Annotated in this window: 57 protein-coding genes and 3 tRNA genes (2 of these 60 only partly in view); 30 read left to right on the forward strand and 30 right to left on the reverse strand. The window is 33.6% G+C overall.

Features of this window, described 5'->3' with window-relative positions; genetic code table 11:
• On the forward strand, window positions 1-2,007 hold the 3' portion of the coding sequence (locus AC1DVP_RS03140; RefSeq protein WP_477182095.1) for a hybrid sensor histidine kinase/response regulator. Its footprint begins 435 nt before the window's first position; 2,007 of the gene's 2,442 nt are visible here — the last part of the coding sequence; its start codon lies off the left edge, out of view; the stop codon is at window positions 2,005-2,007.
• Window positions 2,008-2,192: 185 nt separating this feature from the next.
• Here the strand turns inward: AC1DVP_RS03140 and AC1DVP_RS03145 are convergent, their stop codons facing one another.
• The 11 genes from AC1DVP_RS03145 to pdxA form a co-directional block, all read right to left on the reverse strand.
• The gene (locus AC1DVP_RS03145; RefSeq protein WP_477182096.1) at window positions 2,193-3,533 is read right to left on the reverse strand and encodes a sigma-54-dependent transcriptional regulator; all 1,341 of its coding nucleotides are present in this window, start codon (window positions 3,531-3,533) and stop codon (window positions 2,193-2,195) included.
• 135 nt (window positions 3,534-3,668) lie between these two features.
• The gene (locus tag AC1DVP_RS03150; protein ID WP_477182097.1) at window positions 3,669-3,956 is read right to left on the reverse strand and encodes a hypothetical protein; all 288 of its coding nucleotides are present in this window, start codon (window positions 3,954-3,956) and stop codon (window positions 3,669-3,671) included.
• Between the two features lie 10 nt (window positions 3,957-3,966).
• Window positions 3,967-4,263, reverse strand: coding sequence for a hypothetical protein (locus AC1DVP_RS03155; protein ID WP_477182098.1), 297 nt, complete (start codon window positions 4,261-4,263; stop codon window positions 3,967-3,969).
• Window positions 4,264-4,279: 16 nt separating this feature from the next.
• Window positions 4,280-4,576 carry a hypothetical protein gene (locus AC1DVP_RS03160; protein WP_477182099.1) on the reverse strand — a complete coding sequence of 99 codons (297 nt, stop codon included), beginning with the start codon at window positions 4,574-4,576 and terminating at the stop codon, window positions 4,280-4,282.
• A 50-nt stretch (window positions 4,577-4,626) separates the two neighbouring features.
• A complete protein-coding gene (locus AC1DVP_RS03165) occupies window positions 4,627-4,920 on the reverse strand; it encodes a hypothetical protein (protein ID WP_477182100.1) in 294 nt (97 codons plus the stop codon).
• 303 nt (window positions 4,921-5,223) lie between these two features.
• Complete coding sequence (gene accC / locus AC1DVP_RS03170; RefSeq protein ID WP_477182101.1) at window positions 5,224-6,570, reverse strand: acetyl-CoA carboxylase biotin carboxylase subunit; 1,347 nt, start codon at window positions 6,568-6,570, stop codon at window positions 5,224-5,226.
• A 93-nt stretch (window positions 6,571-6,663) separates the two neighbouring features.
• Window positions 6,664-7,143, reverse strand: coding sequence for an acetyl-CoA carboxylase biotin carboxyl carrier protein (gene accB / locus AC1DVP_RS03175; protein WP_477182102.1), 480 nt, complete (start codon window positions 7,141-7,143; stop codon window positions 6,664-6,666).
• A 23-nt stretch (window positions 7,144-7,166) separates the two neighbouring features.
• A complete protein-coding gene (locus AC1DVP_RS03180; protein ID WP_477182103.1) occupies window positions 7,167-8,165 on the reverse strand; it encodes a beta-ketoacyl-ACP synthase III in 999 nt (332 codons plus the stop codon).
• Between the two features lie 177 nt (window positions 8,166-8,342).
• Window positions 8,343-8,540, reverse strand: coding sequence for a 50S ribosomal protein L32 (gene rpmF / locus AC1DVP_RS03185; protein ID WP_100432852.1), 198 nt, complete (start codon window positions 8,538-8,540; stop codon window positions 8,343-8,345).
• 9 nt (window positions 8,541-8,549) lie between these two features.
• Window positions 8,550-9,092, reverse strand: coding sequence for a YceD family protein (locus tag AC1DVP_RS03190; RefSeq protein WP_477182104.1), 543 nt, complete (start codon window positions 9,090-9,092; stop codon window positions 8,550-8,552).
• Between the two features lie 84 nt (window positions 9,093-9,176).
• Window positions 9,177-10,226: a 4-hydroxythreonine-4-phosphate dehydrogenase PdxA gene (gene pdxA / locus AC1DVP_RS03195; RefSeq protein ID WP_477182160.1), complete on the reverse strand. Its 1,050-nt coding sequence runs from the start codon at window positions 10,224-10,226 to the stop codon at window positions 9,177-9,179.
• Between the two features lie 58 nt (window positions 10,227-10,284).
• Between pdxA and AC1DVP_RS03200 the strand changes: the two genes are divergently transcribed.
• Window positions 10,285-10,872 carry a riboflavin synthase gene (locus tag AC1DVP_RS03200; RefSeq protein WP_477182105.1) on the forward strand — a complete coding sequence of 196 codons (588 nt, stop codon included), beginning with the start codon at window positions 10,285-10,287 and terminating at the stop codon, window positions 10,870-10,872.
• Between the two features lie 577 nt (window positions 10,873-11,449).
• On the opposite strand, the gene AC1DVP_RS03205 is transcribed toward AC1DVP_RS03200, so the two are convergent.
• Both AC1DVP_RS03205 and mce read right to left on the reverse strand, forming a co-directional pair.
• Window positions 11,450-11,523: transfer RNA gene (locus AC1DVP_RS03205), tRNA-Ile, on the reverse strand.
• Window positions 11,524-11,649: 126 nt separating this feature from the next.
• A complete protein-coding gene (mce, locus tag AC1DVP_RS03210; protein WP_477182106.1) occupies window positions 11,650-12,051 on the reverse strand; it encodes a methylmalonyl-CoA epimerase in 402 nt (133 codons plus the stop codon).
• 241 nt (window positions 12,052-12,292) lie between these two features.
• Here mce and rbfA point away from each other — a divergent pair, with 241 nt between their 5' ends.
• Both rbfA and AC1DVP_RS03220 read left to right on the forward strand, forming a co-directional pair.
• Window positions 12,293-12,685 carry a 30S ribosome-binding factor RbfA gene (rbfA, locus tag AC1DVP_RS03215; protein WP_477182107.1) on the forward strand — a complete coding sequence of 131 codons (393 nt, stop codon included), beginning with the start codon at window positions 12,293-12,295 and terminating at the stop codon, window positions 12,683-12,685.
• A gap of 3 nt (window positions 12,686-12,688) precedes the next feature.
• Window positions 12,689-13,888, forward strand: a complete 1,200-nt coding sequence (locus AC1DVP_RS03220; RefSeq protein WP_477182108.1) for an ABC transporter permease — start codon at window positions 12,689-12,691, stop codon at window positions 13,886-13,888.
• Window positions 13,889-13,940: 52 nt separating this feature from the next.
• Here AC1DVP_RS03220 and dusB read toward each other — a convergent pair whose 3' ends face one another.
• Window positions 13,941-14,933 carry a tRNA dihydrouridine synthase DusB gene (gene dusB, locus AC1DVP_RS03225; protein WP_477182109.1) on the reverse strand — a complete coding sequence of 331 codons (993 nt, stop codon included), beginning with the start codon at window positions 14,931-14,933 and terminating at the stop codon, window positions 13,941-13,943.
• Between the two features lie 300 nt (window positions 14,934-15,233).
• Between dusB and lepA the strand changes: the two genes are divergently transcribed.
• The 5 genes from lepA (at window position 15,234) to AC1DVP_RS03250 (ending at window position 20,185) form a co-directional block, all read left to right on the forward strand.
• Window positions 15,234-17,030 carry a translation elongation factor 4 gene (lepA, locus tag AC1DVP_RS03230; RefSeq protein ID WP_477182110.1) on the forward strand — a complete coding sequence of 599 codons (1,797 nt, stop codon included), beginning with the start codon at window positions 15,234-15,236 and terminating at the stop codon, window positions 17,028-17,030.
• Window positions 17,031-17,136: 106 nt separating this feature from the next.
• Window positions 17,137-18,582: a hypothetical protein gene (locus tag AC1DVP_RS03235; protein ID WP_477182111.1), complete on the forward strand. Its 1,446-nt coding sequence runs from the start codon at window positions 17,137-17,139 to the stop codon at window positions 18,580-18,582.
• A gap of 27 nt (window positions 18,583-18,609) precedes the next feature.
• Window positions 18,610-18,831 carry an addiction module protein gene (locus AC1DVP_RS03240; RefSeq protein WP_477182112.1) on the forward strand — a complete coding sequence of 74 codons (222 nt, stop codon included), beginning with the start codon at window positions 18,610-18,612 and terminating at the stop codon, window positions 18,829-18,831.
• A gap of 3 nt (window positions 18,832-18,834) precedes the next feature.
• Complete coding sequence (locus AC1DVP_RS03245; protein WP_477182113.1) at window positions 18,835-19,140, forward strand: type II toxin-antitoxin system RelE/ParE family toxin; 306 nt, start codon at window positions 18,835-18,837, stop codon at window positions 19,138-19,140.
• Window positions 19,141-19,225: 85 nt separating this feature from the next.
• Complete coding sequence (locus AC1DVP_RS03250; protein WP_477182114.1) at window positions 19,226-20,185, forward strand: helix-turn-helix transcriptional regulator; 960 nt, start codon at window positions 19,226-19,228, stop codon at window positions 20,183-20,185.
• A 44-nt stretch (window positions 20,186-20,229) separates the two neighbouring features.
• Here AC1DVP_RS03250 and AC1DVP_RS03255 read toward each other — a convergent pair whose 3' ends face one another.
• The 3 genes from AC1DVP_RS03255 to AC1DVP_RS03265 all read right to left on the reverse strand — a co-directional run bounded on the left by AC1DVP_RS03255 (window position 20,230) and on the right by AC1DVP_RS03265 (window position 22,738).
• The gene (locus AC1DVP_RS03255; RefSeq protein ID WP_477182115.1) at window positions 20,230-20,709 is read right to left on the reverse strand and encodes a DinB family protein; all 480 of its coding nucleotides are present in this window, start codon (window positions 20,707-20,709) and stop codon (window positions 20,230-20,232) included.
• A 229-nt stretch (window positions 20,710-20,938) separates the two neighbouring features.
• Entirely contained in the window at window positions 20,939-21,460 is a 522-nt protein-coding gene (locus AC1DVP_RS03260) for a hypothetical protein (protein WP_477182116.1), read from the reverse strand.
• 345 nt (window positions 21,461-21,805) lie between these two features.
• A complete protein-coding gene (locus tag AC1DVP_RS03265; RefSeq protein ID WP_477182117.1) occupies window positions 21,806-22,738 on the reverse strand; it encodes a 1-phosphofructokinase family hexose kinase in 933 nt (310 codons plus the stop codon).
• Window positions 22,739-22,890: 152 nt separating this feature from the next.
• Between AC1DVP_RS03265 and thiL the strand changes: the two genes are divergently transcribed.
• Complete coding sequence (gene thiL / locus AC1DVP_RS03270; protein ID WP_477182161.1) at window positions 22,891-23,937, forward strand: thiamine-phosphate kinase; 1,047 nt, start codon at window positions 22,891-22,893, stop codon at window positions 23,935-23,937.
• Window positions 23,938-24,012: 75 nt separating this feature from the next.
• Here thiL and AC1DVP_RS03275 read toward each other — a convergent pair whose 3' ends face one another.
• The 5 genes from AC1DVP_RS03275 to AC1DVP_RS03295 form a co-directional block, all read right to left on the reverse strand.
• Window positions 24,013-24,708, reverse strand: coding sequence for a response regulator (locus AC1DVP_RS03275; protein WP_477182118.1), 696 nt, complete (start codon window positions 24,706-24,708; stop codon window positions 24,013-24,015).
• Window positions 24,708-26,669: a tetratricopeptide repeat-containing sensor histidine kinase gene (locus AC1DVP_RS03280; protein ID WP_477182119.1), complete on the reverse strand. Its 1,962-nt coding sequence runs from the start codon at window positions 26,667-26,669 to the stop codon at window positions 24,708-24,710. Before AC1DVP_RS03280 ends, AC1DVP_RS03275 begins: the two co-directional genes overlap by 1 nt.
• A 177-nt stretch (window positions 26,670-26,846) precedes the next feature.
• Window positions 26,847-27,095 (reverse strand): hypothetical protein, encoded by a 249-nt coding sequence (locus AC1DVP_RS03285; RefSeq protein ID WP_477182120.1) that lies wholly within the window; start codon window positions 27,093-27,095, stop codon window positions 26,847-26,849.
• Between the two features lie 173 nt (window positions 27,096-27,268).
• Entirely contained in the window at window positions 27,269-28,078 is an 810-nt protein-coding gene (locus AC1DVP_RS03290; protein WP_477182121.1) for a LytR/AlgR family response regulator transcription factor, read from the reverse strand.
• A gap of 302 nt (window positions 28,079-28,380) precedes the next feature.
• Window positions 28,381-29,922, reverse strand: a complete 1,542-nt coding sequence (locus AC1DVP_RS03295) for a glycine--tRNA ligase (protein ID WP_477182122.1) — start codon at window positions 29,920-29,922, stop codon at window positions 28,381-28,383.
• A 96-nt stretch (window positions 29,923-30,018) separates the two neighbouring features.
• On the opposite strand from AC1DVP_RS03295, the gene AC1DVP_RS03300 reads away from it, so the two are divergent.
• A complete protein-coding gene (locus tag AC1DVP_RS03300) occupies window positions 30,019-30,702 on the forward strand; it encodes a ComF family protein (protein WP_477182123.1) in 684 nt (227 codons plus the stop codon).
• Window positions 30,703-30,867: 165 nt separating this feature from the next.
• On the opposite strand, the gene AC1DVP_RS03305 is transcribed toward AC1DVP_RS03300, so the two are convergent.
• The 4 genes from AC1DVP_RS03305 to AC1DVP_RS03320 are packed head-to-tail and all read right to left on the reverse strand — an operon-like array spanning window position 30,868 to window position 35,047.
• Window positions 30,868-33,129 (reverse strand): hypothetical protein, encoded by a 2,262-nt coding sequence (locus AC1DVP_RS03305; protein WP_477182124.1) that lies wholly within the window; start codon window positions 33,127-33,129, stop codon window positions 30,868-30,870.
• Window positions 33,089-34,093 carry a hypothetical protein gene (locus tag AC1DVP_RS03310; protein WP_477182125.1) on the reverse strand — a complete coding sequence of 335 codons (1,005 nt, stop codon included), beginning with the start codon at window positions 34,091-34,093 and terminating at the stop codon, window positions 33,089-33,091. The genes AC1DVP_RS03305 and AC1DVP_RS03310 overlap by 41 nt, the downstream gene beginning before the upstream one ends.
• Window positions 34,094-34,114: 21 nt before the next feature.
• The gene (locus tag AC1DVP_RS03315; RefSeq protein ID WP_477182126.1) at window positions 34,115-34,285 is read right to left on the reverse strand and encodes a hypothetical protein; all 171 of its coding nucleotides are present in this window, start codon (window positions 34,283-34,285) and stop codon (window positions 34,115-34,117) included.
• A 3-nt stretch (window positions 34,286-34,288) separates the two neighbouring features.
• On the reverse strand, window positions 34,289-35,047 hold the full coding sequence (locus tag AC1DVP_RS03320) for an enoyl-CoA hydratase/isomerase family protein (protein WP_477182127.1): 759 nt from the start codon (window positions 35,045-35,047) through the stop codon (window positions 34,289-34,291).
• Between the two features lie 253 nt (window positions 35,048-35,300).
• On the opposite strand from AC1DVP_RS03320, the gene AC1DVP_RS03325 reads away from it, so the two are divergent.
• From AC1DVP_RS03325 to AC1DVP_RS03380, 12 genes are all read left to right on the forward strand, one after another.
• Window positions 35,301-35,374: transfer RNA gene (locus AC1DVP_RS03325), tRNA-Ala, on the forward strand.
• Window positions 35,375-35,483: 109 nt separating this feature from the next.
• A complete protein-coding gene (locus AC1DVP_RS03330) occupies window positions 35,484-35,732 on the forward strand; it encodes a GIY-YIG nuclease family protein (RefSeq protein ID WP_477182128.1) in 249 nt (82 codons plus the stop codon).
• Window positions 35,718-35,784 (forward strand) — tRNA-Val (locus AC1DVP_RS03335). Before AC1DVP_RS03330 ends, AC1DVP_RS03335 begins: the two co-directional genes overlap by 15 nt.
• 362 nt (window positions 35,785-36,146) lie before the next feature.
• Window positions 36,147-38,243, forward strand: coding sequence for a prolyl oligopeptidase family serine peptidase (locus AC1DVP_RS03340; RefSeq protein WP_477182162.1), 2,097 nt, complete (start codon window positions 36,147-36,149; stop codon window positions 38,241-38,243).
• 859 nt (window positions 38,244-39,102) lie between these two features.
• Complete coding sequence (locus tag AC1DVP_RS03345; RefSeq protein WP_477182129.1) at window positions 39,103-39,873, forward strand: threonine/serine exporter family protein; 771 nt, start codon at window positions 39,103-39,105, stop codon at window positions 39,871-39,873.
• Between the two features lies 1 nt (window position 39,874).
• A complete protein-coding gene (locus AC1DVP_RS03350) occupies window positions 39,875-40,396 on the forward strand; it encodes a threonine/serine exporter family protein (protein ID WP_477182130.1) in 522 nt (173 codons plus the stop codon).
• 560 nt (window positions 40,397-40,956) lie between these two features.
• A complete protein-coding gene (locus AC1DVP_RS03355) occupies window positions 40,957-41,178 on the forward strand; it encodes a helix-turn-helix domain-containing protein (RefSeq protein WP_477182131.1) in 222 nt (73 codons plus the stop codon).
• Window positions 41,175-42,437, forward strand: a complete 1,263-nt coding sequence (locus tag AC1DVP_RS03360) for a DNA cytosine methyltransferase (RefSeq protein ID WP_477182132.1) — start codon at window positions 41,175-41,177, stop codon at window positions 42,435-42,437. Before AC1DVP_RS03355 ends, AC1DVP_RS03360 begins: the two co-directional genes overlap by 4 nt.
• Window positions 42,434-44,314, forward strand: a complete 1,881-nt coding sequence (locus AC1DVP_RS03365) for an McrB family protein (protein ID WP_477182133.1) — start codon at window positions 42,434-42,436, stop codon at window positions 44,312-44,314. Before AC1DVP_RS03360 ends, AC1DVP_RS03365 begins: the two co-directional genes overlap by 4 nt.
• The gene (locus AC1DVP_RS03370) at window positions 44,311-45,984 is read left to right on the forward strand and encodes a hypothetical protein (RefSeq protein ID WP_477182134.1); all 1,674 of its coding nucleotides are present in this window, start codon (window positions 44,311-44,313) and stop codon (window positions 45,982-45,984) included. The genes AC1DVP_RS03365 and AC1DVP_RS03370 overlap by 4 nt, the downstream gene beginning before the upstream one ends.
• Window positions 45,985-45,996: 12 nt before the next feature.
• Complete coding sequence (locus AC1DVP_RS03375) at window positions 45,997-46,416, forward strand: very short patch repair endonuclease (RefSeq protein ID WP_477182135.1); 420 nt, start codon at window positions 45,997-45,999, stop codon at window positions 46,414-46,416.
• 242 nt (window positions 46,417-46,658) lie between these two features.
• The gene (locus tag AC1DVP_RS03380; RefSeq protein WP_100432945.1) at window positions 46,659-46,973 is read left to right on the forward strand and encodes an HPF/RaiA family ribosome-associated protein; all 315 of its coding nucleotides are present in this window, start codon (window positions 46,659-46,661) and stop codon (window positions 46,971-46,973) included.
• Between the two features lie 286 nt (window positions 46,974-47,259).
• Here the strand turns inward: AC1DVP_RS03380 and AC1DVP_RS03385 are convergent, their stop codons facing one another.
• The 4 genes from AC1DVP_RS03385 to AC1DVP_RS03400 all read right to left on the reverse strand — a co-directional run bounded on the left by AC1DVP_RS03385 (window position 47,260) and on the right by AC1DVP_RS03400 (window position 51,147).
• Window positions 47,260-47,826, reverse strand: coding sequence for a tetratricopeptide repeat protein (locus AC1DVP_RS03385; protein WP_477182136.1), 567 nt, complete (start codon window positions 47,824-47,826; stop codon window positions 47,260-47,262).
• 31 nt (window positions 47,827-47,857) lie between these two features.
• Window positions 47,858-48,547, reverse strand: a complete 690-nt coding sequence (prfH, locus tag AC1DVP_RS03390) for a peptide chain release factor H (protein WP_477182137.1) — start codon at window positions 48,545-48,547, stop codon at window positions 47,858-47,860.
• A 10-nt stretch (window positions 48,548-48,557) separates the two neighbouring features.
• Complete coding sequence (locus tag AC1DVP_RS03395) at window positions 48,558-49,949, reverse strand: RtcB family protein (protein WP_477182138.1); 1,392 nt, start codon at window positions 49,947-49,949, stop codon at window positions 48,558-48,560.
• Window positions 49,950-50,616: 667 nt separating this feature from the next.
• Entirely contained in the window at window positions 50,617-51,147 is a 531-nt protein-coding gene (locus AC1DVP_RS03400) for a porin family protein (protein ID WP_100432949.1), read from the reverse strand.
• A gap of 313 nt (window positions 51,148-51,460) precedes the next feature.
• Here AC1DVP_RS03400 and AC1DVP_RS03405 point away from each other — a divergent pair, with 313 nt between their 5' ends.
• The 7 genes from AC1DVP_RS03405 to AC1DVP_RS03435 form a co-directional block, all read left to right on the forward strand.
• Entirely contained in the window at window positions 51,461-53,923 is a 2,463-nt protein-coding gene (locus tag AC1DVP_RS03405; RefSeq protein ID WP_477182139.1) for an AsmA family protein, read from the forward strand.
• Complete coding sequence (locus AC1DVP_RS03410; RefSeq protein WP_477182140.1) at window positions 53,920-54,426, forward strand: nuclear transport factor 2 family protein; 507 nt, start codon at window positions 53,920-53,922, stop codon at window positions 54,424-54,426. The genes AC1DVP_RS03405 and AC1DVP_RS03410 overlap by 4 nt, the downstream gene beginning before the upstream one ends.
• Window positions 54,427-54,501: 75 nt before the next feature.
• Window positions 54,502-55,176, forward strand: coding sequence for a tRNA (guanosine(46)-N7)-methyltransferase TrmB (gene trmB, locus AC1DVP_RS03415; protein ID WP_077374042.1), 675 nt, complete (start codon window positions 54,502-54,504; stop codon window positions 55,174-55,176).
• A gap of 60 nt (window positions 55,177-55,236) precedes the next feature.
• On the forward strand, window positions 55,237-55,872 hold the full coding sequence (locus AC1DVP_RS03420) for a LysE family transporter (RefSeq protein ID WP_477182141.1): 636 nt from the start codon (window positions 55,237-55,239) through the stop codon (window positions 55,870-55,872).
• A 6-nt stretch (window positions 55,873-55,878) separates the two neighbouring features.
• Window positions 55,879-56,211 carry an MGMT family protein gene (locus AC1DVP_RS03425; RefSeq protein ID WP_477182142.1) on the forward strand — a complete coding sequence of 111 codons (333 nt, stop codon included), beginning with the start codon at window positions 55,879-55,881 and terminating at the stop codon, window positions 56,209-56,211.
• Window positions 56,212-56,394: 183 nt separating this feature from the next.
• The gene (locus AC1DVP_RS03430) at window positions 56,395-57,522 is read left to right on the forward strand and encodes an Mrp/NBP35 family ATP-binding protein (protein WP_477182143.1); all 1,128 of its coding nucleotides are present in this window, start codon (window positions 56,395-56,397) and stop codon (window positions 57,520-57,522) included.
• 105 nt (window positions 57,523-57,627) lie between these two features.
• On the forward strand, window positions 57,628-57,671 hold the beginning of the coding sequence (locus tag AC1DVP_RS03435) for a NifU family protein (RefSeq protein WP_477182144.1). It continues 196 nt past the right edge of the window; 44 of the gene's 240 nt are visible here — the first part of the coding sequence; it begins with the start codon at window positions 57,628-57,630; its stop codon lies off the right edge, out of view.

A 57,671-nucleotide genomic window follows, 5' to 3' on the forward strand; every position in this document is an offset into this window, starting at 1 on the left:
GAAATTACCAGAATGGAGTTTAAGCTTCGAAAACTTGTTCTTAAAGATTTTGCCAAAAATCCAGATGAATTAGGAAGCTATCAGCGAAATGTCCTTCGAAAATACGTTGATTATCTCAATCAGAACATTCCGGATGACAGTACAAATACACTCAGTAAAAAAGCTTCAGATTCTATTTTAGCCAATTCGAAAAAGCTTTTGACATCAGTAAAACTAAAAGCTGAGAAGAAAAAAGAATCATTAAATTTTGAAGAAAACAAACTCCTCAAAAATGAAATTGCCATCTCAGAACAGCTTCGAAAAGTACTTCGGATCATTGAACGCGAAATCATTATTAACTCGATAAAAAACAATACACTAAAAGAAAAATCACTTAAAAAAGTCAATGAAGTTGTTATGGCGTCGGCAATTATCGGCTTGATATTGACTTTGGTTTTTTCGATTTTGATTGTGAGTGATTATTCGAAATCGCAACTGTATAAAAAGCAATTGGAAATCGCCAATTTCAAAACCAAAAATCTGTTAAAAAGCAGAGAACAGCTTATCTCGACAGTGAGTCATGATTTAAAAACGCCTTTGAGCACGATTGTTGGCTATACGGAGCTTTTAGGCAATTCTGATGTCAACGCAAAACAATCTTATTTCGTTAAAAACATCAAGAACTCTTCAAAATATATTACACAGTTGGTTCAGGATTTATTGGATTTTTCACAAATTGAAGCTGGAAAAATTACAATAGAAAAAGTTCCTTTTTTATTGCCAGAAGCCATAGATGAAGTGGCCAAAAACATTCAGACTGTTTATAAGGAAAAAAACATTGATCTTGTTATTAATATCGATGAGCGACTGCGTAGCAGAATAGTTGGCGACCCGTTTCGACTGAAACAAATTTTGAGCAATATCATCGGGAATGCCTATAAGTTTACCGAAGAAGGATATATTAAAATCAATGCTAATAAAGCAATTGAAGATGACTTTTTTATTATTTCTATTCAAGATTCAGGAATTGGGATTGAAAAGCAAAACCAAAAAATTGTCTTCGAAGAATTTGCTCAAGCGAACGAAAGTATCGAAAAAAAATACGGCGGGACAGGTTTAGGATTGGCTATTTGTCAAAAGATTATCTCCATTTTAGGAGGAAATTTAAAATTGGAAAGTGAGTTTGGTAAGGGAAGCACTTTTATAATCGAGCTCCCGTTAGTCTATGATACCAGCATAAATACAGTTCCCGAAATTGAAAAACCAATCTTTTTAAATACTGAAAAATATACTTTTATTGTAATTGACGATGATATCAATCTGCTGAATTTAACAAGCGGTGTTTTAATGCAGGAAAAGCATCATGTCCTGTCTTTTGATAATGCTGTTAAAGCTTTAAAAGCAATTGAAAACACCAATTTTGATTTTATAATTACCGATATCCAAATGCCTGTAGTGGATGGATTCTTGTTTGTTGAAAAATTAAAAACTCAAAAAAAATCAACCTATAAAAATCAGCCAATAATTGCGCTTACCGGCCGTGCAGATTTGGATTACTTTACTTGTATCAAGGCTGGATTTACAACCGTGATCAAAAAACCATATTCGCCAAAAATATTGCTGGAAACGATTCAGCATATTATAGAAAATAAGGAACTCCCAACAGTTGATTTTAATAAAACCGATGAAATAATACCTTCAAAATTATATTCTTTAGAAACTTTAAAACAGTTTTTAGCAAATGACAATAAAGCTTTATATGTTTTTTTAAAGCAGTTTATTCAAAGCAGTGAAGACAATCTAGTTTTTTTGAAAAATGCCATAAAAGAAAAAGACACAGAAAAAATTAATGCTATTGCACACAGAATCGCGCCAATGTTCAGGCAAATTGAAGCGTATGAAATTGGTGAAATCCTAAAAGAATTAGAGAAAGAGGATTTGAAAAATTCTGATTTGGAAAATCTTATGGATTCTTTAAAAACAAAAATGGGCTTGCTTTTTAAGGAGATAAATAAAGAAATAATTTAAGCTGTTGAGTATAATTTTTGACACATAGACACATAGATTTTCTAATCTTAAAAGGCGTTTCACTTATTTCAAATTCACAAAGTAAGCTATGTGGAAGAAATGTATTTCTTTTTGTGTTCTTTTTTATTCATAAAATCTATGTTTCTATGTGTTTGATTAAGATTTTATGAATTACACCCAACGTTTTAATCTATATTATACTGCTTCAATTTATTATAAAGTGTTTTTCTGGTAATTTTAAGCAGTTTGGCTGCTTCAGATTTGTTATTTTGTGTTCTTGATAAGGCATTAATAATGGTGCCTTTTTCATTTTCTGATAAAGAAAAAGTATCGGTGGAATTCTGTTTTATTTGTGTTTGAAAAAATTCGACGGGCAAAACATCGCTTTCAATATAATAACCGCGAGTTAAAAGCGTCGCTCGTTTTACACAATTTTGCAGTTCTCGCAAATTCCCCGGCCAATTGTATTTTTGAAAAATAGCAATAACTTCGGGTGAAAATCCGATGATTTCCTTATTGAGCTGCTGATTGGCTTTTTCAAGAAAATAATCAGCAAAAACCATTAAGTCTTCTTCTCTGTCTGTTAACGAAGGCGAGAGTATGGAAAACTCATTGATTCTATGGTATAAATCCTCTCTGAAATCTCCGTTTTTAACAGCTTCCCGCAAGTCTTCATTAGTTGCTGTAACGATTCGGATATCGACATTAATTTCTTTGTTGCTCCCTATGGGCTTTATTTTTCGCTCCTGAAGCGCTCTCAGTAACTGTATTTGATTTTCATATGAAAGATTTCCAATTTCATCTAAAAAAAGGGTTCCTCCGTTAGCTGCTTCAAAATAGCCTATTTTATCGTTGATAGCCCCCGTAAAAGATCCTTTTAAATGTCCGAAAAATTCGCTTGTGGCCAATTCTTTTGGGATTGCTCCACAATCAACAGCTATAAAATTGTTGTTCTTTCTGTTGCTTTGCTGGTGGATGCTTTTTGCTATAATTTCTTTTCCTGTGCCGCTTTCGCCAATAATTAAAACCGACATATCCGTTGGGCTTACCAATTGAATATGATCCAATAATTTTTTTGAAGCCACAGAAATTCCTTTTACAAATTCATTTTCAGGAACTGTTTGTTTTTTATTGACTTTCTTTTCTTTGGCTGGAGTTTCTTCTTGAGGAAGCGGCATGGCATTTGTAATTACCAATAAAACCTCGTCAGGATTAAAAGGTTTAGAAATATAATCGGCAGCACCATTTTTAATGGCTTTTACGGCAGTATTCACATCCGAATATCCTGTCATGAGTATAACGGGTATTTCTGGATTTGAATTTTTAAATTCTGCCATTAGTCCAATACCGTCAAAATCCGGCAAACGGATGTCCATCAGAATCAGGTTGAATGATTCTTTTTTGATAGCTAATCTGGCTTCGGCTGCAGAAAAAGCAATGGTCACATGATATGCTTTCTTTATTAGAAATTTTTCTAATAATTTGCAAAATGAAATATCATCTTCTATCAGTAATATCTTTGACATCTGTTTTTTAGGCCTTTTCAGCTAAAATAACATTAATAAACTTGGATTTTCATAAAATTATGCAAAAAAAAAGGGATTGTTGTACAACAATCCCTTTTTCGTCAAAAACATAAATCTAATTCCCCCAATTATTATTTACCAGTTGCCATTAACATCTGTATAAACAGTAGATTTCTGGTTGCCAACTGATAATTCTAGTTTGTACTCTTTTTTATGGTTCACATACGCTTTGACAAGCTTAGCGTGCGTGGATGCTGTTTCTAAAGTTGCTTTTACTGTTGCAGGGACTGCATTCACGCTAACTTCTGTGTATTTAGTATGAATATTTGATTCAGTTTTAATATTTTCAGAATTTGCATTGCTATTAGCATAAATTGTTATGCATCCTAGAGCAATAGCCACTGTTAAGATTAGCATTTTCATGATGTTAATTTTATTTTTTCATGATGTTTCCGGATGCATCCGTAAATATTGTATACTTTTTATCATTTTTGGTAATTTCCAGCTTGTACTCATTCTTTTCGTTTTTGTACGCTTTTTCTAATTTTGTGCCTGAAAATGACTTTTCAAGAGTTGATTTTACGGCTGCAGGAATTGCGTCTGCACTTATTTCGGTAAATTCATCTTGAACATTTAAAGACTGAATCATCGAAACTGAATCTACAGTATTAGTTGCCTGCAGAGACATTGCTCCTAGAATTATTACTGCGGATAAGATTAACTTTTTCATAATTATAATTTGTTAATTATTTTTTGATCCAGGTTCCATCTGCATTTGCATACAGAGCACCTACTTTGTCACCAACAGTAACTTCTAATTTGTATTCTGATTTTGCATTTTTATATGCTTTAGAAAGGATCCCAGTTGGATATGCTTTTTTAAGAGCATCAGTTACAGCAGTAGGGACTTCTTCTAATTTTATTTCAGTGTATTCTTCCTGAACAGAAATTGTTTTTACGATTGTACTTGAAATTGAAGAAGTTGAAGCAAATGAAGTTAAACCTCCCAAAACTATTGCGGCTGATAAAAATAAATTTTTCATAATGAGTTTATTTAGTATTGTTTATTAAAGTTTAAAAAAGATTAGCAGGATTATTTTTTAATCCAAGTTCCATCTGCATTTGCAAAAAGGCTCTCAGTTTTCCCGCCAACAGTAACATCTAATTTGTATTCTGTTTTTTCGTTTTTGTATGCTTTAGCGATTACTGCGTCTGGATATGCTTTTTTAAGAGCATCAGTTACAGCGGTAGGAACTTCTTCTATTTTAATTTCGGTGTATTCGTCTCCAATACAAATGTTTTTTACAATAATAGAAGGAACTGTAGTCGAAGCAAATGAAGTTAAGCTTCCTAAAGCAATTGCGGCTGATAAAAATAAATTTTTCATAATGTTAATTTTGATTATTAAATTGTTGTTTACGCTTTAGATAATGAAAATATTATGCCATTAAAGAAAAGAGGTGTGCCAAAGCTAATAAAGCCTTATGGTTAAACGTTTTTTTTGAAATGTGCCAAAATTTAAAAGAGGAGGAAAGTGTGTAATTTCATCAATACCTGTATAAAAAATATACATAAATATTGTTTACTTTAAAAAAATAAGGAAAAAAGAAACCCTTTCAGAATTTTAAATTCCGAAAGGGTTAACTTGATAAATGAAAAAAGGCTGTCTAAATATTGACAGCCTTTAAAATTATTCTATAGGAATCATTTTGAAAGTATCCATGAAAGCAGTTGTATAATCGCCTTCAATATATTTAGGATCGTCCATCAATTGTCTATGGAACGGAATAGTTGTTTTGATTCCTTCGATTACAAATTCGTCTAATGCTCTTCTCATTTTACTAATAGCTTCTTCACGAGTTTGGGCTGTAGTAATTAATTTAGCAATCATAGAATCGTAATTTGGCGGAATAGTATAACCTGAATATACGTGAGTATCCAAACGAACTCCGTGACCGCCTGGCATATGTAATGTAGTGATTTTTCCTGGAGATGGTCTGAAATCGTTAAACGGGTCTTCAGCATTGATACGGCATTCGATAGCATGCAATTGCGGAAGGTAATTTCTTCCTGAAATTGGCACACCTGCAGCTACTAAAATTTGCTCACGAATCAAGTCATAATCTACTACTTGTTCCGTAATAGGGTGTTCTACTTGGATACGAGTATTCATTTCCATGAAGTAGAAGTTTCTGTGTTTGTCGACCAAAAACTCAACAGTTCCAGCACCTTCGTATTTTATATATTCTGCTGCTTTCACAGCAGCTTCTCCCATTTTAGTACGCAATTCGTCGGTCATAAAAGGAGAAGGAGTTTCTTCAGTCAATTTTTGGTGACGGCGTTGAACAGAACAGTCTCTTTCAGAAAGGTGACAAGCTTTACCGTATGAATCACCAACAACTTGGATTTCGATATGACGAGGCTCTTCAATTAATTTTTCAAGATACATTCCGTCATTTCCAAAAGCAGCCGCCGATTCCTGACGAGCACCTTCCCAAGCTTTTAATAAATCTTCGGGAGCCCAAACAGCTCTCATTCCTTTTCCACCACCACCAGCAGTTGCTTTTAGCATCACAGGATATCCAAATTGATTGGCTAATTCTGCAGCTTGCTCAAAGGATTCTAAAATTCCAACTGAACCTGGTACACATGGAACTCCAGCTTCGATCATGGTAGCTTTTGCAGAAGCTTTATCTCCCATTCTGTCAATCATTTCAGGAGATGCACCTATGAATTTTATGTTGTGTTCTTGGCAGATTTTAGAAAATTTTGCGTTTTCAGATAAGAAACCGTAACCAGGATGAATTGCATCTGCATTTGTGATTTCTGCAGCTGCAATAATATTTGACATCTTTAAATAAGACAGGTTGCTTGGTGGAGGTCCAATGCAAACAGCTTCATCAGCAAATTTTACATGCAGGCTTTCCGCATCGGCAGTAGAATAAACTGCTACCGTTTTGATACCCATTTCTCTACAAGTACGGATGACACGAAGTGCAATTTCTCCTCTATTTGCTATTAGTATTTTTTTAAACATATTTTTTTAAAATTAAATTCCAAAAATTAAATTCCAAATCCCAAATCCAAGATTTGTTTTGGAATTTGGAATCTGTTTATTTTTTTAATTTATTTAAGATGGATCTACTAAGAATAAAGGTTGGTCAAATTCTACAGGAGACATATCGTCTACCAATATTTTTACGATTTTACCAGATACTTCTGATTCAATTTCGTTGAATAATTTCATTGCTTCAATTACGCAAAGAACATCTCCTTTAGCAATGGATTTACCAACTTCAACAAACATTGGCTTATCTGGAGAAGGCTTTCTGTAAAAAGTACCAATGATTGGTGATTTTATAGTGATGTAATTGTTTTTTTCAACTGGTTCGGCTACAGGGGTAGCGGCTACAGGAGCAATCTGCTGTGGAGCGGCAGCTTGCGGAAGAGCGTTTTGAGCAGGCAATTGTTGAACATAAGTTGCTTCGGTAACGTTTCCTTCTAAAGTAGTTCGGATGGTGATTTTTACATCGTCCATTTCTAATTTTACTTCTGCAACACCTGAATTTGCTACAAATTTAATTAGATTTTGAATTTCTTTTAAATCCATAATTAAGTTCTTTTTAGTTTAATTTATTTTTTATCGTAAGCCCAAGTTAAGTAAATAGATCCCCAAGTAAAACCACCGCCAAAAGCAGCAAAAATGATAGTGTCTCCTTTTTTGAAAAGGTGTTCAAAATCGTATAATACTAAAGGTAATGTTGCTGAAGTAGTATTTCCATATTTTTCAATATTCATCAATACTTTGGCATCTTCCAAGTTCATTCTGTGGGCAGTTGCGTCGATGATGCGTTTGTTTGCCTGATGAGGCACTAACCAATTTACATCTTCATTGGTTAAATTGTTTCTCTTCAAGATCAATTCGCTTGCATCGGCCATATTGGTAACGGCATATTTGAAAACAGTTTTTCCGTCTTGTATGATGTTGTGCTTGTTGTCATTTACTGTATCTATACTTGTTGGCAGAATAGATCCGCCAGCAGGTATTTTCAAGAAATCACGACCAATAGCATCACTTCTTAAGTATTCGTCCTGCAATCCGTATCCTTCGTAGTTAGGCTCAAATAATACTGCGCCTGCACCGTCACCAAAAATAATACAGGTAGATCGGTCTTTGTAATCAACAATAGATGACATTTTATCAGCACCTATCAAGAGTACTTTTTTATATCTTCCGGATTGGATGTAAGCTGCGGCAGTTGACATCCCATAAAGGAAACTTGAACACGCGGCTTGTAGATCGTAAGCGAATGCATTGGTAGCGCCTATTGCAGTGGCTACATAAACACCAGTTGCCGCTACTGGCATATCTGCAGTTGCAGTTGCCATTAAAACCAAATCTATTTCAAGAGGATCAATATTTGATTTAGCGATTAAATCTTGTGCAGCTTTTATAGCAAGAAAAGAAGTTCCTTTATCAGCATCTTTTAGTATTCTTCTTTCTTTAATTCCTGTGCGTGTGGTTATCCATTCATCATTTGTGTCGACCATCGTTTCTAAAACTTTGTTGGAAAGAACAAAGTCCGGAACATAACCACCAACTGCGGTAATTGCGGCTGTAATTGTACTCATTATATGCGATTATTTATTGTCAAATGCTGCCATTTGCAAAATTTTTAAAAGTCTCTAAAATTACAATAAAAAAACTAAACTAATTGTGTTAAGTTTTTCTTATTTGGGGAGGTAAATTATAAACAACAAAAAAAACTCTCACGAGGTGAGAGTTCTAGTATTGTTTACAAAAACGTATTAAGCAAGAGCTACGACAGATTTATCGATAACAACTTGTCCTCTGTAGTACATTTTCCCTTCATGCCAGTAAGCTCTGTGGTATAAATGTGCTTCTCCAGTAATTGGACACGTAGCGATTTGAGCTACAGTAGCTTTGTAATGTGTTCTTCTTTTGTCTCTTCTAGTTTTTGAGATTTTTCTCTTAGGATGTGCCATTTTACTATATTATTTATCCGTTAATAGTTGCTTTAATTTGTCCCAGCGCGGGTCTATGTTTTCTTCTTCTTTTTTTTCTTTTTTTTGCTCTTTAATTGTCAATTCTTTCAGTTTTTTCAAAGCTTCTGTGTTTAAACTGCCATCCTTTATTCCAGGATGTATTCTTTTTAATGGAACTGAGAGAATTATCATCTCATAAATATATTGAGCGATGTCTATTTCAAATTCCCCAAAAGGAAGTATTAGCAACTCTTCATTGTCGTTATTAAAAGTTTCTCCAAATCGAACAATAAGTTTTAATTTTCCTTTTATTGGTAAATCAAAATCCTCACTTGTAAGGTCACAAGGAACATTAACGGTTCCTTCGTGTTTGAAACTTAGTTCTAACAGGTTGCTTTTTTTGTCTAAAACTACATTTACTTTGATGTCTGAATTTTGAAATTCATTATAATCAAAGATTTCAAAGAACTCATTACTTATTTGATACTCAAATTTGTGTTTCCCTAGCTTCAATCCTACGAAAGGAATTGTATATTCTTTTGTCTTGCTCATTTCAACAACAATTTGCCCTAAACTTCGGGAGTGCAAAGATATAAAATAAATGGAAATCTAATAATGTTATTCACCTTTTTTTGTTTATAACTGTTTTTCTTTTGTTTTTAGAGGCTTTTGGCTAATTTCTGCATATTGATTTCTCGAATTATATACATCAATTGCAAGATAAACAGCTTCTTTAAAAGAGTTGTGATCGGCTTTATTTTTCCCTGCTATGTCGTATGCAGTTCCGTGATCTGGTGAAGTTCTTATTTTATTGAGTCCTGCTGTATAATTTACGCCATTTCCAAAAGATAATGTTTTAAAGGGAATCAATCCCTGATCGTGATATGTGGCTATAACGGCATCATAATTTTCATATTGATTGCTTCCAAAGAAGCCATCTGCTGCAAAAGGACCAAAAACGAGAGTCCCTTTTTCAAATAATTTTTTCAAGGCAGGCTTTAAAATGGCGTCATCTTCATTTCCTATAACACCTCCGTCACCGCAATGAGGATTAAGACCGAGTACTGCAATTTTGGGTTTGTTAATGCTAAAATCCTGAATTAAAGTTTTATTGACGGTTTCAATTTTTTTGAAAATTAATTCTTCTGTTAAATGTGAAGCTACTTCGTTAATTGGGATATGATCAGTTAATAAGCCAACTCTTAGGTTGTCTTGTACCATTAGCATTAATGCATCACCTTCTAATTCTTGATTTAGATAGTCTGTGTGTCCTGGGAATTTAAAATCTTCGGATTGAATGTTGTACTTATTTATTGGGGCGGTCACCAATACATCAATTTCTCCATCTTTTAACGCTTTGGTAGCGGCAACAAATGATTTGATGGCATATTGCCCTATTTTTTCATCATTAGTTCCAAGGTTTAAATCAACTCCTTCTCTCCAAAGATTTAAAACATTGACTTTGCCAATTACAATTTGATCCAGTTTGTCTATACCGTGTAAAGGAACTATTGATTCAAAATTTTTTCTGATGAAAGATAGAATTTTTACATTGGCAAAAATAACGGGAGTGCATAATTCTAACATTCTGGTATCTTCGAATGTTTTTAGAATCACTTCGCTTCCAATACCGTTTAAATCTCCTATTGAAATTCCTACGATTATATTTTCTGCTTTTTTCATAATGTTCTCTAGTTATTTATTGCTAATTTTGAACTGCAAATTTAGTAAAATAAAATAAGAAATGTTTACAGGAATAATTGAAACGCTTGGCAAAGTCCAAGAAGTTAAAAAAGAGCAGAATAATATTCATATCACTATAGATTCGGCATTGGCAAACGAATTAAAAATTGATCAAAGCGTGGCTCATAATGGAATATGCTTAACAGTTGTTGCTATAGCTGGTAATCATTACACGGTTACTGCTATTGGGGAAACTATCAAAAAAACCAATATATCCAATTGGAAAGTTGGAGATAGTGTCAATCTCGAAAGAGCGATGAAGCTTGGAGACCGTTTGGACGGACATATTGTGCAAGGTCATGTGGATCAAACAGGAACTTGTATTGCAGTTGAGGAAACTAATGGAAGCTGGTTTTATACTTTTGAGTATGATGCCGATTTGCAAAATATTACTATTGAGAAAGGTTCTATTACAGTAAACGGAGTTAGTTTGACTGTGGTGGATTCTGGCAAGAATAATTTTAGTGTGGCTATCATACCTTATACATACGAACATACTAATTTTAATTCGTTTGCTGTGGGGACTGCTGTTAATTTGGAATTTGATGTAATTGGAAAATATGTTTCTAGGCTGTATGTGAGCAAATAGAACAGAAAAAATGAGATTATAAACAAAAAAAGACCAATTTTAAATTGGTCTTTTTTTGTTTAGTTTGTGATTATATATAATGTATATTCCAAATAGAACAGCTATGAAGATTAGTATTAAGATATTCTCGTTTATTGGAGCGTCTTCTGTTGGCGGTGGGTCTATTGGTGGTTCTGGGTCATCTGCATGCGCAACATATCCATAAAGGCAAAAAAGCAGAATGCTTCCTTTTTGTAAAGTTTTATTTAAAATTGTCTTCATTTTGGGGATGTGGTATTATGATTTTTTTTGAATAACCTTTAATGCAAAAGTATGTTTTTTTTATATTGGAAGGAAATAAATTGCGATTAAATGCAAAATTTTACGGTAAATCAATCGTATGTTTTAATCGTAAAGTAAAAACTTACAAAAATGTATTTTAAATAAATTTGTCGTTTAGTATTGTAAAATATTTTTTTTTGATAGTTCTATGTTTTCAAAAAAGTTAAAACTAACTTTTGCACTTGATCAAAAAAACGTAAATCCCGGTAAAATAAGAGCTTTAAATAAAAAAACCGCACTAAATTAGTGCGGTTTGTGGTCCCACCTGGGCTCGAACCAGGGACCACCTGATTATGAGTCAGGTGCTCTAACCAGCTGAGCTATAGGACCGGTTAAGAGTTTGCAATATTACTACAATTATTTTATTACCGCAAGTATTTTTGGGGTAGATTTTGAATTGTTTAGTGGTTTATGTTAATCTGTTTTGAAAAGAACTGATTATGAATTGACTAAATTTTATTTTATTTCCTGACATAATTCAATTAAAACGCCATTTGTGCCTTTTGGATGCAAAAAAGCGACCAATTTATTGTCGGCTCCCTTTTTTGGGGTTTCGTTTAGGACTGTGAATCCTTCGGATTTGAGGCGTTTGATTTCAGAAAAGATGTCTTCTACATCAAAAGCGATGTGATGGATGCCTTCTCCTTTTTTTTCAAGAAACTTGGCGATTGGGCTTTCTGGACTGGTGGCTTCGAGGAGTTCAATTTTGTTGGGACCATTCATAAAGAAGGATGTTTTTACGCCTTCGCTGGCGACTTCTTCCTGCTTGTAGGCTGGTGCGCCAAAGAGTTTTTCGAATAATATATTGGATACTTCCAAATTCTTCACGGCGATGCCAATGTGTTCTATTTTTCTCATTATTTGTGTTTCTCTTTATAAAATGTTTCCAAAAATGCATCATGTTTCTTCATAGCCCTGATGGAAATGGCATCCTTTTTATCCCGATTTTTTTTCGGGATAAAAAGATATAATGGACAGCAGGAACTTTGCTTGCTGAAAAGCCTAATTTTTCGCTTCTAAATACAAGAACAAATATAAAAAACTTTATGAGTTTGTGACTTTGTGGGTTGGTCTCTCAAAAAAATAGTATTTTTGCACTATGGAAACAAATAGACAGAAAAAAATAGGCGGGGTTATCCAAAAAGATTTGGTTGATATTCTGCAAGGTGAAGTGAGAAAAAATGGAATTACGAATTTAATAATTTCAGTATCCAAAGTTACGGTGACTACAGATTTGTCTGTGGCGACGGTGCATTTAAGTATTTTTCCACAAGAAAAAGCGGCGGAAACGTTGGTGGCGATTAAAACTAATTCTACTTTAATTAAGCACGATTTATCGCAAAGAGTGCGTTTACAATTGCGTAAAGTGCCAAACTTGGTTTTCTTTATTGATGATTCTTTGGATTATATAGAGAAGATTGATAATGCTTTGGCGAATAAAGAAAATCCGATAGAGAATAGAGATTTGTTGGATAAACGCAGATTTCAATAAAATTTGAATTTTCCTCTTTACATAGCCAAACGATATATTTTTAGCAAAAGCAAAAATAATGCTATCAATATTATTAATGGTATTGCAAGTATGGGAGTTATTGTGGGAGCAATGGCGCTGTTTGTGGTACTCTCGGTTTTTACTGGACTGAAGGAATTCAGTCTTTCTTTTACTAGTGATATTGACCCTGATCTTAAAGTGAGCAGTACGCTTGGTAAATCTTTTTTTATTGTGCCAAAACAGGAAAAAGAGATTAGGAGAACTGAAGGTGTTGCTTCCTATTCTAAAGTTATTGAAGAAAGAGTGCTCTTTACTTTTAATGGTAAACAAGAGGTTACTTATTTGAAAGGTGTTGATTCTGCTTTTAACACTGTCAGCGATTTTAATAAAAAATTATACAATGGGCAATGGCTGAAACTTGATACTTATCAAGTGGTGGTGGGTTATGGTATTGCTCAAAAGTTCTCGATGGGGTTGCTCGATTACAATAACGCTTTTGAGGTTTTTGTTCCAAAACCAGGTAAAGGAGCAATTGAAAATCCTGAACAAGCTTTTAATAAAGCTGATGTTTTTCCGGTTGGGATTTATGCGATTAGTGAAGATTTGGATTCTAAATATGTGTTTTCCGATTTAGGTTTGGCACAGGAATTAATGGAGTACAAGACCAATCAGATTTCCCATCTTGAAATCAAATTAAAAAAAGATGCTGATGAAAGTGCAGTTGTTCAAAAACTGCAGTCGATTTTTAAAAATAAAATTACAGTAAAAAATAAGGAACAGTTAAATGAGTCCTTATATAAAATGCTGAATACAGAAAACATAGCAGTGTATTTGATATTTACTTTGGTAATTGTTGTGGCGCTTTTTAATTTGATTGGCGCCCTTATCATGATGATTTTGGATAAAAAAGGAAACTTAAAAACCCTTTTTAATCTCGGAACTGATATCAAAGATTTGCGGAATATATTTTTGCTTCAAGGAACTTTGCTAAGTGTTTTTGGTGGAATTATTGGGCTATTATTAGGTGTTGTAGTTGTGTTGCTACAACAACAGTATCAACTGATAATGATAACCCCAACACTTGCTTATCCAGTTATTTTTACACTTGAAAATGTATTGATTGTTATGGCAACAATTGTGACTCTTGGTTTTATCGCTTCGCTAATTGCGAGTAGTAGAGTGAGTAAGAAGTTGTTGGATTAGAAAAAATATTTCCCGTAGAGATGACTGCAGTGCATCTCTACGGGAAATATTTTTAAACAACCTCATAACCTGCATAAGCCTCTTCGATTTCATTCAAATGAGCAAATAATTCTTCGGGACGGTCTAGGGTTACTAATTTTTGTTTGTGGGTTTTGAAAGAATGAATTCCTTTGAAATAATTGGTGTAATGCGGACGAGTTTCAACGATGCCTAAGCGTTCTCCTTTCCATTCCATTGCCCAAGTAAGGTGGTTTCGAACAGCTTCGACTCTGTCGGCAACGGTAGGTTTTGCCAGGTGTTCTCCTGTTTTGAAATAATGTTTGATTTCGTTAAAAATCCAAGGATAACCAATGGCGGCGCGACCAATCATTATTCCGTCGATGCCATATTCGTTTTTATAATGCAATGCTTTTTCGGGAGAATCAATATCTCCGTTTCCAAAAATAGGCATTGTGATTCTCGGATTGTTTTTGACGCGGGCAATATGTGACCAGTCGGAATGGCCTTTGTACATTTGGGCACGGGTTCTAGCGTGGATGCTCAAAGCAGCTACGCCAATGTCCTGCAAACGTTCGGCAACTTCGTCTATATTTATGGAGCTGTCGTCCCAGCCCAAACGCGTTTTTACGGTTACTGGTAAATGCGTGCTGTCGATAACGGCTTGTGTCAAGCGAATCATTAAATCAACATCTTTCAAAACTCCGGCACCGGCTCCTTTGCAAACTACTTTTTTGACAGGACAGCCAAAATTGATGTCAATTAAATCGGGGTTTACGGTAGAAACGATTTTGGACGATAAAGCCATCGCTTCTTCGTCCCCGCCAAAAATTTGGATTCCTACGGGTCTTTCATAATCGAAGATGTCTAATTTCATTCGGCTTTTGATGGCATCACGGATTAGGCCTTCGGAAGAAATAAATTCGGAGTACATTAAATCGGCACCGTGTGTTTTGCACAATCTGCGGAATGGAGGATCGCTCACATCTTCCATAGGTGCTAACAGTAGGGGGAATTCGGGTAATATAATGCTGCCAATCTTAATCATCGTCCTTTAAATTTTTTGCAAAATTACATTTTTTCAGCGAAAGGATAAAAGACTTAATGACATTAGATAGGTAAGGATGTGATTTTGAATAATATGGTAACTAATTAAGGGGTATATGTATTACAATTTGAAAAGACTTTAGGGAAATGCTTGAGTTTCCTATTTTGAAACTTTGAAACTGTTGAATTTAGAGTATATTTGCAGATTAATTGTCGCTTTACGGCGTTTGCGTGAGATTTGATATTAAGAGGAGAACAGCCAGTGGCTGTTCGGAATAACATAAGTTAGACATCATTATACATGAAACATATTAGGAATTTTTGCATTATTGCACATATTGACCATGGTAAAAGTACATTGGCGGATCGATTATTGGGGGCAACTCAAACGGTAACGGCTCGTGAAGAAAAGGCGCAATTGCTGGACAATATGGACTTGGAACGTGAACGTGGTATTACGATCAAGAGTCACGCCATACAAATGGAATATACGTATAAAGGCGAAGAATATATCTTGAACCTGATCGATACTCCGGGTCACGTGGATTTCTCTTATGAAGTTTCTCGTTCTATTGCGGCTTGCGAAGGAGCTTTGCTGATTGTGGATGCTGCGCAAAGTATTCAGGCACAAACGATTTCTAACTTGTATTTGRCTTTGGAGAATGATTTGGAAATTATTCCGGTTTTGAACAAAGTTGATTTACCAAGCGCCAATCCAGAGGAAGTAAGTGATGATATTATTGATTTGCTTGGATGTAAGCTGGAAGATATTATTCATGCTTCGGGTAAAACTGGTTTTGGTGTTGAGAATATTTTGGCGGCAATTATAGAAAAGATTCCGGCTCCAAAAGGAACTAAAGATGAACCTCTTCAGGCTTTGATATTTGACTCGCATTACAATCCGTTTCGTGGTATCGAAGTAATTTTCCGTGTGAAAAACGGGGAAATTAAAAAAGGCCAAAAAATTAAATTTATGGCTACTGGCAATGAATATTTTGCCGATGAAGTTGGAACATTGAAATTGAATCAAGTTCCTAAAAATGTAATTTCGACAGGAGATGTTGGGTATTTGATTTCGGGAATTAAAGAAGCCAAAGAAGTAAAAGTGGGTGATACTATTACGGATGCCAAAACGCCTACCACTAATATGATTACTGGTTTTGAAGATGTAAAGCCAATGGTATTTGCCGGGATTTATCCTGTAGATACTGAAGATTATGAGGATTTGCGTTCTTCGATGGAAAAACTGCAATTGAACGATGCTTCACTTGTATTTGTTCCTGAAAGTTCTGCCGCCTTAGGATTTGGTTTCCGTTGCGGATTCTTGGGAATGCTGCACATGGAGATTATTCAAGAGCGATTGGAACGTGAATTTGATATGACTGTAATTACTACGGTTCCTAACGTTTCGTATTTGGCTTACACCAAAAAGCACCCAGAAGATGCTTTTGTAGTTAACAATCCATCAGATTTACCTGAACCTTCTCGTTTGGACCGAGTTGAAGAGCCTTATATTAAAGCGACTATCATTACCAAATCCGATTTTGTTGGAAACGTAATGAGTTTATGTATCGAAAAACGTGGTCAAATTACGAATCAAACGTATTTGACAACGGAACGTGTAGAATTGAATTTTGATATGCCTTTGGCAGAGATTGTATTCGATTTTTACGATAGATTGAAAACGGTTTCAAAAGGATATGCTTCATTTGATTATTCTCCAATTGGAATGCGAACTTCAAAATTGGTTCGGTTGGATGTTTTATTGAATGGTCAAACGGTTGATGCTCTTTCTGCGTTGATTCACGAAGACAATGCATATAACATCGGAAAGAAAATGACCGAGAAATTGCGTGAATTGATTCCGAGACAACAATTTGATATTCCGATTCAAGCGGCGATTGGTGCCAAAATCATTGCGCGTGAAACGATTAAAGCGTTACGTAAAGACGTTACTGCCAAATGTTACGGCGGTGATATTTCCCGTAAACGTAAATTGCTTGAAAAACAGAAAAAAGGTAAAAAACGTATGCGCCAGGTAGGAAATGTTGAGATTCCGCAGGAAGCATTTATGGCGGTATTGAAGCTGAATGATTAAATTTGTAGAGATGTACGGTTGTGCGTCTTTTAGAATATAGAGAAAACCTGATGATGAAAATTGTCAGGTTTTTTTGTTTATTTTTGGATACCAAATAGTTATTAAAATGAGTGATAAGATTATTAGTCTAGATGATTTAATTGAGAATAGGATAGAAATAGATTTTCCTAATGATATTATAACCGTACTCTTTGATGTACAAGGATTATCAGCTCCATTAGAAAACAGAATATTTAAATGTGAAAAACTCATTTTTGAGCATATCTCAAATCCTGAATATAATTTTAAATTTGATAATTGTAGTTTTGATTGTGAAGTAGAATTTATTGGATGCACCCTAAATGAAATATCTTTCAAAAATACAAAAAGCATAATATCATTAAATATTAATGGTTATTACAATAAGTTCGAGTTAAAGTGCCTTAAATTTTATTATGATAAAGGATATACTATTGATGAACCGAAACCAAAATTATCTACAAATTTCTATATAAGCAATCTCATTATCTCGGATAATTTATTAATTCAAAACATTGAACATATTCAAGGAAAATTTGAGTTTATTGGCAACGAAGTTGGCGGAAAAGGAATAGATGCAATAACATTTAACAACTCTAATTTTTATAATGCATATTTTTCAGGTAATAACTTTAAGGACAAAACAACTTTTGAAAATACCTCGTTTAAATATAATTTCCAATATTTAAAATCTTCCAAAACAGTTTATCAACATACAAAATTTTATAATAATACTTTTTCAAAAGTTTCTTTTTCAAATTCAAATTTTATCGGTAAATGTAGTTTTGATAAATGTGATTTCTTAAGTACGACTTGGTTTGAGAAATGTAAAAATTTGACTAATTCAAAATTAGGATTTGTTGCTTGTGAATTTAAAAAATATGTTTTGTTTGATAATTCAAAAATTAATTCTTTTGAAATATCTCATAGCTTTTTTGAAAGAAAGGTTTCTTTTGATTCTTTTGAAGCAAATAAAATGAAATTACATCAAGTCTCTTTTGAAAAAGTTGCTTATTTTGATGACTTAAATAAGTCAAATGAAAAAGTGCTAGAGAATTGGGATAGAAAAACTTTAAGAGCCATAAAACGAGAATTAACTAATTCTCATAATCAAATAGATTATTTACGTTTTAAAGCATATGAACTAAATGCATTTAAAAAAGAAGTAGATCAAAATAAATTAAATTGGAAAGATTCAATGATTCTGTATTTTAATGAAGATTCTAATTATTTTGGTTTAGATTGGACAAAAGGACTGCAGTTTATCATAAAATGGAGTTTTCTGTTCTATATTTTACATTTGTTAACTTACATCTTTCAAGAAAAATGTTTTTACTTAATTCCAAAACAAGAGGATTTCTATATTAATTATATAAAATTTATAAATCCTTTTTCTTTTTTAAAACCACCAATTGAAAAAACAGAAAATTACTTTTTCCCTTTTTCCTTTTTTATCTTAGGAAAAATATTCGTTTCCTATGGAATCTATCAAACAGTTCAGGCATTTAGAAAATTTGGAGTTAATGGAGGATAAAATTATTTTTTCACTAACTTTGTTTTTATGGAAACTATAAAATTAAACATCGATTTGAGTGTCAATCAATTGATTGAAGCTGTTAAGCAACTTTCGCCGAAAGACCGATTAAAAGTTAATGATGCCATTTGGAATGAAGATATGGAAATTCCTGTGGAACACCAACGAATTGTTTTAGACCGAATGGCAAAAGCAAAAACAAATCCCGAAAGACTTTTAGATTGGGATGAAGTTTCTAAAACGCTTTAGAGCTTGCGCTTTCATTTAAAAATAGACACTGACGCTTTGAATGACATTCAAGAAACTTTTGAATGGTATGAAATGCAATTGAAAGGATTAGGTTTACGTTATAAAACCCAAACCAAAAGACAAATCAATTCTTTAAAAAAAGATCCTTATCTATTTAGCATAAAATACAATGAAATTCGATGCAGGAAAATAGAAAAATTCCCTTTCTTGATTCATTATTTGGTAAATGAGAACACGAAAACTGTTACTGTTTTTGCCATTTTTCATACTTCAAGGAATCCAGAAATTTGGAAAAGAAACAATAAGTGATCTTCAGTAAGAAAAGTTGTTGGGTTTTCTGTTTTTGAGATGTATCTTTGAGACACTATCCCCAAAACCTCTGTAACTCATAAAAATGCTTGACGAAACCCCAAAACGATTTGACCGTATTGTAGCCATTCTTATTCAACTGCAATCCAAAAAAATTGTAAAAGCACAGGAATTGGCCAATCGTTTCGAAGTTAGTCTGCGGACTATTTATCGAGACATTCGCACCTTAGAAGCTTCGGGAGTTCCTATTTATAGTGAAGCTGGCGTTGGTTATGCTTTAATGGACGGCTATCGGCTACCGCCTGTAATGTTTACCCGCGAAGAAGCCAGCAGTTTTATTGCTGCTGAAAAATTAATGCAGAAATTTACTGATGCAGCTCTTGGAAATCATTACGCTACAGCAATGTATAAACTAAAAGCCGTACTTCGAAGCGATGATAAAGATTGGCTTTCAAGCATTGAATCGAGTGTTTTAATGCAATCGTCAGAGAAGCTATTTAATGATAAATCGCCCAATACTTTGGCTACTCTTTTTGAAAGTATCGCTGAGAAAACACAAGTTGTTCTTTCGTATGAAGCGATTCAATCGGATGGGATTACAGTGCGAAATATTGAACCTGTTGGGGTTTTTCATGACAATAACAATTGGTATATGTTAGGGTATTGTCATTTGCGAAAAGATTATCGCCAGTTTCGTGCTGACCGTATCCACGGAATTAAAAAAACAGAAATTCCTTTTTCATTAGAGCATAATTCGCTGGAAACATATTTGGATAAAAACAAAACTGTTTCTACGATCAAAGTTCGGATTCTTGTAGATAAAAAAATTGCCAACTATCTCTCATCCGAACGAAAATATCACGGCTTTGTTTCTGAAAAACAAGTAGAAGACAAAATTGAAATGACTTTCATGTCCTGTGATAAGTTGGAAGGATTTTCGCGCTGGTATCTGATGTTTGGCGATTATGCTACTATATTGGAACCCGAAAGATTAAAAACCAAAATTCTGGAATTACTTGAAATGAATAAACAAAGGCTTTTATAAAAAAGCTTCTAAAACAAATTTAGTTTTAGAAGCTTTTTTAGTTTTTATCTTTCCCAGAAAAAAGGTGGTTCAATGCCTAACGCACGCAGATACACATATCCCTGACCGCGGTGATGTATTTCATTGTCAATAAAATATAAAATATTCTGAATAATCGGGAATTCATATTGACCAAATAATTTAAAGGTTTCATTAAAATCTTCGATGGTTAATTTCTGCCAATTTTCATTAATTTCTGCCGTTGCTTCATCCCATTTTTCAAGATATTGTGCTTTGAAAATTAACTTTTCTGCCGCTTCTGTATAAGGCTGAATTTCCCGATTTACAATTCCTTTCAAAGCTGGTGCAGCAATGGCAAGAAGTTCATCGGCTAATTTTGAAAATGGACGCATTCCGCCAATTGAAAATTCAAAGAAATCTTTTTCAGGAAATAGTTCAATTACTCGGCGTGTCAAAGCGCGATGCCCTTGCCAGTGTTTCAATAAATCTTCAGGAGTAATAACTTGTGCTGCTAATGTTTTCATAATTTTAAAATTTTTAATTTTTTACTTCTTCAAAAGTATACAGGGCTGGTGACAACAGTTTGTCAGCAGTAATTTTATTTTTTATAAATTATGAAATGAATATAGATAATGGTTGACTATTAGCGGTTCATTTGATGATGGATATCTGATAACAGAGATTTTAGCGGGCAAAAAAAAACCACTATGAACACAATGTCTATAGTGGTTTACTTATTTTTAAAATTCAAAATTAATCTTCGGAGTACATTATTTTGGACAACAGATACTTTATCAAAAGAGCTGGTCCAAATGAAATAAATATTGGGATTAAAAGTTCAATATTTACAAAAGCATTTCTGCTGTTAAAATAAAATTGGCAGGCAAAAGGCATTATAATCGCACCAATAGTAAATCCAACCATTGCTGGAATTGCTTTTTTAGGGTGTCCATAATAACCGGCAAAACATGCAAGAACGATAGAAAGCAAAATCATAGAAACGCTATTGCCTCCTAATACAGCGACAGATATGGAAGAAACTATTGCTAAGCCTAAAGCAATAATGTTTCTGTCATTATAGTCTCTTTTTTCATTCGCTTTATACAAAAGGTCATACTTGTGACTTCGAATTACATCCATCACTAACTCTTTTGCTGTTTGCTGTTCAAATCCTAAACAAATCAAATTGTTTTTTTCGAAATCGATATCAAAGGCTCCTGCCTTAATCTTGTTTTTTAAGTCTTGTATCTGACTGTAGGTTAATTCATTATTCATATTTTCTATAATTTGGGGCATGTTAAAAGTATAAAAAAATACATACAATATCAAATTTTTTTAGCTTTTATTCGGAATTTTTGAAAGGTTTATCGGATTAATGATTTAATGTATTACTAGTCAGTAATTTATGCAATTTTTTAAATTCGGCGTAAGTTAATTCATTCTAAAATATAGGATGAAAAAGTAATGATATCATTGTACAACAGATAATTATTTTTAGTAAAACCTAAAAAAATAGTTATCTATTGAATTTAAAAAGCTAAAAAACTAATTGTTTTGATTGGATTTTAAAATGCTTTAACCTTATGAATATAATATTAGAAAAATATGATTATTTAAAATTTATTTATCTTTCAGCCAATCGAATAACCGTTGAGCGTCAGTGCCTTTAAACAACTGTGTTCCTTCGTTCATTGTTGCGGCTGATCCACAGGCAACGCCCCAACGGATTACTTCTTTCAGGCTTTTGTTTTGTGAAAGCGCCCACACCATTCCGCCAACCATGCTGTCTCCAGCGCCAACGGTACTTTTCTTTGCTACATTAGGCGCAGGAACAAATTCATAATTGTCTTTGGTTACCAAAACCGCTCCTTGAGGACCTAGAGAGACAACAACAATTTCGGCTCCTCCTTTGGAAATGATTTGTTTGGCAGCTTCGTTTACTTCTTCCATTTCGAGTCGTTCGACACCGATTAGTTTGGCCAATTCGCCAACATTTGGCTTGATGAGGTAAGCTCCCGTTTCGAGAACTTTTTTCAAGGCTTCTCCAGAGGTGTCCACTATTAATTTTGCACCAGATTGTTTTGCTATTTGGGCTATTTTTTGATAAAAATCGGCAGATAAACCTTCATTTAAGCTGCCACTGGCAACAATAAATCTTGATTTTAAGTTAGTAATGGCATTAAGGATAGCTTTTTCTTCTTGTTCAGTAATTTCTCCGCCAGTGAATCCAAAACGGTATTGTGAATTAGTATTGTCATCTACAGCAACAAAACTCTCTCTTGTCCAAGTTTGGATGGGAATAGCCTGAAAGACGATGGATTCTTTGGAAATTAATTCTTCCAGCATTTTTCCTAATGGCCCACCTGATGTGAAGATTGCCAAAGAAGTTCCTCCCAAACGTGAAATAGCTTTAGACACATTGATTCCTCCTCCTCCAGCATCAAAACGAGGTGCTGAACAACGAATTTTTTGTTCGGCAACTAAACCTTTAAAATGAGTGCTTTTGTCCAAAGCCGGATTGACGGTAAGAGTAATAATATCGTATGTATTCATTTTTATGATGTTTTGATTAATAAAGGTGCGAAAAAAAATCATAAAAAACCATTCAAATAAGCGCGAATATTTCTTTGTATATTTGCAGTCTCAAAAAAAATGTAAAATCAATAATAATGAATGAAGCGATTGCTTCGTTCTTCTCAATAATCATGATTGAAGATAAAAACCCGCAACGCACAAGTATAGCTCAACTAGGAGAATTTGGCCTGATAGACCATTTAACAAAAAACTTCGAAATCACTCAGACTTCTACACTAAAAGGAATTGGAGACGATGCAGCCGTGCTGGATTTTAAAGAAAAGAAAGTAGTTGTTTCAACTGATTTATTGATTGAAGGCGTACATTTTGATTTGGCTTATGTCCCCTTAAAACATTTAGGATACAAATCGGTAGTTGTCAATGTATCCGATATTTGTGCGATGAACGCGAGGCCAACACAAATTACAGTTTCTATAGCGGTATCTAATCGTTTTCCATTGGAAGCTTTGGAAGAATTGTATGAAGGAATCGAACACGCAGCACAGGAGTATAAAGTTGATGTAATAGGAGGTGATACTACTTCTTCTCAAAAAGGATTAATTATTAGCATCACTGCTCTTGGCGAAGCCGATGAAAATGAAATCGTATATAGAAGCGGAGCCAAACAAACGGACTTATTGGTAGTAACTGGAGATATTGGTGCTGCTTATATGGGATTGCAGGTATTGGAAAGAGAGAAACAGGTTTTTCAGGTAAATCCAAATTCTCAACCCGATTTAGATGCTTATACCTATTTGATTGAGCGCCAATTAAAACCTGAAGCACGTAAAGATGTACGTACGTTATTGCATGCGTTAGAAATAAAACCAACGTCAATGATTGATATATCCGATGGATTATCTTCGGAGATTATGCATTTGTGCAAACAATCCGGTGTAGGCTGTAACTTGTATGAAGATAAATTACCAATTGACCCTCAATTTATTAATGTTTGTGAAGAGTTTAATATTGACAGCACTACTGTAGCTATCAATGGAGGAGAGGATTATGAATTGCTCTTTACTATTGCAATGGAAGATTTTGACAAAATAAAAGGAAATCCTAACTTTAGCATAATTGGTCACATGACACAGGAAAGCGAAGGTATACATTTGGTAACCCGCGCTAATACCAGAATACCTTTAAAAGCAAGGGGCTGGGATGCTATAAGAGAATAAAAGGATTTAGAATTCTAGTTAAAAACATATAAAAGCGCACCGAAATGGTGTCGCTTTTTATCTTTTTGAAAGTGTTTATAAAATAATTCCTCTCATCTTTGCTTCCTTAATTAAATCAATATCGCTTCGATCTTCAATTTTAAATAATTGCTTAAGATTGACTTTTCGCTGTTCAATAGCATGTAATGAAATAGGGATGTATTGAGTAATATCTTTAGTTTTTGTTCCTTTAGAAATGTGGAATAAAATTAATTTGTCAAATTGGTCAATTCCTTCAATATCTTTATTATTTTGATTGGCCATTTTAATTACAGAATGGCTGTAATAAATTTCATCTTTCAGTACTATATCAAAACCAAAAAGTAATTCATCAAAAGTTAAATCATTTTTAATTACTAGTCCTGCGGGATTTATAGTGTCGATTATATTTTTTATTTTGAGTAGCTCAGTATACATGGTTAGCAAAATTATTTTGCAGTCGGGCATGTATTTCATAATTAATTTTGCCAAATCTTCACCGGAATAAATTCCTTTTTCTTCATATACAGGCATACTGATATCTAAAAAAGCAACGTCAAAGGGTGGTATTTCTGGATTTGTAATGATGTTATAACCTGTCATGCAGTCCTTCCCTTGAGTAAATGAATATTCATAGAAATCAGGTTTATAACGGGTAATAGCATTTTTATATCCGTCAATTATAAAGGGATGATCGTCTACAATTAAAATATTTTTTTTAATTAGCTTTTGCGCCTTTGAATCGGTTGTCATTATGCAATAGTTTTTTGAGTTTCTTTGATTGGAATTATTATCGTTATAGAAGTTCCTTCGTCTTTTTTTGATTTTATTTCGAGGGTTCCTTCACATTCTATAGTTCTCGTTTTTATATTCTGGAGACCTATTCCTTTTTTGGCGCGATTTGTGTTAAATCCTAAGCCATCGTCATTAATCTTTAAAACTAAATTATCATTTTGTTTTCTGAATTCTACCTTTATTTTTGTTGCATTAGCATATTTGTTACAATTTTGAAGTGATTCCTGAAGGATGCGGTATAAATTAATTTTTATAATATTGTCAATAGAATCCCATTTTATAGTCGGATCTATATGAGCAATAAATTTTGTTGAGAATGTTTTCTTTTGTTCTTCAAATAAGTTAGTTACTATCGCAACGAAGTTATTAATTAATTCTGATTTTTCTCTATTCAGGTTATGAGATATTTCGCGGATATCTTGTTCAATATTTTTTAGTTCGGTTAAATAATTTAACCGCAGTTCGATTCCAGAGTCATCTGTAATTTTATTTAAACCATCCAAATTGATTCGGACGCCAAACATTCTGCCAAGAACTCCATCGTGTAATTCCCTCGCTACTCTTTTTTTTTCTTTAATGCTATTGATTTCGATTGCATTTTGCTGATTAATTAACAGATTATATATTTCGGCATTGGCCTGTTGCTGTTGCTGTTTGAATAATAATTCTCTTTGTTTAACTTTTTGATTATTAATTATGTACAGTAATAGTGCTAAAATGACAAAAACCCCAAAAAACAGCAAAAGTTTTTTGTTCTGACCTTCGAGATTAGTGTTTTCTACTTTAATTTCGTCGGTTTCATATTCAATACGGGTAAATTTTTCGCCAATTTTCCGCTCTGCTTTTTGCAGGCGGTCATTAAGAAGGATGTATTCTTTTGAATATTTTGAAGCATTTTTTGGGTCAACAATTCCTATTTGTTTGAGGCTTTCCAGTATACTTCTCAACCGATTGGTACTGCGGGATAAAGCAAGTGCTTGTTTTGCATATTGTATCGCTTTTACGGTGTCATTCTGAAACGCATAGTATTCTGATAAATGGGTTTTATTGATAATTACTCCCGAGATAAGATCTAAGCTATCCCTAATTTTTAGTGCTTTATAAAACAGATTGGGGAGTTCTTTAGTATCTCTAAGCTTAAATTTGGCATAAGCCAAGTTATCCAATAGCATAGCGTACAAAGATGGTTTTTCTACAAATAGGTTTTGTTGTTTTAACCCTTCTTCAAAATAATTTTTAGCTTGTCTGTAATTCTTTAAGTTTAAATATACATAGCCCATATTGTTCAGGGATGTTGCTTTGGATTGAAATTCTGCAGGTATGGATCTGTCATCTAAAATAGCCAGCGCTTTGTTGTGAAATTCTAAGGATTTATTGTATTCTTCCCTTTCATTGTATAAAATGCCTAAAAGATTGTAACACTGATATTGTAAATCATTAGCTTTTAGTTGTTTTATAATCCGCAAAGCTTTAAAAACAGTAATTTCACTATCGAATAAATCATTTTCATTATATCTCAAGGTGGCTTTACTAAATCGTGTTTTGGCAATGTTATAATTGTCATTAAGTTTGAGGTATAGTTTCTCGGCTTTATAATAACTATAAAAAGCACTGTCTGGAATCGATTTTTTTACATAGTAATCTCCTAAATAGACATAGGCTTTGGCTGTATTTACTGTGTCTCGACTGTTATTGGAACGTTCTAAAATAAGTTGGGAAGTTTCAAAATATCCTTTCCAGTCATTCATATTATAATAGCGGTTGGCTACTTTAAAAAGGTTTACTTTATTGATCGAATCATCCTTTTGATTAATAATTATTGAAAAGGCTTTGCGATTGTATTTTTGTTTTAATTCTTGTGATATGGTAATGTCATTGGCTAGAGATAGATACACGGTTAAGCTATCTTCAGAAGTCACAATATTTTTTTCAGATTTTTTTTTATTAGTGCAACCTATAAAAATAACTAAAAAGAGGAATAGTATGTAGTAATTTTTTTTCAATTTATATTTTTGGATCGTATCAAAAATACTAAATCTTTTTATATAAAAAAAGGCTGTCAATTTTTTGACAGCCTTTTAAGATATTTTGGGTTTTTAGTCTACTTTTCTGTTGTCCCCGCTTGATTGTCCGCCAGTTCCGTCAATTTCAATAATTTGTTTATTAACAGATCTGCCGTTATAATCTACTTTTCTGTTATCTCCGCTTGATTGTCCGCCAGTTCCATCGATAGATGTGATTACTGTATTATCAGTAACTGATGTTGTTGAATTGTTTGGAGAGGCGAATGAAGTTGTTGCCAATACTAATGTAAATAATCCGATTGTTAAGATAGCTTTTTTCATGATTTCTGGGCTTTATGTTGTTGTTATGTTTTACGTTTTTGATTCCGTTTGCGTTGGAATTCTTTAGTAAAACTAAACAGTAAGCCTCAATAAACAATTTAAAAACAGCTGTTTATGGTAGATGGAGTTCGTCTGGTAGTGAATGAATAGCAATTTGGAGTAAATGGCTATTTTTAAGTTTCAATGTAATTTTCATTGGCAAATTCGCTTATAATAAAGTCGATATTTGTTTTATAAGATTTAGAAAAAGGCAGTTTTATAGTGGTCTTTTTAATGTAGCACAAAGAGTTCCCGGTGTGAATTCTAGAAATATAATTTCGGTTTACAATGTAGCTATTGTGTATTCTTATAAATGGATTGGACAAAACTGATTCAAAATGTTTCAAAGTTTTGAATGCGGTTATCATTTCGCCATTTTTCAAATGAATATCTGTTGAGTTATTATCGGCTTGGAAATAACAAATTTCGTCAGAATCAATGTAGCGGTAATCACCATACGATTTGACGCATAAGATAAATGATTTTTTAATGTTTCTGGATTCAATCCTTCCCAGATTATGTTTTTCTTTGGAATTTGGATTTTGAACAAGAACTATTTCGTCTTCTATGTTTATTTTATTCAGTTTATGAATCAATTTTACAAAATCGATCACTAATAATGGTTTTAGTAAATAGTCTACAACTTCATATTTAATACAGTCGAAAGCAAAATCTTTTTTCTTAGTCGTAATAACAATTTTTGGTAATTCTTTCAGATACATTAATAACCCGTTTATTAATTGTAAGGATAGATTACTATTTTTATCATTAGGATCTATTTCCAAAAATATGAGTCTTGGCATATGCTCTAAAATTAGATTCACGCCATCTGCATAATTATCAGTGGAGCCAAGAAAATTTAATTCTGAAAATTCGCTGGCCATTGCCTTTGTTTTCAAAACACTTTCAGGATCATCGTCAATAATGATGTAGGTGTAATTCATTTTTTTTTGGGACTTAATTTTAATATTGTATTTTATTCTTTTTTAAAAAGGTTTTATTTAAAAATAGAAGTTTCAAAAGAATAATCTAGTTTCAAAAAAAAGCTAATCTTAGCAAATAATAAAATAATAACACTCAAAGTTATGTTTTTTTATTATAAATAAATCAAAAAGGGTTATAAAAATTTAATGGTATTTTACTGAAAACTAAACATATACGCTAATATTCGTATGTATTTTTTTATTCAAAGCAAAAAAAATGCCTCTCGGTTGAGAAGCACTTTAAATATGTTGTAATGTTATGATTACATTTTCATTAACCAATTTTTCATCGAAACTTCATTTTCGATAATAGATTTCAATTCAGAGATAGCAACACGATCCTGTTTCATTGTGTCTCTGTGACGGATGGTTACCGTTTGATCTTCTACCGTTTGGTGATCTACAGTGATACAGAAAGGAGTTCCCAATGCATCTTGCCTTCTATAACGTCTTCCTACTGCATCTTTTTCATCGTAAGCTACATTGAAATCCCATTTCAAATCATCGATGATTTTTTTGGAAATTTCAGGCAACCCGTCTTTTTTAACTAATGGTAAAACCGCAGCTTTTGTAGGCGCTAGAACCGCTGGTAATTTCAATACTGTTCTGGTTGAACCGTCTTCCAGTGTTTCTTCTTTTAATGAAGTAGCGAAAACCGCCAAGAACATTCTGTCCAAACCTACTGAAGTTTCTACCACATAAGGAACATAGTTTTCATTCAGTTCAGGGTCAAAATACTGTAATTTTCTGCCTGAATATTGTTCGTGAGCTTTTAAGTCAAAGTCGGTTCTGGAGTGAATACCTTCCAATTCTTTGAAACCAAACGGGAAGTTGAATTCAATATCGGCTGCTGCATTGGCATAGTGTGCCAATTTTTCGTGATCATGAAAACGGTAATTTTCTTTTCCTAATCCAAGAGATAAATGCCAGTTCAAACGAGTGGTTTTCCAATGTTCGTACCATTGCATTTCTTCGCCTGGACGTACAAAAAACTGCATTTCCATTTGTTCAAATTCTCGCATACGGAAGATGAATTGTCTGGCTACGATTTCGTTTCTAAAGGCTTTTCCAGTTTGTGCAATTCCAAAAGGAACTTTCATTCTTCCAGATTTTTGAACGTTCAGGRAATTTACAAAAATACCTTGTGCCGTTTCCGGACGCAAAAATAAATCCATTGCCGTATCTGCAGAAGCTCCTAATTTGGTACCAAACATCAAGTTGAATTGACGCACTTCGGTCCAATTTCTGGAACCTGATTCCGGACAGGCAATTTCCAGTTCTTCTATTAATGCTTTTACATCTTCCAGGTCACCAGCTCCCAAAGAACGACCCATTCTTTCCAGGATTTCTCTTTCTTTTGCTAGATATTCTACGACTCTAGCATTGGTTGTGATGAATTCCTGTTCGTTGAAAGCCTCTCCAAAACGAACTTTCGCTTTTTCGATTTCTTTTTTTGCTTTTAGATTTAGCTTTTCGGCATAATCTTCAATCAAAACATCGGCTCTGTATCTTCTTTTGGAATCTTTGTTGTCTATTAATGGATCATTGAAGGCATCAACGTGACCAGATGCTTTCCAAGTTGTTGGGTGCATCAATATCGCCGCGTCCAGCCCTACGATGTTATCGTTCATTTGAACCATCGATTTCCACCAATATTCGCGTATGTTCTTTTTTAATTCTACTCCGTTTTGTGCATAATCATAGACTGCACTTAAACCATCGTATATTTCGCTTGACGGAAAAATAAATCCGTACTCTTTTGCGTGCGAAACTACATTCTTAAATAAATCTTCTTGTTTTGCCATAGTGGTGCAAAAATATAAAAAGGGAAATTAAAAAAAGAAAAAAAATGAAGTTTGAATATATGGTTTTCTTATTTTTATGGATAAATCAATTTTTTTATGCTTAATTCCTTGATTAATTTATTTTTTCCAAAGGTTTGTGCTGGCTGTAAATCATTTATAGGCACCAATGAATCTATAATTTGCACAGTTTGCCGGCATGAATTGCCTTTGACGAACCATCATTTGAATCCAGAAAATGAAGCTTTCAAAAAGTTTTATGGCAGGATTCCTGTCGAACACGCATCGGCTTTTTTGTATTTTCATAAAAAAGGGATGGTTCAGGAAATTATTCATAATCTGAAATATAAAGGACATGAAGAAATAGGCAATTTTTTGGGCGAATGGTACGCATCCGACTTAAATAACAGCTCGCTTCCAAAAGATATAGATGTGATAATTCCAGTTCCGTTGCATAAAAAGCGATTGAAAGAAAGAGGTTATAATCAGGTTACGAATTTTGGACTGGCTTTGTCCGAGAATTTTAAAATCCCATTCAATAATGACATTCTGATACGGAAAGTTTATTCTAAAACACAGTCGAAGAAAAATCTTTTGGGAAGAACCGAAGGAATTGAAACGGTTTTTGATGTTGATTTTAGTGAAGAAGATACCAATAAACATTATCTGCTTATTGATGATGTGTTAACGACTGGTGCTACTCTTGAAGCTTGTTCTAAAGCATTACTGAAAATTCCGGGAGCAAAGATTAGTATCGTTTGTATGGCGATGGCACATTCGTAATGGAATTTTGATTAAACTTGAAAATTTTGTGAGCTTGCGTGAAGGATGGAAGCAAGTTACCGAAGTAACGCGGACAGCCTGACAGCATAAAGGAAAGGGACCGAATCACGAGTATAGTGAGTTGGTCCCTTTCCTTTATGGTGGCACGTCCAATGATATTTAAATCTATTTTTGAACATAGGTTTTGAAATACCCGCATTCGTTGATGATTTCGTTATAGTACTTGGTTTTTGAATAATTAGCTTTAAGGTTTTTGAAGCCTTGCCAAGCGATAAAATTGGTTTTGTCGTCCTGAATGTCCCAAGTGGATAAATTGAGCGAATAATATTTTTTGTTATAATAATCGTTGCGTTCGCATTTGGCAATCATGTATTGGGTTTTTGCTTTTTGCTCATTGTTTTTTGTGGCTGTAAAAGCTTTTTGATAGTAGGCTTTCGCCAAAGAACAATTAGTAATCATATTTCGAATTGGATCTCTAAAATAATCTGGTGTAGAACCATATCCGGCAATATTTCCTTCATAAAATAAGCGGCCGTTGCCAAAATGCGTGATGTTGTAAAAAGCATTTCCGAGTATGCCACTGTTGCTATAGATATCGGTTTGTTTGGCAACATTCTCCTGTAATTTTTGAATAATAGTCAGGAAATCTAGCATTGTATATTTCTTTTTTTGAGAAGCCTGGTGATCGCAATCGTGGCAGTCTTTGATATTTCCCAGAAATGGATTGCCATAAAAAACAGTATTTTGAAGCTTATCTGATTGTTTCATAAAAGCTATGGCCTCGGGGATTTTGTTTTCGAAAGTGGCTTTGACAGCTTGAAAATAATTGATGTCGGCCAATTTTATGGAATAGATGGAAGCGCCAATTTTTTCGATTTCGGTTTTGTTGGTTTTGCTTAAAAATGCCTTCATTTCCAGCAGTTGTTTTTCATTGTCATAATAACCGGATTCATGGTTGAAAATCTCGGTCATTACCGTATTTTTTTGTGAGCGGTATAATGCGGCTAAATAATTTTGGCTCCAAGCTACAGCATTTTCATATCGGAAATCATCAATTGGTTTTTTAGGCAGTTCCAAATACAGCCAAGACAAATCGGCAAGGATTGTTTTTTCGTTTTCAGGATTTAGCAGGTCTATTTTGCTGAGGTTGTTGACCAATCGCAATAAGCGAACCTGACTGATGGCCAAAGGAGTTTTTGGCATTTTGTTTTCGGCTTCATTAAAGTTTTTGTCGGCTTGCTTGAAATTTCCGTTTAGGGTTTCCAGATAGCCTGCTGCCGCATTCCATAAATACGGTTGTGTAGTTTTATCCGATTGAGCAATTTTGGTAACCAAGTTAATAGCCGATTTACGGATGCTGTCTTTGGCTCGTTTTTTGTTTTCAAGAACGGTTTTGTCTTTAAAAGAACGGTCTATTTTGTTTTCCTGATTATTGATTAACCGGGTCAATAAATAATCAATATGGGGACTTTTTGGCTGCAGTTTGTAGATTTCGGCAATGGCTTTTTCTTCGTCATTATAATAGCCATGTATTGCCCAAAGAGCTGCTTTTTCTTCATCGGTTTTAGCCATTCCTAAGGATTGTTTCCAATCTTTTTCTTCTTGAGGATGAAAGCAATAGGCTGAAACTACACGCATTGTCGGACATTTGTCAAAAACCTTACTGTAAAGGAAGTTGGATTTGGCATAATTTTTTTGTCTGTATTCAATTCCTGCCAAATACGCCAATGCTCTGTAATATAAAGTATTTTTGGGTGCCGATTTTTCGGTTTGATTGAAGAAAGTGATCCCATTTGCTGGTTTGTCACTATAAAAATCAGCTTTTATGATCAAAAACCAATATCTGTTTTTTAGGAAAGGATCTTTGGTTTCATTATATTTTTGTTCTAATGATTTGATCCATTTGCTGTCGGAAAGAACCTGTCTTTTTACAGTCTCGTCATAATTCCAAGAATCGAAACGTTGGGTAGAATAAGTTTCAACTATTTGGGCATCATTCAAAAAGAATAGAAAGTCTTTAGTTTTAGAATCATCTAATTTTATTTTTTTATTCCATTTTTCAGATGTTTTATTTGCCTTTCCTTTTTTGTAGAACATAAATAAATCAGCAACATCGGCACTGCTCGAATCCGTCAGGAAAAAGTTCAGGTCTTTTTCGTTAATCTTACCTTCCAGATAGACTGACCAGTCTTTTACATTTTCGTTGTTGAATCTTGTAAGATGTTCGGTATCGAAACCAATTCCGTAAAAAACATCAGAAGATAAAAACAGTGGCGAATAGGATTTATCGACAAAAGTTTCGGGAGTGAAATTAGAATCAAACGACCAGCCCCAATCACCATCTGAACAGGCATAAATAGTTCCGTAAACTAAAAGGGTGAGAGCACTAAAAGCAATCAATAACTTCTTTAAAAATGGCTGTATCATAATTTTTTAAATTGAATTCGTCTAAATCGTAAAAGATTATTTCCTTCGGATTTTGAGTTGTATTTTCCTCGATATCATTTGTCATTTCGAGCAAATCATTTCGTGATATGGTTTCTATTTTTAATTGGTCATTTTCTTTATAAAAAACACCTGCTGTAAAGTTGGAATTTTTAACAGTGAACCAATTCTTTTTTGTAAAAACAAAACTATTGTTATTTTTTAAATTATTGATATCAATTTTATTTCTAAGACCAATTATTTTACCATCTCTTATATGAATTCCCCACGAATAAACGGGCAACGCAATGTTTATGGGCAACGGATAATTTTGAAGGCTCGATAAATAGCGGCTGGCAATGTTATGATCGTATATCGAATTCAGAGAATCGGGAGCTATTTTGCCCATATTGTAATACATCAGCACGCCACGATCGACATTTGGAATTTTTGTTTTTTTGAAATATTTTATCTGATGCAAGCGTATGGTTGCAGAGAGTTTTTTATTGGAAACCTTTCTAAAAACTTTAATAAACCGTAAGTAATTGTCTTTGCTCTCCAGCGTCCAATCGCAATCGATTTGGATTTCTTGAATACTAATTTTGTTTTTTAAATTGATTTGCTGAATGAAATTATTAGTATTTTCTGCCAAATTCATCACATCTAATTTTTTGTTCAGCATCACTTTATTTTTGATGTACACGACAGGAATGATTTCAAAATTATAGGCAGTATCTTCAAAACGGATTGGTGTTCTCGGATATGGTTTTTGAGTTTGCGGACTTAAGTCAATATCAAAATACCGAATATACAATCTCTTGACTTGGTTTTCGGTCAAGGCGTTTTTTTCTTTTGGCGAAAGCCTAAAAATAGTTTTCCAATAGTAAAAGGAGATTATGGGCTGTTCCTGTTGCTGGCAGGAAATAAAGAGATAGAGGATAACACTAAAAAGAATTATTTTTTTCAAAGAAAGCTATTTTAATTAGGGTTATTCTTTTCTGTTTTTGGCTCGATGGTAAGTCCAATAGGCCAACAAGACCAATAGTACAAATGGCAGATAGGAGCCAATAAGGACACCTATTTGATAACCGTCATTGGGGGCGTTTTTAATTTTTTCTTCAACGTTTACCTTTTGAAGCAATAAGATCAAAGCTGTCATTTGTTATTTAATTAAAGCGTTTTTTGTAAAATCAGAAAGGACTAATCTGCCGGAAATCGAAGCTCTTTCCTTTAGTAATTTATCCCAATGTGCTGTTCCTTCCCAAAATACTTTTTTTATTTCGGTAAGAGCTTCTGGATTGTAATTAGCCAGTTTTTTGGAGAAAGAAGCTATTTCTATATCAAGATCTTCTGATGTTTCCAGAATTTTAGCATATAATCCTTTTTGAAAAGCCCATGCTGCTGTTTTCCATTCGTGCGCAGCCAAAGTTATTTCGGACATTGCCATTTTGCCAATTTTTCTGCTCACGGCGGGCTCTATCACGAAAGGACCAATTCCGATAGCCAATTCCGATAATTTAATACTGCTGTCTTGAGTCGCTATCGCATAGTCACAAGCGGCAATGATGCCAACACCTCCGCCCACAGCTTTGCCCTGAATACGCCCGATGATTATTTTTTTGCAGGAACGCATCGCATTAATCAAATTAGCAAATCCTGTAAAAAAACGAGTTCCTTCTTCAAGAGTGCTTACCGCCAGCAATTCGTCAAAAGAAGCGCCTGCGCAAAACGCACCTGTTCCTTCACTTTTTAAAATAATCACCGAAACCTCTTGGTTGTCGCTCAAATAAGTAAGCTCATTTGTTAATCGATCCAGTAATACCCTTGGAAAAGAATTACTGGCAGGATGTCCAAACTGCACTGTAGCTATTTTGTTTTCGATGACTGTTAAGAGTGTTCCGTTTTTATCAGATGTCAGCATAAGGCGTATTTTGATGTAAAGTTAAAAAAGTAACCGAAGTAAAATGTTATTTTTTTGGATTTGAAGAATAGTCTTTTTGAAATTTGCATATTCCTATAATTATATCTTATATTTGCGCCATCAAGCTGGGGGATTAGCTCATTTGGCTAGAGTGTCCCGATTGCATCGGGAAGGTTCGGTTTAGTTTTGAGAATAACTTAGTTGTGAAGCAGGTTTCCGTTTTAATGAAGCTTTCGGATTTTAATAAAAACATGGGGGATTAGCTCATTTGGCTAGAGCGCTTGCCTGGCAGGCAAGAGGTGGTCGGTTCGAATCCGATATTCTCCACTACAAAAAACCCACTGATTTCAGTGGGTTTTTTGTTTTCATTATTATTTGTATTTTGGTTTAATGTTTTGAGGAATTTTAAATAGAATCGCAAATATTTTATATCTCTATGTATTATACTTACATAATTTATTCAGCTACGATTAATAAGTATTATGTTGGTTCTTGTCAGGACGTTGCTGAACGTCTTCAAGACCATTTAAATAGCAGAAGTAAATACACAAAAGTTGCAAAAGATTGGGAATTGAAACATTTTGAAACATTCCTTACCAGAAGCGAAGCCTGTAAAAGGGAACTTCAAATTAAAAAGATGAAAAGCAGAAAATATATTGAAAATTTGATAGAGAATAAGAATTAGAACGTCCCGATGACAATCGGGAAGGTGACCGGTTCGAATCCGGTATTCTCCACAATACAAACCCACTGAATTCAGTGGGTTTTTTGTTTGAATTTTATTTGTACTTTGGTTTAATATTTTGGAAGAATTTTAAAATAGAAGAACAAATTTTTTTTATGTTTTGTTCTTAAAAAACAGGTTTCAGAAATGTTAAACGATTAAGGATTAAGATTCATTTAGACTTAATGCTTCTTAATTACTTAATGGTTTTTTAAAAATCAATATCTGTAGTATCTGCAGTAAAACATTCATATTCTCTGTGAATTTTATTTTTTTTAAAGTTAAAACTGATTTTTAACTTTAATTTCTCAAAAAACTTTCCTTATTTTGTTAGGTACTTAACCTAACTTCAAAATGAAAAAAATCCTATTTCTGATGGCTGTATCTACTTCAATGGTTTCTTTGGGGCAAACCCAAAAAACAATTCCAATAACCTATCCTAAAACAGCAAAAGGCGAAACAGCCGATGTGTATTTTGGCACCAAAGTAAGCGATCCCTACCGTTGGCTCGAAGATGATAAATCTGCCGATACAGGTGCTTGGGTGAAAGAGCAGAACAAAGTAACCTACGATTATTTATCCCAAATTCCTTTTAGAGACGCATTAAAAGTAAGACTCGAAAAACTTTGGAATTACGAAAAAATAAGTGCACCATTCAAAGAAGGAAATTTTATTTATTATTACAAAAACAACGGACTGCAGAATCAGTCGGTTTTGTATAGAAAAAATGCTAAAGGCAAAGAAGAAATCTTTTTGGATCCAAATACTTTTTCAAAACTGGGAACAACTTCATTGGGAGGAGTAGATTTCTCCAAAGACGGTTCCAAAGCAGCCTACTCAATTTCAGAAGGAGGAAGCGACTGGCGAAAAGTAATTTTGATGGATGTCAATAATTTCAAAAAGCTCGAAGACACCTTGGTGGATATCAAGTTTAGCGGTGTGTCTTGGAAAGGAAACGAGGGATTTTATTACTCCAGTTATGACAAGCCAAAAGGAAGCGAACTGTCGGCCAAAACTGATCAGCATAAATTGTACTATCATAAACTGGGAACAGCTCAAAAAGATGATCAGGTTATCTTTGGCGCAGACCAAAAACGCCGTTATGTTGGCGGATATGTTACCGAAGACAATCATTATCTGGTAATCACAGCATCCAATGCTACTTATGGAAACGAATTGTATATTCAGGATTTAACCAAGCCGAACAGTCCTATTGTAACGATTGTCGATAATTTTGGCAGTGACAGTACTATAATTGAAAACGAAGGCAGTAAATTGTTCATAGAAACCGACCTAAATGCTCCTAACAAACGAATTGTGAGCGTCGATTTCAGCAGCCCAAAACCTGAATACTGGAAAGACGTAATTCCCGAAACCGAAAACGTTTTGACTCCAACCACAGGAGCTGGATATTTTTTTGCTAACTATATGAAAGATGCCGTGTCGATTGTTAAGCAATATGAATATTCGGGTAAATTAGTGCGTGAAATTCAATTGCCGGGATTGGGAACAGCCACTGGATTTGGAAGCAAGAAAGAAGAAAAAACACTCTATTATTCATTTACAAATTATATTACACCCGGAACGATTTATTCTTTCGAACCAAAATCAGGAAAATCGCAGGTCTATGAAAAACCAAAAGTAGATTTCAAAAGCGAGGATTATGTATCATCCCAAGTATTTTATACTTCCAAAGACGGGACGAAAATCCCAATGATAATCACCCACAAAAAAGGACTGAAACTCGATGGAAAGAATCCAACCATTCTTTATGGATACGGCGGATTCAACATTAGCCTGACGCCTGCTTTTAGTGTTTCTAATGCAGTTTGGATGGAAAACGGCGGAATCTATGCAGTAGCCAACCTTCGCGGAGGCGGAGAATACGGAAAAAAATGGCACGATGCTGGAACCAAAATGCAGAAACAAAACGTCTTTGATGATTTCATCGCTGCGGCCGAATATCTAATTGCCCAAAAATACACATCTTCCAGTTTTCTTGCCATCCGTGGCGGATCCAATGGCGGATTATTGGTTGGCGCTACTATGACACAACGCCCAGATTTAATGAAAGTTGCCTTGCCGGCTGTAGGCGTGATGGACATGCTGCGCTACCACACCTTTACCTCGGGTGCGGGCTGGGCTTTCGATTACGGAACTTCGGCAGACAGTAAAGAAATGTTCGAATATATTAAAGCCTATTCGCCGGTGGCCAATGTAAAATCGGGAGTTCAATATCCTGCGACTATGGTCACAACGGGCGATCACGACGACAGGGTAGTTCCGGCACACAGTTTTAAATTTGCTGCCGAGCTGCAGGAAAAACAATCAGGAACCAATCCCGTTTTAATCCGAATCGATATCAACGCAGGTCACGGAGCCGGAAAATCATTGGCGGCAACCATTCAGGAAAGCTGCGACATACAAGCTTTTACGCTCTATAATATGGGATTTACAGCATTCCCAAAATAAGATAAGTACTAATTTTTAGGAGCTTAATGTCAATAAGTTAAGAAATTTTAGATTGAAGATTAACGATTTATGATTTTAGATTTGGAGTTAATGAATATTAAGATTGTCGATTTTATAGAGTCTGTAACATCTGAAATCAAAAATCGTTAATCAAAAATCAGCAATCATTTTAAAATCTGGATCTTTAAATTTAATGATATTGAGCTTAATCCTGCTGTACGCTGCAAGCTTTTTCATAAAATTGCCATTTTTCTAAGGACAAAAAGGAGCTTCCGCTGGTCGCTCTTTTGTCCAAGAAAAATGGCATTTTATTTCAAAAGGCTTTTCGCTTCCATCAGGGCTAGGGTTGCAGTTTTCATAAGAAATGTTTCATTTGTAAAATATTCAGTGATTTTATCCCAAAGTTTGCTGTATGTCTTTGCGGGGAACGAAGCAGCCTCATTATGTATTTTCATTACAGCATTCATCACAAAGTTTTTCCTCAATCTTGTCAGGAATTGGAAATAATGTAAAAACCGCAAATACATCATAAAAGATTAAATTATCTTTTTTAAGCCAAAAAAAAGATAATTCATTAAAATGACATACCGGAAAATGCGTTTTTCACAAACTTGAGTCGTTCTGAAGACGTTTTTTGAGTTTCCAAATCTTAAAATTAAACTCAAAAAATCAATAAACGGGCTCCAAAAAAAATAAATCCATGTCTGATTTTGTGTTTTTTCTCACTTTGCGCCAAGCGAAATCGTTAGAAATACCTTGTTATTTATTATCTCAATAAATTAATGCTTTCATGATGTATATCATTCTTTTAAGGTGTTAAATCCGTAAATTTGAGAGTAAAATTAACAACCGCATTTATATGGAAATTGCAAAACCAAACAAATATGAACTGGGAGAAATGCTCCTGGAAATAGGTTCCCTGCTCATCGTCTCAGGGGCCAATACCGAACGTGTCAAAGTCACTATCAGCAGAATTGCTGGTGCTTTTTGCTGCGATTCGGATTTAATGATTACCAATCACGCTTTGATGATTACCGTAAAGTATAAAGATCAGATTAAAACATTCACCAGCGTAAAATGGGTGCCCAATATGCATCTTAATTTCAATCTCATCTCCGATATTAGTACCATGAGCTGGAAAATAGTAGAAGAAAAATGGTCACTGGAACGTATAAATAAAGAACTAAAATTACTGGATCGCAAAGCTTTGTATCCAAGAGTTGCAGTTCTTTTTTTGGTTGCCTTGGCGGGAGCCTCCTTTTGCAGATTGTTTGGAGGCGGATTAACCGAAATGATTCTTTGTTTTTTAGGCAGTTTCTTGGGGCTTTTTGTAAGACAGGAAACCATGAAACTCAAATTTAATTTTTACCTGTGCATCTTTTTTGCATCCTTAACGTCTTCTTTCTTGGTTGGAGTTTATTCTTTTTTAAATCCCGGAGGAGAATTCATACATGCATTATCCACTTCCGTTTTGTTTTTGATTCCTGGAGTGCCGATGATTAATTCTTTCTCCGATTTTATTGACGGAAACATCTTGAACGGAACCACCAGAGGCGTAAATGTTCTGGTTATCGCTTTTGCAATAGCATTAGGATTGATGGTTTCATTATTAATTTTTAATTTACACTAAAATGGATTTTGCATTATTAGAAAAAGGAATATGGTTAGGTTGTGCAGGAGTAGGTTTTGCTGTATTGTTCAATGTTCCCCGCCGAACCTTAGGCGTTATTTACATCATCGCCGCGCTGGGCGGATTGCTCAAATTTTATATGATTTCACTCGAAATAGGATTGGTTTTTGCCGCTTTTTGTGGATCGAGTCTTATTGGTTTTTTAAGCGTATTAGCGGCGCATTACCGCAAAGCACCGCCAATGACCTTTGCGCTTCCGGCATTAATCCCAATGATTCCCGGATTTTTTGCCTATAAAGCCATGGTAGGCGTTATGAAATTAACCGCCGAAAAAGATCCGGATGTTTATTCTAAGCTTTTTTTTGAAACAGCAAACAATGGACTCTCGGCTTGTTTTATCATTTTGGCATTATCAGCAGGAGCTGCTATTCCATTATTGATTACCAGAAAAGAAACCGTCAAGAGAATTAAAAGCGATATCGTTTTAGAAAAACAGCTTGAAAACTTAGAAGAAGAAAATTAAAACAAACATACTAGATTAAACAAAACGCCAGTCGAAAGATTGGCTTTTTTTTTGGTTTAAAATGGAATTACAGATAGAAAAGAGGTACTTCGTACCAATAACAGAGGTAGGTTGCACTAATTGTATTGGTACTTCGAACCAATAATAGAGGTAGTTTGCACCAATACTATTAGTACTTCGAACCAATAATAGAGGTAGGTTGCACTAATAATATTGGTACTTCGAATCAATAATATAGGTAGTTCATACCAATAACATTAGTACTTACTACTTCATTTTTGATAATAATGCAAGAGTGCAGGATGAAATACTAAAAAAATAGTGCAAAATCATTCTTCTGTCCGCAGTAGATGCCTATCGAACATTTTGATTGCTACTTCTCAATAATTAAATCAGATTGTAACTTAGATAATACACTTAAACTCTCAAAACGCCAGTCGAAAGATTGGCGTTTTTTTTGACTTTAAAACTTATAAACAATAACAATAAGTGACTCTTAAGCCGTTGCACCAAAAGCAACATTCGGATAGATTTGTTTTACTTCAATACTTAAAAAATTAATGGATATCAATATTAAAATTGGCGATAGAATTCGAGAATTAAGAAAAGCTAAAGGCTTGTCACAAGAAGCACTGGCAAATATCGCTGAAGTAGACAGGACCTATATGACGAAAGTAGAAACGGGAAAAAGAAATGTAACCGTAAAAATTTTAGAGAAAATAATTATCGCTCTTAATACTGATTTTATGACATTCTTCAACGACAAAAATTTTAAGAAATGAGTAATGTAATAAATTCTGATTTAATTAATGTAAGCCTATTAAAAACTAAGTTGGTTGAGCCTGAGAGTAATGGTAGAGCATGCTACACTCATTATACGCAAAGCTCTGAAAATCACAGAAAAATCTTTAAAAAAGACGCTATTAAATTTGTCAAGAAGACTCTTCAAAATCAAAATTATAATCAGATTGAAATAACTAATGTGGTGGCCGAAGAAGCCCTGCAATATTCTCTTTTTGATAATTCCAAAGAAGTTCCATTTCCAAAACCAGAGAATCCTGACTTTGAATTTATTGATTTATTTGCAGGAATTGGAGGATTCAGAATATCCGGTCAAGCTGTCAATGGTGAATGTGTTTTTTCATCTGAATGGGATGAACCGGCTAAAAATACTTATTTCAATAATTTTGGAAAAATACCTTTTGGAGACATAACAAAAGAAGAAACCAAAAAATTTATACCACACGGATTTGATGTTCTATGTGGAGGATTTCCATGCCAGCCTTTCTCAAATGCAGGACACAGAAAAGGATTTGATGATACCCGAGGAACGTTATTCTTTGATGTAGCAGATATTTTAGATAGGAATATTAAAAATGGAACACCCGTTAAGGTTGTTTTTTTAGAAAATGTAAAGGGATTAAAAAATCACGATAAAGGGAATACGCTTAAAACTATTATTAGTGTTCTTAAAGAATTAGGTTATGAAACATATTATGAAATATTAAATTCAAAAAATTTTGGTCTTCCTCAAAATCGAGAAAGAATTTTTATTGTAGCTAAATTAATTGAAAATGAAAAAACATTTAAATTCCCTTTTGGTATCGATAAAAATGATAACGTAATTTTTGATAGAGAAAAATTATCTGAGATAAAAGAAACGAGAATTAATGATATTCTTGAAAGCAATCCAGATGAAAAATATACAATTTCGGATAAGTTATATGCAGGGCATATCAGAAGAAAAAAAGAACATCTTGAAAAAGGGAATGGATTTGGTTTTTCACTCTTTCATAAAGACTCTTCACATACTAATACTATTTCGGCAAGGTATTATAAAGATGGAAGTGAAATTTTAATTTCTCAGGAAGACAAAAATCCAAGAAAATTAACTCCACGAGAAGCTGCTAATCTTCAGGGTTATGATGAAAAATTTATAATTCACAATTCTAATGTACAAGCTTACAAACAGTTTGGGAATAGTGTGTCAGTGCCAGTAATTCAAACAATTTTTAATGAAATTAAAAGACAGTTATTATGATATCAGACGAATTAATAGTTTATCTAGAAAGAATAAATGAAGAATCGAAATTCACTGCAAATCTTTCTGAAAGAGGAGGCTATATAACATTTAGTAATTCTGGACAAAGAGGTAGTGTAAAATTTTTTACTCTAGGATTAGATTCCTTTATTAAGACTATTATTGACATCCTTGAAAACCATACTACATTTATTGTTCATACAAATTACGTTGAAGGTGAATGGCGAGATTTAGGGAATACTTATTTTAACGATGTTACTGCTAATGCTCTATCAACGGTACAAACAAAGCCTTTGTTTACAACTATTAGCAAACTTATCAATTGGGCGAATAATGAGAAAGCAATTCCTTATTCTGATAATATTATAGATTTAGATAAAGATTCTTTGACTAAAACAATATTGCAATTAGAAGCACTTGCTAGTTTATATATTCCAAAACAAATTTCTTCAACTAAAACTAAGAATATAGAAATTAAAACTGTTGTTTCTGAAAAAGAATTAAAACAATTTGCTTTTAAAACATTTAAACTATTCTTAGATAAATATGGTTATGAAAAAATTTCAAAAAACATTGTTGAAAAAGACTCCAAAATAAATGATATAGAATATACTGGAATAAAAGTAAAACCATATTTTGGTTCGGGTAATTTAATTGGTGTCTTTGAAAGTGAACAAAATAAAGAAACGTTAAGTTCGTCCAATATGCAAAGATTTTTTGACGAAAATTTAAAAATAGAAGGATATCCATACTCATATTTCACAACTCAATGGGGCGATGTTGAGACAGGAACCTTATCATTTAATAATCTTCAAAAATTTATTAATGAATTATCAAACGGAGATTTTGAAGCAAATAAAGTGGGAGATAATTATTCATTAATTCAAAAAAGCACAGGTAACAAATCAACTTTACAAAAAATCTATTATGGAGCTCCAGGTACTGGTAAGTCACATAAAATAGAAACTATACTTAAAGATGTTTCTGAGGATCAAAAAGAAAGAATAACTTTTCATCCCGAATATGATTATTCTTGTTTTATCGGAGGATATAAACCTTCTTCCGAAACAAATCCAGATGGTACAACTGGTGATATTAGATATAAATTTGTACCTCAGGTTTTTACAAAAATTTATGTAGATGCATGGAAAAATCCTTATAAAGACTATTACTTGGCAATTGAAGAAATTAATAGAGGAAACTGTGCAGAAATTTTCGGAGATTTATTTCAATTATTGGATCGAAATAGTAATTATTCAATTTCCCCATCAAAAGAATTAAAAGAACATTTGGACAAAGAATTAGTTAATCCAGAAGAAAAAAGAGGAATTGAAAATGGAAAAATGAAATTACCAAGTAATTTACATATTCTGGCTTCAATGAATACTTCTGATCAATCTCTTTTTCCTATGGATAGTGCTTTTAAGAGAAGATGGGCATGGGAATATGTTCCAATTAATTATAAATCTCAAAATGAAGATAATTCTAATAATGATTCTTATAATTATATTGTAAAAATAGATGAAGCACAAAGTTTTCGATGGATTGATTTTATAGAAAATGTAAATGCACAAATAAAGTCAAATCGTAATTTAGGATCGGATAAATGTATTGGGAATTATTTTATTAAACCTGATGATAAAGAAATATCATTAGAAGAATTTATAAATAAGGCAATGTTTTATTTATGGATTGATGTTTTCAAAGATGAAGAAGACTCAATATTTTCATTAATTGGAAGCAATATATCATATGAAGATTTTTTTCCAATTAATTCTAATGGAGTAGAGAATGTGGTTAAATTATTATCTGAAAATATATTAAATGTTAATATTCATAAATCTGAAATTGAAGAAAAAGAAGAGCCAAAAGAATGAAAATTTTAATTGAAGGAGAAAAATACAATTTAGACACTTTATTTAAAGTGTTTGATGATCCAAAATTCTTTATTCAGGAAGGAATGTTTGGAACAGTAAATTGTGTAGGATATTATCATTCCTTCACTAAAAATGAATTAATATATATTCTGCCGAAAGTTTTTATTAAAGAAGGAAAAGCTTTTAATTTCTCACCTCAAGAATTATTTGATTTAGATTTAAAGATATCATTTAAACATCATGGAGATTATGCTTGGGTAAGACAGCTTCTAATCTATTTCTATAACAGCTTAGCAGAATTTAGAAATCGATACAGAAATACAATAATTATTGAAAGTAGTCAAAGTTTTGAGTTGAACTCAAACTTAGGTCTAACAGAATATTCTTATTTAGATTTGGTTTTAAGTTTTGTAAATTTTTACAAAAGAAATAAAAATACAATTCTTTATCATCACATAGAATTCATTTCAAATCAAGCTAAAAAGGCAAAGTGGGATAAAACAATCAGAACGTCTTTACCAATTCTTATTTCAAATAATTCGCCACTTTATATTGACATTAGAAATAAACAAAAAAAGGTAAATGATGAAGAAGAACTTTTGAGTTATTTTTTCTCAATTCTTAATCATTTTAAAATTGAACATGATTTACCTGTAACTATTGATAAAAGTTACAAATTAATAACAGGAAGTCAATTTGAAAAACTTCAACGAACAGGACTAATAAAACTTCGAAAGATTAAACATCGATACTTTGCTGACACTTTAAAAAGAATGTATCAATTATGTGAGTTATACTTTAGTAAAACTGATTTAAGTAGTCCGAAAAGAAAAAATGAAGAATTTATTTCTGTAAGAAACTACAATATTGTTTTTGAAGATATGATTGACAAACTTTTCACAGATAAAATTTATGACAAGTCGGTTAATAATATTTCAATTGAAAAATTAAAAAACAATAATGATGGGAAGATAATTGATCATATTTTTGAACATAAATCCATTATAGATACTGATAATATATTTTATATAGGAGATTCTAAATATTATAAATCAGATGCTTTAGCTGGAAAATTATCAACATATAAACAATTTACATATGCAAAAAATGTCATTCAGTTTAATATAGATTTATTAAATAAAAATAAAGCTTACGATAATATTAGATATCGTGATGCTGAAACTGAAGGTTATAATATTTCACCTAATTTCTTTATTTATGGCTATCTGAATGATGAAAATAATTTTGATGAACCTTTCTTGAAAAAATACAAAACGGTTAAAAAATCATTTCACTTTGAAGACAGAGTTTTTGACAGAGATACTTTATTTGTTTTACAATACAGAATTAATTTCTTGTTTGTTTTAAAATCATATATTAGTATCAATTTAAATAAAATAAATTATTTTAGAAATGACACTAAAAATCATTTCAGAAATCAATTTTTAAAATATTTTAATTCTGTAGATAATTGTGGTTTTGAATTTTATGAAAAAGATTTTCAAAATGATAATTTAAATATATTTATAAATGATAATTTTAGATTATTAAATGGGAAAGTAATCAAAATAAAAGAAAATACTTTGCTTATCGCCGTACATAAAGAAGACAAACAAAAAGATTTATTAAAAAATTTAATTCAAGATTTTTCTTTAAAAATATTCAACTAAAATTGAACTAAAATGGATGTCCATAATCCAGAGCAACGTTCCAAAAACATGTCTGCCATCCGCAGCACCAATACCAAAGCTGAAGTACGCTTGGCCAAAGCTTTGTGGTCTCTTGGTTACCGTTACCGTAAAAACAATAGAACGGTTTTTGGTAAACCAGATTTAACCTTCAAAAAACTCAAAATCGCCATATTTGTCGACAGCGAATTCTTCCACGGCAAGGACTGGGAAATCCAAAAAGACCGCATCAAATCGAATATTGAATATTGGCACAAAAAAATAGCGCGAAATATTCAAAGAGACATTGAAGTCAATAATTATCTGGAATCACATAACTGGAAAGTAATCCGTTTTTGGAGTCGGGAAATAGAAAAAAAACTAGAGGATTGTATTGCTGTAATTCAGGAAGAAATCGCTTTACTACAAAAATAATGTTATCTTTTTTCATTATAAAAGCACTTCTGTCTTTAAACCAAAAAATAACTTTTTTCTTTCATAATGTTTTGCTAAAACAGTCCTGTTTTAGAGATTAATTTTTAACTTTGAGAATAAGCATTAAAAATCAATAAAAAAATTACATATGAAATCGCCCTTAACTAAAAGTTTGTTGTAAACAACACCGATAAATAAAAGGCGATAACATATATGACCTCTAATAAATAAATTTAACATATATGAAAGTACAGATCAACACAGACAAGAATATTGAAGGAAGCGAAAGATTGGAATCTTATTTTTCTAGTGAAATCACAAGAGTATTATCTCGTTTTGATGATAAAGTGACTCGTATTGAAGTGCATTTTGGCGATGAAAACAGTGCAAAATCAGGTTTTGGAGACAAGCGCTGTCTTATTGAAGCACGCCCGGCAAATATGCAGCCAATTGCCGTTACAGAACACGCTGATTCTATCGAAAAAGCCTTCAACGGAGCTTTGGATAAAATCAAAAAAGTGCTCAATACCACTTTCGATAAACAAAAAGTGCATTAAGCAAATTATTAAATACATAAAATGAGGCTGTCTTTTTGGACAGCCTCATTTGTTTAGAGGGCATCCACTTATAAAAAACAAATATTGCTTTGTCATCTTGCTAAACAATTCAATTAGCCACGGATTGCACGGATAAAACAGATTAGAACGGATTCTTTGATAAATCCTTTAAGAATTCAGCTTAAATCGGTGCAAAATCCGTTTTATCCGTGTCATCTGTGTGCCATTTTTTTATTTTTTGGACACATTACCAATTAAAGTTTTAAAAGCGAATACCATGATTTGTTTATAGAAAAAACCACTTTCGTTTGCCTTTCTTTTTCTTCTCTTTTTCAGTGGTGTCTTTTTCAGACTTTGTCTTCTTCTTGGGAGCTAATAATTTCTTTTTGGTTTTGAGACGGTTTTCGGTTTCTTCTATTTCATGCAAGTTATCGTTGGCAGTTACCAAAAGTTTGATTTCCTTCAGCAGTTTTAAAGCCAATAGTACTTCCTGCTGTTTTTCTAAAAGCATCACTTTTTTGAGCTGAATGGCTACTTTGTCTGTCCCTTTTATGGTCAAGGCAAAATCAATTAAATTCGAAGCTTCCTCATAATCTTCATTCCAAAGCAACGCATCCAAGTAATACGGATACACCGCAACTGCATGAAGATTGATAGCCAGCGCTTCTTGAAAGTAACGCTTGGCTTCCTCGTAATCCTGTAACTGCTCCGATTGCACTCTACCGTATAAACACAGGGCTGTAGTGTCTTTTTCGTTATAAGACAAGGCATAATCCAATGATTCTATGGTTCCTTCGAGCCAATATGGATAATTGTCCAATGCCTGAAAAATATATTTATCTACTGTTTTCATTTTGTTTTAAAATTTAGCATCCTGACCTGATTTATTCAGTATCATGATTCAGTTGTTGTTTTAATTTTTGCCTTTCGGATTTGTAGCTCTTGACTGTTTTTTGATTTTTAAAATCAGATCCGGTGAAAGTTCTCGTTGGATTGCCTCTAGCTACATTCAATTGATTTTCCCATTGATTATTGGCTTGTTTCTTGATCATTTCCAATTCAAAAACCTTGAATTTTTCGAGTAATCTTTCGGTAGCCAGTTTTTTGTTTTGGTGCTGCGAACGGGAATCCATAGCGACAGTGCTCAATCCCGTGGGAACATGCGTAGCACGAACGGCCGAGCTGACCTTGTTTACATGCTGTCCGCCAGCACCCGAACTTCGCATGGCTTGATACTGAATGTCTTTTTCGGAAATAGATTGTATTGCTAAAGCATCCATTTCGAAAATGCCAATAAACCAGTTTTTCCTTTTGTGCATTTTCCTGAAACTGCTTTGTCCAATCCATTGAATGCTGCCACACCAAGAGTTCACAAATTCGGTTACAGTTTTTCCTTTTAACAGAATCAAGGCGGTTAAAACAGTTCCATTTTCTGTTCCAGATTCCCGTTGCAAAACAGTAGCTTCAATTTGACTGGCCTGTGCTTCTTCCAACATTTTTTTAAGCACTTGGGCAACCACCCAAGTGCATTCCGCAGGACCTCGCCCTGCGGTTATTTGAATTATTTTTTCCATACTCTAAATTTTATCGGTCCATGCGGACAATTTTTGGCGTAAACGTGCCTAATACCGTGACTAGTTCGGTTTGCAGCGCCATGACTTTGTGAATGTTTTTGTAGGCCATTGGCGCTTCGTCAACATTACCGCCGATGAGGTGTACATCATGGTCTTTCAATGTTTTTTTGATTTCACTTGGCGTAAAAGTGCTTTTGCATTTGGCTCTCGAAAACAATCGTCCCGCTCCGTGTGAAGCCGAATTTAATGAGTCAGGATTTCCTTTTCCCATAACCACAAATCCCGGAGCAGTCATCGATCCCGGAATAATTCCCAGCTGTCCTTCGTGTGCAGGAGTTGCTCCTTTTCTATGAACAATGCATTCTTTTCCGTTTACCATTTCTTTCCAAGCAAAGTTGTGATGGTTTTCGATTGTAACGACCACTCTTTTGCCAATGGCTTTGGCAACTCTTCGGTGAATATCATCATGACAGGCTTTGGCATAATCTCCGGCTAAATTCATCGCCAGCCAATATTCCTGACCGTCATGCGTGTTCAAATCGAGCCAGGCCAAATGCTGAACATTCTTAGGCAGCGGACATTGTTTGGTAGCTAGATACGTGTAATGTTTTGCAATATTGGCTCCCATTCCACGAGAGCCGCTGTGTGATAAAACACAAAAATAATTGCCCGCTTCCAGTTTCCATTCTGGCAGAACAGTGTCCAGCTGTACGGTTCCAAATTCCACAAAATGGTTTCCGCCTCCTGAGGTTCCTAATTGCTTATAAGCTTTGGAAAGTAACGCTTTAAGCAATGGAATGTCCTGAAACTCGGATCTGCTGAAAATTTCATGATCGGCTTTTATAGTGTGTGTTTCGTTCATTCCAAATTTGGTATGCTCTTTTAAAATGGCCTGCAGCTGATGGTCTTTTCCTTTGATAAAAGAAGCAGGCAGATCAAATATGGACAAGCTCATTCGGCATCCAATATCGACACCAACACCATACGGAATAACCGCATTGTCCGTCGCCAAAACACCGCCAATTGGCAGTCCATAACCAGAATGTGCATCGGGCATTAAAGCACCTGCGACAGAAATTGGCAATTTCAAAGAATCATACAATTGAAACTTCGCCTGATCATCGATTTCATTTTCTCCAAAAATCGAGAATGGCGCACGAGTGGTCTGCAGCTGATGCATTCTTACCACGACCGGATTAACAAGGCCTTCGGCTACTTTGCCCCAAGTGCCGTCATTTTTATACTTTTCCGGATGTAGCAAAACATCTTTGGCTTCATTGATGATATACTCTTTTTTTTCTTTTTTTCGGTATCTGCTTATCTGCCCTAAAGCGATATTGATACTGTTGTTTTTTGGGAAGCCCAATTTTATTAGGTCTCTTCCCGATAATTTATTTCCCATAAATTTTTAATATTGTTGTTGTTTTGTAGCGCAACATATAACCAATCCTGAAATACAGAAAGGGAATGTAACGGCAAAGCATCTTATCCCATTTGGGATTAAGTAAGGAGCTGTGTTCGGGAATTTTTTGAGAAGAGTCTAGAATAAAATCAAAAAAGCCCGAATCTAAATTGCTTCGGGCTTTTTCATATAGTTTAAAATTGAATTTCTAAGATTGAAATAAGCCACGAAGATGTGCTGCACCAATTCCAACTGGTGTGAAGCCTTGTAATGATGATTTGAATACAAACATTGTTCTTCGTTTTTAAAGGGTTAATTATTTTTTCGTGTGCAAATATTTGTTAATATTTTTTGAAAATCCTAGTTTTTTGTTAAAATATTTTAGCACTTTAGCTTAAGTGATTGAATTAGTACGATTTAATTTTTTCTAAATGTCGATAAAAACGCAAAATGTTTTCATTTAGCCCCGATTGCAGTGAAAATCCTTATGTGCCGGAGTTCGGCACATAAGATTGAAGCGGAAAGCGGAACAATGCTTGTTGAAAACACCTAATCTTTCTGCTCCAAAAATTGATAAAAAGGAAATGACAGAGCATAAAAAAATGCCTTAAAGCAACATGTACTTTAAGGCATTTTTAGCAACAATGAATTATTTAGTTAGTTTTCTTTAAAATTGAAAAGCGGCACCTAGTTGAATAACTTGATTTTTTCCTGATAGAGTTGGATTATCATAAGTGTCATCCAAACCAGAAACATATCTAGCGTTTATGGATAAGCCAAGAGGCAGATTCAAAGATGCTCCGAAAGCCCATGAAGGCACAAAACTGTTTGCATCGCCAAAATCATTGTCGTTAACCAGAAATCCAAATTGAGGACCAGTTTCAAAACTTAATAATTTAGCAACATAAATTTTAGCTAAAATTGGCACTGTAAGATAATCTATCTTTACATCATTAATATTAGTAGAAAACCCTTCCTGAGAGTATTGAACTTCAGGCTGGATAAACAACAAGCTTTTTATCAATGGAATTTCTTTGTAAACACCCGCATAAAGCCCTGTTTTGCTTGATGAGTCCCAGCCATCTCCGCTGATATCAGAGAAATTGACACCTGCTCTAATTCCCCATTTCTGTGCCGATATTGTGTTTGATGCTAACATTATAAAGGCGCCTAATAATAAGATTTTTAATGATTTCATATTTTTTAGTTTTAGATTAAAACCCTTTTTTTCGGGCTGATTACTTCAAAAGTACTACAAAATTTTAATTCTCACATCCGTAAATTATACAAAAAAGCAAAAACAGCCATTTCAATTTTTTGATGAAAATCATTATGTAACTGCCATCATAATTAGGGTAGAAGAATTAAACATTTGATATATAACGCCTGTTTTTGTAAATATATTATGTTAACTTTGAAAAGAAAGAATATGTTTACTTCTCGATTCAGTTATTTAAAGTCATAAATAACATAAACATCAGTTTAATTTACCCAATAATAAATCATGGTGTATGGATGAGTTTATACTAAAAGGGAAAAGATTTTTAAAAACAAAAACATTCAGGATAATTAAAATTTTTTTTATTTCTGTATCGGTATTACTGCTGTTTTTTTTTATCGGTTTAAGGATTTATTTTGAAAAGAATAAAGACAGTATAATGATTGATATTAATAAGAAAATCAATGAAAATATTTCGGGTCATGCCAGCATAGGCAACATTGGGTACAAATTTTTAATAGGTTTTCCCAATTTTACCGTAGTTTTAAATAACGTTGAACTGCAGGACAGTTTATATGCGATTCATAAACGAAGCGTTCTGAAGGCTGGAGAAATAGAAGTACGGCTGAATGTGCTGAGCTTACTGCATAAAAAAGTAAATATTGAGAAAGTGGTATTGATTGATACTAAAATTGATTTGTTCAAAGACAAAAACGGTGTTTCGAATTCTAATATTTTTAAGGCTAAGTCAAAAAACAATAAACAGAAAAGTAATACAGAAACCGAGATTGGTGAAGTGGATTTTAAGAACGTAGTTTTTATTTTCCAAAATGTGCAAAGAAATAAATTGTTCCATTTTGAAGTGGCTTCTTTAAAAAGCAAGATCGACTATACTGATGATGGTTTTCAAACAGATTTGTTTCTTGATGTCTTTGTCAAAAGTATGGCGTTTAATACCAAACACGGAAGTTTTATAAAAGATAAAAGAGTAAAAGGAAAACTAGCTGTACAATTCTTGAAAGCAAAAAACAGAATTGATATGCTTACTGAAGGACTGGGAATTGGTGAGGATGATTTTGACATTAAAGCAAGTTTTGGTCTGCAAAAAGAGCATCCAATAATGAGCATCAACATAAAAACCCATATTTTATGGCTGAATGCGGCTCATTTGCTAGATCCGCATTTGTTTAAAATCCTGAATCATTTTAATATAACTAAACCGTTTGATGCGCAATGCAGTATCATGGGGGATATGAATGCCGAAGGCGATCCCGAAATTATTGTCGATGCTCAAATAAAAGACAACGTACTGGTTTCTCCAGACGGAACCGTTACGGACTGCAATTTTACAGCAAGATACAATAACAATTTTAAAAATGGGTTAGGAAACAATGATATCAACTCTGCTGTTATTGTTAAAAATTTTAAAGGAAATTATGAGGGAATTCCAATATCTATTCCAGCTGCCGCCATTAATAATTTAGAAAAACCGATAGCGACAGGAGACATTCACTCAAAATTTGAAGTCGAAAAACTGGGAAATGTTTTTGGTGAGGATGTTTTTAAATTCACAGGAGGAACAGCCAATGTTGATTTTAAATTTAATGTTGATATTGTAGCACTGCGTATATCAAAACCTCATTTTATAGGGAAAGTGGATATAAAAAATGCAAGGATGCTTTATGTTCCCAAAAAGCTGACTTTTCAAACAAATATTCTTCTTGATTTTACCGATGAAGCTTTATTTATTAGAAATATAAAATATCAAAGAGATAAAAATATTGTTTTTCTGGACGGAAGAATAGATAATTTTTTAAATCTCTATTATGACAATCCTGAAAAAATGATAGCTGTGCTCAATCTCAAAAGCCCGTACATGGATGTAAAAAAATTCATGGGTGTTTTGGCTAGCAGCGGAAAAAAAGCGACAGTAAAAAAAGCGACAAACCAAGCGGCTGCAAAAAAAAGAATTGCGCTTGTTCAAAAATGCAAGGTGGTTTTGAATTTGAATTTAGAGAAGATGGTATATTCTAATTTGACAGCCAAAAACGCTAAAATCATCATTTTGGCAAATAATCGTCACTTTTTTATTAAGCAGGGTTTAATTGAAACCTGTGGAGGTAAAATTACTTTTGATTCGCAATTGATTCCACAGCAAAACATTTTTGATGTTAAAACTAACGTAAACATCACAACAGTTGATATTCCCCAATTTTTAACGTCTTTCAATAATTTTGGAATTAAATCGTTTCAGCCTAAAAATATAAATGGAAAACTCTCGGCAAAGGCTGATTTGTCAATAAAAATGACACAAGAGGGAGACTTGGTTGACGAGTCTGCCAGAGGAAATTTTGAATATGAAATTAAAAATGGGTCGCTAACTGATTTTAAGCCAATCATAAAAATAGGAAAGTATGCTTTTCCAAACCGGGATGTCAAAAATGTTGTTTTTAATGATTTGTCAGGGAGCATGAGTATTACAGGAAGTCTGGTTGATGTTAATTATTTTAAAGTGAGTTCGAATGTGTTGAATTTTGATGTGGGAGGTGTGTATTCCTTCAGGAAAGGAACTAAATTAGGATTGACAATACCTCTTAGAAATCCGGAAGATGATATGGAAATCAAAGATTTAAAAGAAAGAGAGGCCAAACGTTACAAAGGAATAGTGGTACGTTTACTGTTAGTGGACAGTAAAGACGGCGAAATGAAAATAAAATTGGGAAGCCTCCCAAATAATAATAAAAGCAAAATATGAGAGTACTATTTGTAAGTTTAGCGGTATTGACATTAGTAAGTTTTGATACATTGCATTATAAAGAATTAGATGAAAAAGAGCAGGTAAACAGAACCCTTGATGCTTGGCACAAAGCAGCGGCAGAAGCTAATTTTGACAAGTATTTTGGATTGATGGCCGAAGACGCCATTTATATTGGGACAGATCCAACCGAAAATTGGAATTTGAAGGCCTTTCAAGCATTTGCAAAACCGTATTTTGATCGTGGGAAAGCTTGGAATTTTAAGGCGATAGAGCGGCATATTTATTTTGATAACTCAGGAAAACTGGCATGGTTTGATGAACTTTTAAATACCCAAATGAAAATCTGCAGAGGTTCTGGCGTTCTTGTAAAAATAGGTAAGGTATGGAAAATTAAGCATTATGTTTTATCGATGACCATTCCAAATGACAATACTAATGAAGTGGTTAAAATCATTGCCCCGATAGAAGATGCATTGCTTCAAAAAGGAATTTCAAAATGATAATTCTGATTTTTTCGGTACTTGAGCCTTCATTCTTATATAATTCCTTAATTTTGCCAAAATTGAAAATATATCGTGGGAAGTAAAAATAAATTAAAAAGGTTCAAAGAAAACGAAACATTCAATAACGTTTTTCAGCCAACTAGGGAAGAAGTAGTCGGAGATTTATTCCCGCTAAGAGGAAAATGGAATTCGGATTTTTTTAAAAATGAAAATCCATTGGTTCTCGAATTAGGTTGTGGCAAAGGTGAATATTCAGTTGGTTTGGCTGAGAGATATCCGAATAAAAACTTCGTAGGAATCGATATCAAAGGAGCTCGTTTTTGGCGTGGTGCAAAAACTGCTGTTGAAACAGGATTGCATAATGTGGCTTTTATTCGCACGCAGATCGAATTAATCAACCATATTTTCGCCGAAAATGAAGTGGACGAAATTTGGATTACTTTTCCAGATCCTCAAATAAAGTACAAGAGAACAAAACATAGAATGACCAATTCAGAATTTCTGCAGCTATATAAAAAAATCCTTAAAAAAGAAGGTGTGGTAAATCTGAAAACCGACAGCGAATTCATGCATGGATACACTCTTGGATTGTTGCATGGCGAAGGGCATGAGGTTTTGTATGCTAATCACAATGTGTATGTAAATGAAGGAAGTCCAGAGGAAGTTACTGCATTTCAGACATTTTACGAAAAACAATATTTGGAAATTAACAAAGCGATAACGTATATTCGTTTTAAAATCAAATAGTTCTTAGAAGCGGTTTTCAGTTTGTAAACTGAGACTGCAAATTGAGACTGCAAATTAAGTATGACGCTACTACAGCCTTTTTTTCTCGGATTTATTGTTGCTGCTATTGGTATTACGCCTCCCGGTCTGATCAATATGACAGCCGCAAAAGTAAGTTTGAAAGACGGCAGAATTGAAGCTATTTTTTTTGCTGTTGGTGCTACTGTAATAGTTTTTTTTCAGACATTTTTGGCCTTATTGTTTGCTGATTTTATTAATAGCCATCCCGATGTTATTAATAAGCTGCAGGAAATAGGACTGTTTATTTTTATAGGGCTTACTGTTTATTTTTTTTGGAAAGCCAAAAAAACAAAATTACCTAAGGCAGAAACAAAAATACGCAGCAAGACCAATCGGTTTTTTTTAGGAATGTTATTGTCGGCATTGAATTTATTTCCTGTTCCGTACTATGTTTTTGTATCCATTACACTTTCTACTTATGGATATTTTTATTTTTTAGAACCTTTTATTTACGCATTTGTAGTTGGTGTTGTAACAGGTTCCTTTTTAGTTTTTTATCTTTATATCGTGTATTTCAAAAAAAGAGAGACTAAGTCTTCTTTTTTGATGAATAATGGGAATTATATTATTGGAACCCTTACCGGATTAGTTTCTGTAGTTACACTCTTTAAGCTCATTAGAGGATTTTTTGGATAAAGCGCAATGAAAACAGCAAATGATAATTTTTTTGAAAGAGTCTATATTGTCGTAAGGAAAATTCCATACGGGAAAGTCACTTCTTATGGTGCTATTGCTAAAGTTTTAGGAACTGCATGCTCTGCAAGAATGGTTGGCTGGGCTATGAATGCGGCTCATAACCTAGAAGATGTTCCAGCTCACAGAGTTGTTAACAGAAAAGGATTGCTCACAGGGAAACACCATTTTGGCGGAACCAATCTCATGCAGCAATTACTGGAAAGCGAAGGGATTACTGTTGTTGATAATCAAATCATGAATTTTGAGGCTGTTTTCTGGGAACCAGAGATAGCTGTTTAATTTTTATGCTTATTTGCAGCAACAAAAAGACAATAACAATTATAGCTGTTATTGTATGCCCTGATCGATAAAACCAATCCAAATCCTTTAGAATAAGAACTTAATCCTTTATCTTTGCAATCTAAAATTAGTTTAAATAAAAACACGTTTTTTAAAAGCGCAAACAGATAGAGGAATAAAAAAATGAAATTAGATAAAAACAACATTCTTAAAGCATTAGAGACAATTACTATTGCCGGTGAAGGTAAAAATATGGTAGAAAGCGGAGCCGTTGCAAACGTAGTCACTTTTGGAGATGAGGTTATAGTAGATTTAGTATTGCACACACCAGCGATGCATATTAAAAAAAGAGCCGAAGACGATATCAAAAAAACAATTCATGATTTGGTTTCGCCCGATGCCAAAATTAAAGTGAACATAAAAGTTGAAGTTCCAGAAAAGAATGAAATTAAAGGAAAAGCGATCCCAGGAATAAAAAACATTATTGCTGTAGCTTCTGGAAAAGGCGGAGTTGGAAAATCTACCGTTACAGCAAATTTAGCTGTAACACTGACAAAAATGGGTTTCGCAGTTGGTGTTCTTGATGCCGATATTTATGGGCCATCTATGCCAATTATGTTTGATGTAGAAAATGAAAAGCCTATTTCGGTTGAGGTTAATGGAAAATCAAAAATGAAACCTGTAGAAAGTTATGGGGTTAAAATGCTTTCTATAGGATTTTTTACCTCTCCTAGCCAAGCTGTTATTTGGAGAGGGCCAATGGCTTCCAAAGCTTTGAATCAGATGATTTTTGATGCTAATTGGGGAGAATTAGATTTTCTGTTAATAGATTTGCCGCCTGGGACTGGAGATATCCACCTTTCTATTATGCAATCATTACCAGTTACTGGAGCTGTTGTGGTAAGTACACCTCAAGCTGTTGCATTGGCCGATGCCAAAAAAGGAGTTTCTATGTTTTTATCTGAAGCAATAAATGTACCCGTTTTGGGGATTATAGAGAATATGGCTTATTTTACACCAGAAGAATTGCCTAACAATAAATATTATATTTTTGGAAAAGAAGGGGCCAAAGATCTTGCGCAAGATTTAGGCGTAGCTTTCTTAGGAGAAGTTCCAATTGTTCAATCTATAAGAGAAGCGGGAGATTATGGACGTCCTGCCGCTTTACAGACAGGTTCTGTTATTGAAAGTGTTTTTGATGAAATCACACGGAATGTTGTAAGTGAAGTTGTAAACAGAAATGAAAATTTGGAGCCAACTGAGGCAATCAAAATTACGACAATGGCAGGATGCTCCGCGGTTAAGAAATAATTCTGAAACTTGAATATTAATTCAAATGCTATCAATGGATGAATAAATTGAAATTGCAGTTAGTGATTTTGATTGGATTATAAGATAGCGAACAATATACCAATTATGAAAACAGAAGAATTAACAAATAATGTTTTGAAGGCGCTAGA

The organism is Flavobacterium sp. P3_A6 (assembly GCF_056403035.1).

Excerpts from the sequence above, each read along its gene's own strand:
- AC1DVP_RS03145 (WP_477182096.1), bottom strand. The coding sequence starts at position 3,533 with ATGTCAAAGATATTACTGATAGAAGATGATATTTCATTTTGCAAATTA.
- AC1DVP_RS03150 (WP_477182097.1), bottom strand. The coding sequence starts at position 3,956 with ATGAAAATGCTAATCTTAACAGTGGCTATTGCTCTAGGATGCATAACA.
- AC1DVP_RS03155 (WP_477182098.1), bottom strand. The coding sequence starts at position 4,263 with ATGAAAAAGTTAATCTTATCCGCAGTAATAATTCTAGGAGCAATGTCT.
- AC1DVP_RS03160 (WP_477182099.1), bottom strand. The coding sequence starts at position 4,576 with ATGAAAAATTTATTTTTATCAGCCGCAATAGTTTTGGGAGGTTTAACT.
- AC1DVP_RS03165 (WP_477182100.1), bottom strand. The coding sequence starts at position 4,920 with ATGAAAAATTTATTTTTATCAGCCGCAATTGCTTTAGGAAGCTTAACT.
- accC (WP_477182101.1), bottom strand. The coding sequence starts at position 6,570 with ATGTTTAAAAAAATACTAATAGCAAATAGAGGAGAAATTGCACTTCGT.
- accB (WP_477182102.1), bottom strand. The coding sequence starts at position 7,143 with ATGGATTTAAAAGAAATTCAAAATCTAATTAAATTTGTAGCAAATTCA.
- AC1DVP_RS03180 (WP_477182103.1), bottom strand. The coding sequence starts at position 8,165 with ATGAGTACAATTACAGCCGCAATTACCGCAGTTGGTGGTTATGTTCCG.
- rpmF (WP_100432852.1), bottom strand. The coding sequence starts at position 8,540 with ATGGCACATCCTAAGAGAAAAATCTCAAAAACTAGAAGAGACAAAAGA.
- AC1DVP_RS03190 (WP_477182104.1), bottom strand. The coding sequence starts at position 9,092 with ATGAGCAAGACAAAAGAATATACAATTCCTTTCGTAGGATTGAAGCTA.
- AC1DVP_RS03200 (WP_477182105.1), top strand. The coding sequence starts at position 10,285 with ATGTTTACAGGAATAATTGAAACGCTTGGCAAAGTCCAAGAAGTTAAA.
- mce (WP_477182106.1), bottom strand. The coding sequence starts at position 12,051 with ATGAGAAAAATAGAACACATTGGCATCGCCGTGAAGAATTTGGAAGTA.
- rbfA (WP_477182107.1), top strand. The coding sequence starts at position 12,293 with ATGGAAACAAATAGACAGAAAAAAATAGGCGGGGTTATCCAAAAAGAT.
- dusB (WP_477182109.1), bottom strand. The coding sequence starts at position 14,933 with ATGATTAAGATTGGCAGCATTATATTACCCGAATTCCCCCTACTGTTA.
- AC1DVP_RS03235 (WP_477182111.1), top strand. The coding sequence starts at position 17,137 with ATGAGTGATAAGATTATTAGTCTAGATGATTTAATTGAGAATAGGATA.
- AC1DVP_RS03240 (WP_477182112.1), top strand. The coding sequence starts at position 18,610 with ATGGAAACTATAAAATTAAACATCGATTTGAGTGTCAATCAATTGATT.
- AC1DVP_RS03250 (WP_477182114.1), top strand. The coding sequence starts at position 19,226 with ATGCTTGACGAAACCCCAAAACGATTTGACCGTATTGTAGCCATTCTT.
- AC1DVP_RS03255 (WP_477182115.1), bottom strand. The coding sequence starts at position 20,709 with ATGAAAACATTAGCAGCACAAGTTATTACTCCTGAAGATTTATTGAAA.
- AC1DVP_RS03260 (WP_477182116.1), bottom strand. The coding sequence starts at position 21,460 with ATGAATAATGAATTAACCTACAGTCAGATACAAGACTTAAAAAACAAG.
- AC1DVP_RS03265 (WP_477182117.1), bottom strand. The coding sequence starts at position 22,738 with ATGAATACATACGATATTATTACTCTTACCGTCAATCCGGCTTTGGAC.
- thiL (WP_477182161.1), top strand. The coding sequence starts at position 22,891 with ATGATTGAAGATAAAAACCCGCAACGCACAAGTATAGCTCAACTAGGA.
- AC1DVP_RS03275 (WP_477182118.1), bottom strand. The coding sequence starts at position 24,708 with ATGACAACCGATTCAAAGGCGCAAAAGCTAATTAAAAAAAATATTTTA.
- AC1DVP_RS03285 (WP_477182120.1), bottom strand. The coding sequence starts at position 27,095 with ATGAAAAAAGCTATCTTAACAATCGGATTATTTACATTAGTATTGGCA.
- AC1DVP_RS03290 (WP_477182121.1), bottom strand. The coding sequence starts at position 28,078 with ATGAATTACACCTACATCATTATTGACGATGATCCTGAAAGTGTTTTG.
- AC1DVP_RS03300 (WP_477182123.1), top strand. The coding sequence starts at position 30,019 with ATGCTTAATTCCTTGATTAATTTATTTTTTCCAAAGGTTTGTGCTGGC.
- AC1DVP_RS03305 (WP_477182124.1), bottom strand. The coding sequence starts at position 33,129 with ATGATACAGCCATTTTTAAAGAAGTTATTGATTGCTTTTAGTGCTCTC.
- AC1DVP_RS03315 (WP_477182126.1), bottom strand. The coding sequence starts at position 34,285 with ATGACAGCTTTGATCTTATTGCTTCAAAAGGTAAACGTTGAAGAAAAA.
- AC1DVP_RS03320 (WP_477182127.1), bottom strand. The coding sequence starts at position 35,047 with ATGCTGACATCTGATAAAAACGGAACACTCTTAACAGTCATCGAAAAC.
- AC1DVP_RS03330 (WP_477182128.1), top strand. The coding sequence starts at position 35,484 with ATGTATTATACTTACATAATTTATTCAGCTACGATTAATAAGTATTAT.
- AC1DVP_RS03340 (WP_477182162.1), top strand. The coding sequence starts at position 36,147 with ATGGCTGTATCTACTTCAATGGTTTCTTTGGGGCAAACCCAAAAAACA.
- AC1DVP_RS03345 (WP_477182129.1), top strand. The coding sequence starts at position 39,103 with ATGGAAATTGCAAAACCAAACAAATATGAACTGGGAGAAATGCTCCTG.
- AC1DVP_RS03350 (WP_477182130.1), top strand. The coding sequence starts at position 39,875 with ATGGATTTTGCATTATTAGAAAAAGGAATATGGTTAGGTTGTGCAGGA.
- AC1DVP_RS03355 (WP_477182131.1), top strand. The coding sequence starts at position 40,957 with ATGGATATCAATATTAAAATTGGCGATAGAATTCGAGAATTAAGAAAA.
- AC1DVP_RS03360 (WP_477182132.1), top strand. The coding sequence starts at position 41,175 with ATGAGTAATGTAATAAATTCTGATTTAATTAATGTAAGCCTATTAAAA.
- AC1DVP_RS03365 (WP_477182133.1), top strand. The coding sequence starts at position 42,434 with ATGATATCAGACGAATTAATAGTTTATCTAGAAAGAATAAATGAAGAA.
- AC1DVP_RS03370 (WP_477182134.1), top strand. The coding sequence starts at position 44,311 with ATGAAAATTTTAATTGAAGGAGAAAAATACAATTTAGACACTTTATTT.
- AC1DVP_RS03375 (WP_477182135.1), top strand. The coding sequence starts at position 45,997 with ATGGATGTCCATAATCCAGAGCAACGTTCCAAAAACATGTCTGCCATC.
- AC1DVP_RS03380 (WP_100432945.1), top strand. The coding sequence starts at position 46,659 with ATGAAAGTACAGATCAACACAGACAAGAATATTGAAGGAAGCGAAAGA.
- AC1DVP_RS03385 (WP_477182136.1), bottom strand. The coding sequence starts at position 47,826 with ATGAAAACAGTAGATAAATATATTTTTCAGGCATTGGACAATTATCCA.
- prfH (WP_477182137.1), bottom strand. The coding sequence starts at position 48,547 with ATGGAAAAAATAATTCAAATAACCGCAGGGCGAGGTCCTGCGGAATGC.
- AC1DVP_RS03395 (WP_477182138.1), bottom strand. The coding sequence starts at position 49,949 with ATGGGAAATAAATTATCGGGAAGAGACCTAATAAAATTGGGCTTCCCA.
- AC1DVP_RS03400 (WP_100432949.1), bottom strand. The coding sequence starts at position 51,147 with ATGAAATCATTAAAAATCTTATTATTAGGCGCCTTTATAATGTTAGCA.
- AC1DVP_RS03405 (WP_477182139.1), top strand. The coding sequence starts at position 51,461 with ATGGATGAGTTTATACTAAAAGGGAAAAGATTTTTAAAAACAAAAACA.
- AC1DVP_RS03410 (WP_477182140.1), top strand. The coding sequence starts at position 53,920 with ATGAGAGTACTATTTGTAAGTTTAGCGGTATTGACATTAGTAAGTTTT.
- AC1DVP_RS03420 (WP_477182141.1), top strand. The coding sequence starts at position 55,237 with ATGACGCTACTACAGCCTTTTTTTCTCGGATTTATTGTTGCTGCTATT.
- AC1DVP_RS03425 (WP_477182142.1), top strand. The coding sequence starts at position 55,879 with ATGAAAACAGCAAATGATAATTTTTTTGAAAGAGTCTATATTGTCGTA.
- AC1DVP_RS03430 (WP_477182143.1), top strand. The coding sequence starts at position 56,395 with ATGAAATTAGATAAAAACAACATTCTTAAAGCATTAGAGACAATTACT.